Raw genomic sequence first — 57,671 nt, 5'->3', positions numbered from 1 at the left:
GGGTGCGGTGGACGACGTCCGCCTCCAGTACGGCGCGGATGCGCGGCCAGTACGGCCGTACGGCGGCTCCCCACCAGGCGAGCACCGCGTCGCCCACCTCGCAGGCGGCCCCGGCGATTGCGAGCTCCTCCTCGACGGTGGCGAGCGGGCACCGCGGGGGAGGGGGCTCGAAACCGGTGAGGTCCGTGATCAGCGGCTCAAGGCGGCGGGCCAGGTCGCGGTCCTGCCGCAGGGCCAGCGCCTTCTTGATCCACGGCAGATGGACGGCGTGCCGCCCGGGGTCCTCCGAGGCCCGCACACTCGCCACCGTCTCCCACAACGGAGAGATCGCGAACCTCAGGTTGACCAGATCGTCCACCCCGAACCGCACCGCTCCCACGTCCCGCGCCCCCCCGGATCACCCCACGACGTTTTCGGCCAGACTAAAACAATGGTCCGGCCGCCCCACCGGTGGTGGAGTGCGCGATCATGACGCTTTCCTGCTCCACGGACACCACCCCGGCGCGGCCCGGCGCGCTGCCGCGCGACCGCGACTTCCGCAGACTCCGGACGGCCGACACCGTCAGCCAGGCCGGTACCGCCGTCACCGTCCTCGCCCTTCCCCTCGTCGCCATCGGCGCCCTCGACGCGACCCCCTTCCAGGCAGGTCTGCTCGTGATGTCCGAGTACCTCGGGTTCCTGCTCCTGGGGCTGCCCGCCGGGGCGTGGGTGGACCGGGCGCGGCGCCGCCGCGTCATGGTCGCCGGTGACCTCGGCCGCGCCGCACTCCTGGCCTCGATACCCGTCGCGAGCGCGCTGGACGTGCTGTCCCTGCCCCAGTTGTACGCGGTGGCCTTCGGTATGTCCGTGTGTACGGTGTTCTTCGACGTGGCCGCCCAGAGCCACCTTCCCCAACTCGTCGACGAAACCCGGCTGGTGGAGGCCAACGTCAAGCTGGAGGCGAGTCGCACCCTCACCCAGGCCGCCGGACCCGGCGCGGGGGGCGTGCTCGTCGGCGCGCTGACCGCCCCGCTCGCGGTCGCGGTGGACGCCGTCAGCTACCTGGCCTCCGCGTTCCTGCTCACCCGTGTCCGCCGCCCCGATCCGGCCCCACCCGTGTCGACGACGCGGCCGGGACTGCGGGCCGAGATCGCCGAAGGGCTGCGCTTCCTCTTCGGCCACCCGACGCTGCGGGCGCTCACCCTCACCTCGGCGATCTCCAACCTGTGCGGCACCATCGGCGCGGCCATGCTGCTCGTCCTGCTCGCCGGAGACCTCGGCCTCTCACCCTTCCTCTGCGGCCTCGTCTTCACCGCGGAGGCGGTCGGCGGTTTCCTCGGCAGTCTGCTCACCACGAGGGTCGCCGCCCGACTGGGACAGGGACGGGCGATGTGTCTGTCCGTACTGACCAGTGGGGTGCTCTGGTTGCTGGCGCTCCCGTTCTACCGGTCCGACTGGCGCTTCGCGCTCGCGGTCGCGCTCCAGGGCCTGGGCTGGACGGCCTTCATGACGTTCAAGATCACCTCGGTGTCCCTGCGCCAACAGCTCTGCCCGCCTCCGCTCCTCGGCCGGATGACGGCGACGTTTCGCTTCGTGGTGTGGGGGTCCATGCCGATCGGCGCACTCCTGGGCGGCGCCCTGGGCGAGCACTTCGGCGCCCGCATGGCGCTGTGGGTGGGAGCGCTCGGCGAACTGCTCGCGGTGGTGCCCCTCCTCCTCGCCACCGGCCGGGCCGGAAGCCGTTCCGGCCCGCTGCCGCGTTGTTGATGGATCGGCGCACGGGGCTCGGCGGACAAGTCGCTGTCCGCCGGGCTCCATGCGGCTGATGCCGTACGGCGAGAAAGTCATCGACCCGATCCAACCCCGGCGGATGAGAGGTGTCAGGCCTTCGCGACGGCGTCGGCGGTGGGCGTCCCGGCAGCCTTCTTGTCGGGGCGGGCGGTGTAGAAGACGGAGCCCTGCTTGCGCTCCCGCTCCAGTTCGCCCTTGGCGACGAGCGCTTCGAGGGTGTTGCGCACGACCTGGGGGCTGGTCGCGCGGTCGGGGTGGGCGGTGGTGAGTTCGGTGAGGATGTCGGCGACCGTACGCGGCTCCTGGTGTCCGGCGAAGAGGCCGAGGACGACCTCACGCAGGGTGGGACCGGAGGTCTCGGCCTTGGCGCGGGAGGAGGTCTTCGCCGGAGCGGTGTTCTTGCGCGGGGTCCGCGCGGGCTTGGCCGCGGACTTGACCTCGGTCTTCTTCGACCGGGGGGTGGGCACCTTGGCCGGTGCGTCCTTCGTGGACGCGGCCTTCGCGGGGACGCGTGCGGTGCCGCGCCCGCTCGCCCTGGTGGGCGCCGCGGCCGCGGCGGCGGGGCCGCCGAGGGTGTGCTGCATGGTCTGCAGCAGACCGTGGTCGCGCTCCAGGGAGTCGAGCTGGCCCTTGAGCGTGTCGAGTTCCGCGCGGATGCGCGACTGGTCCTGCTGGTTGGCTTCCAGATCGGCGGTGACGCGCGCCGCGTACTGGTTCTGGAGTGTGGTGGTGTCCGGCTCGTCCGCCATGGGAGTTCGCTTTCCTCGTGCTGGATGATGCCGCCGGATGCCGGCCCTGCTGCGGGCACAGCACAGGCGAGTACGCAAAAAGATACACACCTCACCCAAACAACCGCAGCCCGTCTGAATCGCCTGCACACTAAAGAGTTGATGAGAGAAACCGCCGAGCGCCCCCGAAAGGGCGGGGCGATGTCCTGAGAACGGCGCGGTAGATGGACCGCGATCGCCGACCGCGAAAGTCCGGCCCGGGATGAAACCGCCAACTGATGTCCCGTCAGCAACAGCGATCCAGGGTGCGGTTGCTGGAATTCGTACGGAAAATCGGACGCGAAACGGGAGAGGGCGCGAGTGCTGTCGACGGGCGTCGGGTGTCGGTTGCTCCGAGTGCGCGGAACAACGGCGGCGAGGACGTGTGGCGGACCAACGGTTGCCGGGCGGTCGTCCCCACCACGAACTGAGCGGGGCGTACCGGTGCAGGTCGTATCCTCCGGGGTGTGACCGGCATCACGAGCATGGTCCTGTCGCCCCAGGGCACCCGAAACCCAAGGCCCCGTCGCGTCCCCCGTCGCGACGGGGCCGCCCCTTCGCACAAAGCGAGGGGGATTGACCTATGGGAACCCTGGGCAAGTGCGCAGGGGGTGAACGCGGGCGATGCCGCATGCGGGACGGGGGCAGTGAGGTGAGTGAGGAAACGGCTCCTACATGGAGGACCGGACTGGTGCCGGTCGACGCCGCGGAGGCGCGTCGGCGCGTGAAGGCGCTGCTCGGCGCCGCGCTGGGCAGACCGTCGGCCTCGGCGCAGGACGCGGTGGTCACGGACGCGCTGCTGGTGACCTCGGAGCTGGTGACGAACGCGCTGCGGCACGCGGGCGGTGTCACCGCGTTCGAGGCGATGGCGGACCGGGTGGGGCTGCGGCTGGTGGTCGAGGACGCGAGCCCCGGGCTGCCGTCGACGAAGGAGCCGGGCGGTGACTTCACCCCCGGCGGCTACGGGTGGCCGATGATCTGCCGACTGGCGACCAGCGTCACCGTCAGCCTGCTGCCCGCCGGAGGCAAGCGCATCCAGGTCTTCCTGCCGCTGTGAGCGCGCCGGTGCCGGGGCGCTCGTACGCGCCCCGGCACCGGTCCTCGCTCGTGCGTGGACCCGCGGTCGGCCGTGCGTCAGTCCGCGACGACGCCCATGCCGGTACGGAGCTTGGTGAGGATGCGGCGCAGGATGCGGGAGACCTGCATCTGGGAGACGCCGAGCGTCTCACCGATCTCCGCCTGGGTGCGCTCCTCGACGAACCGCAGATGCACGACGAAGCGCTCGCGCTCGGTCAGGGTGTCCATCGCGGGCGCCAGTGCCTGGAAGTCCTCGACCAGCTCCATGCCCGGGTCCTCGCAGCCGATGATGTCGGCGAGCGCCGCCTCGCCCTCCTCCTCGTTGCCGGACAGGGCCGCGTCGAGGGACGAGGAGTGGTAGCCGTTGGCGGCCACCTGGGCCTCCACGACCTCCTCCTCGCTGATGTCCATCAGCTCGGCCAGCTCCTTGACGGTGGGGGAGCGGTCGAGGCGGCTCTCCAGCTCGGCCCGCGCCTTGCCCAGCTCCGTCCGGCGCTCCTGCAGCCGGCGCGGGACGTGCACGGCCCAGGTGGTGTCGCGGAAGAAGCGCTTCATCTCACCGACGACATAGGGCACGGCGAACGTGGCGAACTGCGTCTCGCGCGACAGCTCGAACCGGTCGATGGCCTTGATCAGTCCGATCATGCCCACCTGGACGACGTCCTCGATCTCGTCCGCGTACTGGCGAAAACGCCGCGCGGCGAAACGCACGAGCGACATGTTCATCTCGATGAGGGTGTTGCGCGCGTACTGGTATGCGGGTGTCCCCTCCTCCAGTACCGCGAGTTGCTCGAAGAAGAGGCGTGACAAATCCCGGGCGTCACGCGGTGCGAGCTTGTCGGGGCACTCCACCAAGGGCAGTTCGGGCGCCACCTGGCTGCGCTGCCCCACCATGGTGCTGACCTCGACCGTCGTCATGATCTCTCCCTGGATCGACCTGTACAAGCTTCCAACGCGTTCCAACGCGAAGAGCGTGTACCCCCGAACCCACCTCGCACACGGCCCGGTTCGCAAGCGGCTGAAACGGGTTCGCCCGAGCCAGGCCCGGCGGTGGGCTCAGAACCTGCGCCAGCGCGCCATCGCGAACGAGAACAGGCCGAAGAGCGCGAGGCCCGCGGCCACCGCCATCAGAAGCCAGGGACCGGCCGGGGTGTGGGCGAAGGAGCGCAGGGTGTCGTCCATGCCCTTGGCCCGGCCGGGGTCGAAGCCGACCGCCGCCCAGAGGGCGAAGCCGCCGGCGGCGGCGAAGACGGCGCCCCGCGACACCCCACCCGCCACACCCGTGCAGTCCACCACCAGACGGGTGCGCGGTGACATCCCGGTGAGCCGCATCCGGTCGTGGTATTCGCGCAGCGCCGCCCGTACCGCGATCCACAGTCCGGCCCCGACCGCGAGGACTCCGGCCGCGCCGACCATCCACCGCCCGCCCGGCAGACCGAGCAGCCGGGCCGTGAGGTCCTGGGAGGTGCGGTCGCTGGAGCCGCCCTCGGTACGGCGGTCACCGAGCGCGTACGTCGAGACGGTGTACGCGACGAAGCCGTAGAAGAGACAACGCGCCCCGGAGAGCAGGCGTTTGCGCGCCTTGCGCCCCTCGGCTCCGGCGGCGCCGAAGAGCGCCTCGGACAGGCGCCACAGGCGGGGGCGGGCAGGCAGGAGAGCACCGGCGCCGTCACCCTGGCCGCCGGTGATCGGCGCGTGCTAGGAAGGGCCATGCCCGCACACCAGGTGTACGACACCGTGATCGTCGGCGGCGGCCACAACGGCCTGGTGGCCGCCGCCTACCTCGCCCGCGCCGGGAAGTCGGTGCTGGTCCTGGAGCGCCTCGACCGCACCGGCGGCGCGGCCGTCTCGACCCGCCCCTTCGCGGGCGTCGACGCCCGGCTCTCGCGCTATTCCTACCTTGTCTCGCTGCTGCCGCAGAAGATCGTCGACGATCTGGGACTGCGCTTCGCCGTGCGCAGGCGGACCGTCTCCTCGTACACACCGGTGGTACGCGACGGCCGCCCCACCGGGCTGCTCGTCGGCGGCGGCGAGGAGCGCACCCGGGCCTCGTTCCGCCGACTGACCGGCTCCGAGGCCGAGTTCACAGCCTGGGAAGAGTTCTACGGAATGACCCGGCGGGCCGCCGAGCGGCTCTTCCCCACGCTGACCGAGCCGTTGCCCGCCCGCGCGGCCCTGCGCGAGCGCCTGGGCGACGACACGGCGTGGCGGATGCTCTTCGAGGAGCCGATCGGCGTCGCCGTGGAGGAGCGGTTCGCCGACGACCTGGTGCGCGGTGTCGTCCTCACCGACGCCCTGATCGGCACCTTCGCCGACGCCCACGACCCCTCCCTGGCCCAGAACCGCTGCTTCCTCTACCACGTCATCGGCGGCGGCACCGGCGACTGGGACGTGCCGGTGGGCGGGATGGGCGCGTTCACCGACGCGCTCGCGGGCGCCGCACGGGCGGCCGGCGCGGAGGTCGTCACCGGCCACGAGGCGACCGCGCTGCGCACCGACGGCCGCGAGGCCGAGGTCGACTTCCGTACGGAGTCGGGCGAGGGCACGGTCGCGGCCCGGCACGTCCTGGTCAACGCGTCTCCCGAGGCCCTGGCCGCGCTCACCGGCGGCCCGGCCCCGGAACACGCCGAGGGCGCCCAGCTCAAGGTCAACATGCTGCTCACCCGGCTGCCCCGGCTGAAGGACACCTCGGTCGACCCGCGCGAGGCGTTCGCCGGGACCTTCCACATCGGGGAGGGGTACGGGGCGCTGGGCGCCGCGTACGCCCAGGCGGCGGCCGGTGAGCTGCCCGCCGCACCGCCCTGCGAGATCTACTGCCACTCGCTCACCGACCCCTCGATCCTAGGCCCGGACCTGGCGGAACGCGGCTACCAGACGCTGACGTTGTTCGGGCTGCACACCCCGGCGCGGCTGTTCGCGGCCGATAACGACAAGACGCGCGAGGCGCTCCTCGACGCGACGCTGGCCCAGCTGGACGCACAGCTGGCCGAGCCGCTCGCGGACTGCCTGGCCACCGACGCCGACGGCCGGCCCTGCATCGAGGCGAAGACCCCGCTCGATCTGGAGCGCGAGCTGCGGCTGCCCGGCGGCAACATCTTCCACCGCCCGCTCGCCTTCCCGTACGCGGAGGAGTCCGCCGGGCGCTGGGGCGTGGAGACCACGTACCCGAACGTCCTGCTGTGCGGGGCGGGCGCGGTCCGGGGCGGCGGGGTCAGCGGCATCCCGGGCCACAACGCGGCGATGGCGGTGCTGGGCGGCTGAGAGCCTGGGGCGCGAGCGCCCGGGCCAGGGCATCGGCCAGGACCACCCTGACCGGCCCCGGCGCGGCACCGCGTAAAGAATCTGACGTGGCATCAGAAAATCTCTTCCCTCGTCGACCGGGCTGCGGCATCCTGCGCCCCATGCAGACGGAGCTGAGCAGAAGACTGGGAGTGGAGCACGCCATCTTCGGCTTCACACCGTTCCCGGCGGTGGCCGCCGCCATCACCCGGGCCGGTGGGTTCGGCGTGCTCGGCGCGGTCCGCTACACCGCCCCCGACGACCTCGCGCGCGACCTCGACTGGATGCAGGAGCACACCGACGGACTGCCCTACGGCCTCGACGTCGTGATGCCCGCGCGGAAGGTGGAGGGCGTCACCGAGGACGACGTCGAAGCCATGATCCCCGAGGGGCACCGGCAGTTCGTGCGCGAGACGCTCGCCAAGCACGGCGTGCCCGAGCTGGCCGAGGGCGAGGCGTCCGGCTGGCGGATCACCGGGTGGATGGAGCAGGTCGCCCGCGACCAGCTCGACGTCGCCTTCACCTACCCGATCAAGCTGCTCGCCAACGCGCTCGGCTCTCCGCCCGCCGATGTCGTCGACCGGGCCCACGCCAACGGGGTCCTGGTCGCCGCGCTCGCCGGCAGCGCCCGGCACGCCCGCCACCACGCCGAGGCGGGCATCGACATCGTCGTCGCCCAGGGCTACGAAGCCGGCGGCCACACCGGCGAGATCGCCTCCATGGTGCTGGTGCCCGAAGTCGTCGACGCGGTCGGGCCGCTGCCCGTACTCGCCGCCGGAGGCATCGGCAGCGGCGCCCAGGTGGCCGCAGGCCTTGCGCTGGGCGCCCAGGGCGTCTGGCTGGGCTCCCTCTGGCTCACCACCACCGAGGCCGATCTCCACTCGCGCGCGCTCACCCGCAAACTCCTCGCGGCCGGCTCCGGCGACACCGTCCGCTCGCGCGCCCTCACCGGCAAGCCCGCGCGCCAGCTGCGCACCGAGTGGACCGACGCCTGGGACGACCCGAGCGGCCCCGGCACCCTGCCCATGCCCCTGCAAGGCCTGCTGGTCGCCGAGGCGCTGTCACGGATCCAGAAGTACGAGGTCGCCCCGCTGCTCGGCACGCCGGTCGGCCAGATCGTCGGCCGGATGAACTCCGAGCGCAGCGTCCAGGAGGTCGTCGACGACCTCACCCGCGGCTTCGAGCAGGCCGTCGACCGCATCAGCCGTATCGCCGGAAGGAGCGGGTCATGAGCGGCTCCCCGCCGCCCAACGGGTTCTGGGCGCAGGCCGCCGCCGACCCCGGCCGTGTGGTGCTCACCGCGCCCGGCGGCGAGCGCTGGACGGCCGGGCGGCTGCACGCCGACGTCAACCGGCTGGTGCACGGGCTGCGCGCGGCCGGCCTCGAACAGGGCGACGCGTTCGCCGTCGTGCTGCCCAACGGGGTCGAGTTCTTCACCGCGTATCTGGCCGCCTCCCAGGCCGGGTTCTACCTCGTCCCCGTCAACCACCACCTGGTCGGGCCCGAGATCGCCTGGATCGTCGCGGACTCCGGTGCCAAGGTGCTCATCGCCCACGAGCGGTTCGCGCAGGCGGCGACCGCGGCCGCCGACGAGGCGAAGCTGCCGGGCAGCCACCGGTACGCGGTGGGCGAGGTGGCGGGCTTCTGTCCGTACGGGCAACTCCTCGACGGGCAGCCCGAGTCCGTGCCCGAGGGCCGCACGCTGGGCTGGGTCATGAACTACACCTCGGGCACCACCGGCCGCCCGCGCGGCATCCGGCGCCCGCTCTCCGGCAAGCTCCCCGAGGAGTCCTACCTCGGCGGCTTCCTCGGCATCTTCGGCATCAAGCCGTTCGACGACAACGTCCATCTGGTCTGCTCGCCGCTCTACCACACGGCCGTGCTCCAGTTCGCGGGCGCGTCCCTGCACATCGGGCATCCGCTGGTCCTGATGGACAAGTGGACGCCCGAGGAGATGCTGCGCCTCATCGACGCGTACCGCTGCACCCATACGCACATGGTGCCGACCCAGTTCCACCGGCTGCTCTCGCTGCCCGAGGTGGTCCGGGCGCGCTACGACGTGAGCGCGCTGCGGCACGCCATCCACGGCGCCGCCCCCTGCCCCGACCACGTCAAGCGGGCGATGATCGAGTGGTGGGGGAGCTGTGTGGAGGAGTACTACGCGGCGAGCGAGGGCGGTGGGGCGTTCGCCACGGCCGAGGACTGGCTGAAGAAGCCGGGCACGGTCGGCAAGGCGTGGCCCATCAGCGAACTCGCGGTCTTCGACGACGACGGCGAGCGGCTGCCCGCAGGCCAGTTGGGCACCGTCTACATGAAGATGTCGACGGGCGGCTTCAGTTACCACAAGGACGAGACCAAGACCCGGAAGAACCGCATCGGCGACTTCTTCACCGTGGGCGACCTCGGCTACCTCGACGAGGACGGCTATCTGTTCCTGCGCGACCGCAAGATCGACATGATCATCTCGGGCGGGGTCAACATCTACCCGGCCGAGATCGAGGCGGCGCTCCTGAGCCACCCGGCCGTCGCCGACGCCGCGGCCTTCGGCATCCCGCACGCCGACTGGGGCGAGGAGGTCAAGGCGGTCGTGGAGGCCGCGCCCGGCCACGAGCCGGGCGAGGAGCTCGCCTTCGAGCTCCTCGCCCACTGCGAGGAGCGCCTCGCGGGCTACAAGCGCCCCAAGTCCGTCGACTTCATCGCGGCCATGCCGCGCGACCCCAACGGCAAGCTCTACAAACGACGGCTGCGCGAACCGTACTGGGAGGGCCACGAGCGGGCGATGTGACCGTGGGGCCGAAGGCCACCGGGCTGTGCCACCGGAGTCATCGGGCGGGCCCTGGTCCCGCTGCTCGCCTCGGTGGGCCATGAGGTGATCGGCGTCCCGGCGTGAACCTCCGGCGCGGCCCGCCCGAGGAGCGGGCCGCGCGGACGTCAGCGGTGCTCGCGCACCCGGACGACCCGCAGCGCGGGCGAGGAGAGGATGTCGCGCTCGCAGAAGCGCGAGGAGACCCAGCGCCGCTGCGAGTAGAGCTTCGTCTGGTCGCTGTAGTGCGGCGAGAGGACGTTCTCCGACTGGGAGTACGTCAGCAGGGTGCGGGCGACGGGGCAGCGGCCGCCGTCCCAGCCGACCGCCTGGATGTGGCTGGATCCGGTCGACACCTCGGTGTAGCCGCGAGCCGGATCCCACACGCCCTCGACCTTGTTCCAGATGCCGAGCGCCTCCGTACCGCCGGAGACCGGAAGGCGCTTGCCGCCCCGGACCACGTACTGGTGGCCGCCCAGGGCCGAGTCGAGGGGGATGCCGGCGGCGCGCAGCTCGCCGACCGCGTCGGCGAGTGCCCGGGCGACGCCCGGCGAGGCGGTGTTGAGGGTGTTCGGCGTACGCACCGGGTCGGCCGCCGAGAACGGCACCTTCCACAGCTCGGCCGCCGGGACCGTGCCGGTCAGCTTGCGCCAGTAGCGGTCGAAGAGCAGCGCGCCCCGGCTTCCCGCGTCCACCGTACGGTCCCAGCCGGCCAGTACCGCGCACGCCCCGGACACGTCGACCGCCTTGCCGGTGCTGTCCGTGGCGGTGCCGCCGGGCAGCGCGGCGCAGGCCCTGGCCGTGTCGGCCGCCGCCAGGTGCCCGGCGGGCGCCCGGTCGGCGAACTGCTGGCGCTGGAGGTCGGCGACGGTGAGCCGTCCCTTCGCGGCCAGGGCCGACACGTCCTCGACCGCCCCGCGCGTACGCGGCGAGCGCGCGGTCGCGACGGTGCCGAAGATCCGCTCGTAACCGGTCAGCGGGTGCTCGGCGTTGGTCAGCCAGGCGCTGTCGTTGGAGTTCTCGGCGTACGCGGCGTCCTTGAGCAGCGGCATCCGGGCGGGCCCGAAGACTCCGGGCTGGACGGCGTCCGGGTCCGAGCCGAGGGCGCAGTCGCCGCGCGAGCCGTCCAGGACCGCGACGCCCGAGGCCGGGTAGAGCGCCTTGCCCAGCGGGGTCGAGCAGCGCGCGGCCAGCTCGTCGGTGATCCGCGGGAGCACCTGGGACTGGGTGAACAGGGAGTGCCCGTGCGCGTCGGCGGCGACCGTGTTCACCCAGGGCAGGCCCTGGGTGCGGCGCAGTGACGTGAGGATGTCGTCGGTGCCCGCCGCCTTGGAGAAGCCCAGACCGGTGTCCGCGGCGCGCAGGTTGAGCGCGTTGGGGTCGTTCAGCGCGAACGCCGTGGCCTTGGTCCACGGCAGAGGCACCGTGGGGCCGAGCCCGGTGACCACCGGCCCGTACCGCGTCCACCACTGGGTGCGCGTCACCGGGGCGCCGCCCTTGACCGGGACCGTCACCGTGCGCCGGGTCATGCGCTCGGGGGCGCCGTCCACGAGGTACGCGGTCGGGTCGGCCGGGTCGAGGGCCAGCTGGTGGAGGTTGAGCGTGACACCGGTGGCGACCGTGTGGCTCCAGGCCACCTTGTCGTTGAAGCCGATGCTCATGGTCGGGGTGCCGAGCAGGGCCGCGCCGGAGACGTCGAGCTCGCCGGGGATGGTCTGCTGCATCTGCCAGAAGCGGCGGCCGCCGTGCCAGGGGTAGTGCGGGTTGCCGAGCAGCAGACCGCGCCCGTCGGCCGTGGCGGCGCCGCTGAACGCGACGGCGTTGGAGCCCATGTCGGCCTGGTCGGCCGCGAACAGCCGCTCGGCGGCCTTCGCCTGCGCGGCGGGGTCGGGCGCGCCGGGCGCGGCCGCGGCGGTCGGCGGTTGCGCGGCGGTGATGCCGTCGGTGACGCGCCCCTGCCCGCCGAGCACGGATATCGCGAAGCCGCGCGCGGCCACGTCGACGACGGTCACCGGGCGCACCCAGGCCGCGCCCTTGCACGCCGGGTCGGTGACGCGGTGCTGCTTCAGCCAGGCGTTGTAGCCCGCCGCCCAGCCCCGCATCAGCTCCTTCGACCGGCGGCTCGGCCCGGTGGGCGCCGGGGTGGCCAGCAGCTTCTCGACCGTGCGCGCGTCGCGTACGGACGTGAAGTACAGGTCGCTGGAGAGGTTCCTGGTCGCGGCGGAGAGCGAGCCGTCGGGGGCCGCGTCCGGGCCGAACCACTTCGACCGCTCCCCGCGCAGCGTGACGAATCCGTCGGCGAGGGTGCACACCTGGTCGGCCGCCTGGGCGTAGCCGGTGCCGAAGCCGAGGTCGGCGTAGTCCTTCGCGAGGATGTGCGGAACGCCGTACTCGGTGTACCGGATGACGGCGGACAGGCCGCCGCCGGAGGGGTGGTGCTCGCGGTCGCCGGACGCGGCCGAGGCCGTGGGGGACAGCGGCGCCGAGGCGGTCAGCATGGCGATGCCGGCCAGCGCGAGGCGCCTGATCCGGGTGCGGGCGTGGGCGCGGGTGTCGGTGCGGGCGCGGAGAGCCAACGTTCCTCCCAACTCAGAGGGTGACACGGGTGGTTGCCCGTGACACACGAAGTGCCGCCAGCCACTCAGTCAGCCCGGGCGCACACCTGTCAACACTCACGCCCCGCCCGCGGGGCCCTGGCGCAGATCCACGATCCGTTTGAACTTGCCCACCGACCGCTCGATGGTGTCCGGGTCGACGACCTCCACCGCCACCGAGACCCCGATGCCGTCCTTGACCGCCGAGACGATCGACCGCGCGGCCTCCTCGCGCCGCTCCGGCGCGGTGTCGGCGCGCGCCTCCACCCGGACCGTCAGCGCGTCGAGGCGGCCCTCCTTGGTGAGCCGCAGCTGGAAGTGGGGGGCGAGGCCGGGCGTGCGCAGCACGATCTCCTCGATCTGGGTGGGGAACAGGTTCACCCCGCGCAGGATCACCAGGTCGTCACTGCGCCCGGTCACCTTCTCCATCCGCCGGAACACCCGTGCCGAGCCCGGCAGCAGCCGGGTCAGGTCCCGCGTCCGGTAGCGGACCACCGGCATGGCCTCCTTGGTGAGCGAGGTGAAGACCAGCTCGCCGCGCTCGCCCTCGGGCAGCACCTCGCCGGTGAGCGGGTCGACGATCTCCGGGTAGAAGTGGTCCTCCCAGATGTGCAGCCCGTCCTTGGTCTCCACGCACTCCTGCGCCACCCCGGGCCCGATCACCTCCGACAGCCCGTATATGTCGACCGCGTCGATGGCGAAGCGCTCCTCGATCTCGCGGCGCATCTCCTCCGTCCACGGCTCGGCTCCGAAGATCCCGACTTTCAGCGAGGTCGCGCGCGGGTCGACGCCCTGCCGCTCGAACTCGTCGAGGAGGGTCAGCATGTACGACGGAGTCACCATGATGACCTCGGGCCGGAAGTCCTGGATCAGCTGGACCTGGCGGGCCGTCATACCGCCGGAGGCGGGGATCACCGTGCAGCCGAGCCGCTCCGCCCCGTAGTGCGCGCCCAGGCCGCCCGTGAACAGCCCGTATCCGTACGCCACATGCACCTTGTGGCCCGGCCGGGCGCCCGCCGCGCGCAGTGAGCGGGCCACCACGTCCGCCCAGGTGTCCAGATCGCGCTCGGTGTAGCCGACCACCGTCGGGCGGCCCGTGGTCCCGCTGGAGGCGTGGACGCGGCGGACCTCGGACCCGGGGACGGCGAACATCCCGAACGGGTAGTGGTCGCGCAGATCCGCCTTGGTGGTGAACGGGAAGCGGGCGAGGTCCGCGAGCGAACGGCAGTCCTCGGGCCGTATCCCCGCCTTGTCGAACGCCTCCCGGTAGAAGCCCACCTTCTCGTACGCATGGCGCAGCGAAGCCCTCAGCCGGTCGAGCTGGAGCGCCTCCAGCTCCGCCCGGCTCAGCCGTTCCGCCGCGTCCAGCAGGGGTTCCATGGGCCGCTCCCGTCCTCGCCGGTCGTCACTCCGCCCGAAATCGGACGACCGATCATTCGGTAGATCTGCTCGGGTTCAGTAATCCAGCCACCCGGCCGCACCGTCAAGGCCTGTGGACAACGTGCGCGCACCGCACTGTTCGCGCTCTCGGCGAAACCGCTCTCGGCGAAACCGCCTTGGCTTGATCACCACGCGCTGCAAAGATCACCGGCATGCCGAAGTTCACCGCGTACGACGGGACCGAGCTCGCCTACCACCTGGTGGGGACGGGGAAGCCGCTGATCTGTCTGCCCGGCGGGGCCATGCGGGCCTCCGCCTATCTGGGCGACCTGGGCGGGCTTTCCGCCCACCGGCAGCTGGTGCTGCTCGACCTGCGCGGGACCGGTGACTCGCCGGTGCCCGAGGACGTCTCCTCGTACCGCTGCGACCGGATGGCCGACGACGTCGAGGCGCTGCGCGAGCACCTCGGCCTGGACACCGTCGACCTCCTCGCCCACTCGGCCTCCGGCAACCTCGCCACCCTGTACGCGGCCGCCCACCCGCGGCGGATCGGCTCGCTGGTCCTCGTCACCCCCGGCATCCAGGCCGTCGGCCTGAAGGTCACCCAGGACGACTGGCGGTCGGCCGTGGCGCTGCGCGAGGGCGAGAGCTGGTACGCGGAGGGGCGGGCCGCGTTCGAGGAGATCCGGGGCGGGCGCGACCCGCGCGAGGTGTGGGCGGCCGTCCAGCCGTTCATGTACGGGCGTTGGGACGAGGCGGCCCAGGAGCACGCGGCGGGCGAGGACGCGCAGATCAACCGCGCCGCGGCCGCCGTCCACTACCAGGACGGCGTCTTCGACCCGGCCGCCACCACCGCCGCGCTCGCCGCCGTGGACGCGCCCGTGCTCGTCGTGGCCGGTGCGCACGACGCCACGCCGACGCCGGAGCGCGCCGCCGAGCTCACCGCGCTCTTCCCCCGGGGCGAGCTCACCGTGCTGCCGGGCGCAGGGCACTTCCCGTGGCTGGACGCGCCGGGCGACTTCGTACGGACGCTCGCGGCCTTCCTGGAGCCGGGCGTCCGCAGTGTGCGCACGGCCTCGGGCCTCCGGCTCGCGTACCGGGTCCAGGGCGAGGAGTCCGCGCCGCCCGTCGTGCTGGTCCACGGCCGCGGCGGATCCGGCACCGACTGGACCGGGATCGCCGAGGCGCTCGCCGCCACGCGTCGGGTGTACGCGCTCGACCTGCGCGGCCACGGCCTCAGCGACTGGCCGGGCCGCTACTCGTTCGAGGGCTTCCGCGACGACCTGCGCGGCTTCGTCGACGCGCTCGGCCTGGCCGGCGCCGATGTGGTCGCGCACTCCATGGGGGGCGCGGCAGCCCTCCTGCTCGCCGTGCGGGCGCCGGAGCTGATCGGGCGGCTGGTCCTGGAGGAGAGCCCGCCGCTGACCCCCGTCGTCCCGCGGCGCGGGTTCGTGGAGCGTCCCGACGGGGAGCTCTCCTTCGACTGGCCGGTCGTCGCGGACATCGACGTCCAGCTCAACGACCCCGATCCGGCCTGGCGCGCGGGCTACGCGGCCCTGGCCACGCCGACCCTGGTCGTCGCGGGCGGCCCGGACAGCCACATCGACCAGAAGGTGATCGCGGAGATGGCCGCCCGTATACCCGGGGCCCGCCTCGTCACCATCGACGCCGGCCACTCGGTCCACGCCGAGCGGCCGGAGGAATTCCTCGCGGAGATAAGGGAGTTCGGCATCTGACGGCCCGGCTCGGCCGGTCTCTCAGCCGGCGGCCGACTCCACCGCCACCGCCCGCGCCCAGCGGTAGTCCGCCTTGCCGCTGGGCGAGCGCTGGATGCTCGGCGCGATCACCAGCTGGCGCGGCACCTTGTACCCCGCGAGCCGGGTGCGGCAGTGGCTCTGGATGGCGTCGAGGGTCGGTGCCTCGGCGCCCTCGCGCACCTGCACCACCGCCGCCACATGGTTGCCCCAGGTGGCGTCCGGCACCCCGGCGACCAGCGCGTCGTACACGTCCGGATGGGATTTGAGCGCCTGCTCGACCTCCTCCGGATACACCTTCTCGCCACCGGTGTTGATGCACTGCGAGCCCCGCCCGAGCACCGTGACGATGCCGTCCTCGTCGACCGTGGCCATGTCGCCCAGCAGCACCCAGCGCTCGTCGCCGCGCCGGAAGAACGTCTCGGCGGTCTTCGTGGGGTCGTTGTAGTAACCGAGCGGCACATGGCCGCGCTGGGCGATCCGGCCGGGCTCACCGGGCTTCACCGGCTCGTGGGTGGCCGGGTCGACCACCGCCGTACGGGAGTTGACGCGCAGCCGGAAGCCCTTGTCGGGGCCGGAGTCCTCGGTGGCGGTGCCGTTGAAGCCGGACTCGGACGAGCCGAAGTTGTTGAGCAGCATCGCGGTCGGGACCAGCGCGCTGAACTGGGCGCGGACCGTCTCCGACATGATCGCGCCGGAGGACGAGACGCTGAACAGCGATGAGCAGTCGGTGCCCTTCAGGGGGCCGCTCAGGGCGTCGATCAGCGGACGCAGCATCGCGTCCCCGACCAGTGACACGCTGGTGACCTTCTCCTTCTCGATCGTCCGCAGGACCTCCTCGGGCACGAACTTGCGGTGGATGACCACCCGTTGGCCGAAGTGGAAGCCGATGAAGGCGGTGAGCGTGGAGGTGCCGTGCATCAGTGGGGGAGTGGGGAAGAAGGTGATGCCCTCGCCGCCCGCCGCGACCCGTTCGGCCAGCTCCTCGGGGCGCGCGACCGGCTCGCCCGTCGGCGCGCCGCCGCCGAGCCCCGAGAAGAACAGGTCCTCCTGGCGCCACATCACCCCCTTGGGCATGCCGGTGGTGCCGCCGGTGTAGATGATGAAGAGGTCGTCGGGCGAGCGGGGCGCGAACCCCCGCCCGTCGGACGCGGCCGCCTCGGCCTCGGTGAAGGGCACCGCGTCCAGCGCGGGCGCGCCCTCGGGCGGTTCCCCCACCCGTACGAGGTGGCGCAGCTTCTCGGTGTGCGGCAGTGCGCCCGCCACGCGTGCGGTGAACTCCGCGTCGAAGACCAGGGCCGTCAGATCCGCGTCCCGGTAGAGGTAGACCAACTCGTCCTCGACATAGCGGTAGTTGACGTTGACCGGGACGACCCTGGCCTTGAGGCAGCCGAGCACGGTCTGCAGATACTCGACCCCGTTGTACAGATGCAGGCCCAGGTGCTCGCCCGGTCCGATGCCGCTGTCGATGAGGTGGTGGGCGATCCGGTTGGCGGCCGCGTCCAGGTCGGCGTAGGTCAGCCGGCGCTCCGCGCCCGTGCCGGGGTGGTCGAGGTGGACCAGTGCCTCGCGGTCGGGGACCACGTCGACGACCGACTCGAACAGGTCGGCAAGGTTGTACTCCACCGCTCCTCCTGACCCCGGGCCCATCCGTGTGGCCGTCATCAGAGCAGAGCCCGCCGCAACTGGGAAGGGGCTCCGGCGAAAGAATCTGACTGTCTGTCAGAAAACTATTGAACTGCGCCCCCGGCTCCTGCAACCTGTTCCAGTCCGACGACGGGAGGCAGGCGCATGGGTGGCACCGAACACCTCACCGTGCGGCGCGAGGGCGCCACACTCGTACTCACGCTCAACCGGCCGGAGGCCAGGAACGCCCTCTCGCTGCCGATGCTGGTCGGCCTCTACGACGGCTGGCTGGAGGCCGACGCCGACGACGCGGTCCGCTCGGTCGTCCTGACCGGCGCAGGCGGCGCGTTCTGCGCGGGCATGGACCTCAAGGCCCTGGCGGGCAAGGGGATGGAGGGCGAGCAGTACCGGGACCGCCTCAAGGCCGACCCGGATCTGCACTGGAAGGCGATGCTGCGCCACCACCGCCCCCGCAAGCCCGTGATCGCGGCCGTCGAGGGCCCCTGTGTGGCGGGCGGCACCGAGATCCTCCAGGGCACCGACATCCGGGTGGCGGGGGAGAGCGCCACCTTCGGGCTCTTCGAGGTCCGGCGCGGGCTCTTCCCGATCGGCGGCTCGACCGTCCGGCTCCAGCGCCAGATCCCGCGCACCCACGCCCTGGAGATGCTGCTCACCGGGCGGCCCTACAGCGCGGCCGAGGCACGGGACATCGGACTCGTCGGACGGGTGGTGGCCGACGGCACCGCCCTTGAGCAGGCGCTCGCCCTCGCCGAGCGGATCAACGCCTGCGGGCCGCTCGCCGTCGAGGCGGTCAAGGCCTCGGTGTACGAGACCGCCGAGATGACCGAGACCGACGGGCTCGCCGCCGAGCTCAAGCGCGGCTGGCCGGTCTTCGACACCGCCGACGCCAAGGAGGGCGCCCGCGCCTTCGCCGAGAAGCGCCCGCCCGTCTACCGGCGCGCCTGAGCCTCCGCCGCGCGCCCGAGCCCGTCCGTCGGCCCACCCGAGAAGGAGCCCCCGATGCCCGAAGTCCTCAGCGCCCCCCTGGTGGTCGAGTTCCCGTTCACCCGCTCGCTGGGCCCCGTCCAGAGCGCCTTCCTCACCGGGCTGCGCGAGCGGACCGTCCTCGGGGTGCGGACGTCCGACGGCAGGACGCTCGTACCGCCCGTCGAGTACGACCCGGCCACCGCCGAGGAGCTCCACGACCTCGTCGAGGTCGCCGCCACCGGCACCGTCACCACCTGGGCCTGGAACCCTTCCCCGCGCCGGGGCCAGCCGCTGGCCCGCCCCTTCGCCTGGGTCCTGGTCAGGCTCGACGGCGCCGACACCGCCCTGCTGCACGCCCTCGACGCGCCGGGCCCCGACACCGTGCGGACCGGGATGCGGGTGCGGGTGCGCTGGGCCGAGGAGCGCGCGGGCGCCATCACCGACATCGCGTGCTTCGAACCGTACGAGAGCGAGGCGGCGGGGCAACCGGGCCCGCACAGCGGGGAGTTCGCCGACCCGGTCACCGGCATCGTCGCCCCGGCCCGGCTCGACTACACCCACAGCCCGGGCCGCGCCCAGACCGGGTACATCGAGGCCCTGGCCGACCGCAGGACCGTCGGCGAGCGCTGCCCGTCGTGCCGCAAGGTATACGTGCCGCCGCGCGGCGCCTGCCCCACCTGCGGGGTCGCCACCGACGAGCGGGTGGAGGTGGGCCCGGCCGGCACCGTCACCACGTACTGCATCGTCAACATCAAGGCCTCGCATACGGCGAATCTCGGCATCGAAGTGCCCTACGTCTACGCCCACATCGCCCTCGACGGCGCCGACCTCGCCCTGCACGGCCGGATCGGCGGCATCCCCTACGACCAGGTGCGGATGGGGCTGCGCGTCGAACCGGTGTGGAGCGGGGGCGGCCGCCACCCCGACCACTACCGGCCCACCGGGGAGCCCGACGCCGACTACGACACCTACAAGGAGCTGATCTGATGCGCCCCGCACGGGATGTGGCCGTCGTCGCCTTCGCGCAGAGCGACCACCGGCGCCGCACGGACGAGCTCTCCGAGGTCGAGATGGTGATGCCGGTGCTCCACCAGGTGCTGGCGAGCACCGGGCTGAGGACCGGCGACATCGGCTTCACCTGCTCGGGCTCCTCGGACTACCTCGCGGGCCGCGCCTTCTCCTTCACCATGGCCCTCGACGGCGTGGGCGCCTGGCCGCCCATCGCCGAGTCGCACGTGGAGATGGACGGCGCCTGGGCGCTCTACGAGGCCTGGGTGAAGATCCTCACCGGCGAGGCCGACACCGCGCTCGTCTACTCCTACGGCAAGTCCTCGCCCGGCGAGGTCCGCGACGTACTGACCCGCCAGCTCGACCCGTACTACCTGGCGCCCCTGTGGCCCGACTCCGTCGCGCTCGCCGCGCTCCAGGCACAGGCCCTGATCGACGCGGGCGACACCGACGAGCCCGGACTCGCCGCGATCGCCGCCCGCAGCCGGGACTCCGCCACCGCCAACCCCCATGCCCAGGTGCGCGGTGCACGGCCGCAGGGCGACTACCTCGTGGGCCCGCTGCGCACCGGCGACTGCCCGCCGGTCGGGGACGGGGCCGCGGCCGTCGTCCTGGCGGCCGGGGACGCCGCGCGCGACCTGTGCGAGCGGCCCGCCTGGATCCGGGGCATGGACCACCGCATCGAGGCGCACGGTCCGGGCGTGCGCGACCTCACCGACTCGCCTTCGGCCCGGCTCGCGGCCGAGCGCGCCGGGGCCTTCGAGGCGCCCGTGGACACCGCCGAACTGCACGCCCCCTTCAGCTCGCAGGAGGTCGTCCTGCGCAAGGCGCTGAGGCTGTCCGACGGAGTACGGGTCAACCCGTCCGGGGGAGCGCTGGCCGCCAACCCGGTGATGGCCGCCGGGCTGATCCGGATCGGCGAGGCCGCCGCCGCGATCCACCGGGGCGAGTCCGACCGCGCGCTGGCCCACGCCACCTCGGGGCCGTGCCTCCAGCAGAACCTCGTCGCCGTCCTGGAGGGGGAGCCGTCGTGAGCAAGGAACCCGTGGCCGTCGTCGGAGTCGGCCAGACCAAGCACGTCGCCGCCCGGCACGACGTCTCGATCGCCGGACTCGTCCGCGAGGCGGCCCAACGCGCCCTGGAGGACGCCCAGGTGGGCTGGGCGGACATCGACGCCGTCGTGATCGGCAAGGCCCCCGACTTCTTCGAGGGCCTGATGATGCCGGAGCTGTACCTCGCCGACGCGCTCGGCGCGGTCGGCAAGCCCATGCTGCGTGTGCACACGGCCGGCTCGGTCGGCGGTTCCACCGCGCTGGTCGCCGCGAACCTGGTGGCCGCCCGGGTCCACGGCACCGTGCTGACCCTGGCCTTCGAGAAGCAGTCCGAGTCCAACGCCATGTGGGGCCTGTCGCTGCCCGTCCCCTTCCAGCAGCCGCTGCTCGCCGGGGCGGGCGGCTTCTTCGCGCCGCACGTACGCGCGTACATGCGGCGCACCGGCGCCCCCGACACGGTGGGCTCGCTCGTCGCGTACAAGGACCGGCGCAACGCGCTCCTGAACCCGTACGCGCATCTGCACGAGCGGGACATCACCCTGGAGAAGGTGCAGGCCTCCCCGATGCTCTGGGACCCGATCCGCTACTCGGAGACGTGTCCCTCCTCGGACGGGGCGTGCGCGATGGTCCTCACCGACCGCGCGGGCGCGGCCCGTTCGCCCCACCCGCCCGCCTGGGTGCACGGCGGCGCGATGCGCAGCGAGCCCACGCTCTTCGCGGGCAAGGACTTCGTCTCCCCGCAGGCGGGCAAGGACTGCGCCGCCGACGTCTACCGGCAGGCGGGGATCGCCGATCCGCGCCGCGAGATCGACGCCGTCGAGATGTACGTGCCGTTCTCCTGGTACGAGCCCATGTGGCTGGAGAACCTGGGCTTCGCCGCGGAGGGCGAGGGCTGGAAGCTCACCGAGTCGGGAGTCACCGAGCTCGACGGGGACCTGCCGGTGAACCCGTCGGGCGGGGTCCTCTCCACCAACCCCATCGGCGCCTCCGGCATGATCCGCTTCGCCGAGGCGGCCCTCCAGGTGCGGGGACGGGCCGGAGAGCACCAGGTCGAGGGGGCGCGCAGAGCGCTGGGGCACGCCTACGGCGGCGGCTCGCAGTTCTTCTCCATGTGGCTGGTCGGGTCCGAGCCGCCGAGCCGGTAGGGCGCGGACGGGCGGTCGACGGGCCGTCCACGCCGTCGTCGCGAGCCGGTCGCGGTACTCCTTCCGTGGCCTGTCCGGGACCGGACGCGATCGCTAGTCTGGCCCCGGACGACAGGGAACCGGGAGGAGCAGGGACGTGGCCGAGAGCACCACCCAGCAGACCCGCGTGGGCTGGGACAAGCCGGATCTCGATCTGAGCAAGGCCGACTGGAGGTCGAGCAGCCAAGGGACGGGAGACGTCCAGATCGCGTTCGTCGAGGGGTTCATCGCGATGCGCAACGGAGGGCGCCCCGGCAGCCCCTCGCTGATCTTCAGTCCGGGCGAGTGGCGCGCCTTCGTGCTGAACGCGCGCGACGGGGAGTTCGACCTCACCTGAGCGGCGGGACGGACGGGGTCGCCCCGCCCGGTCGCGAGCGCCCGTGCACCCGCCCGGCCCTGGGCCGGGCGGGGCCGGGGTGCGGCCGTGCCGACGCCCCGGGGCCCCTCTAACGCTTGGTGCCGTGGTTACCATTAGCCACATGGCCGACCACTCCCTCGTTCTCGCTCTCGCCCTCACCGTCCGCCACGACGGCCACGGCGGGGCCGCCGACGACCTGAGCGGGCCGGAGGGGCTGACGGCGTGGGTACGCGAGCACGCGGCCGCGCTGGACGGGGCCGCGCTGGACGGGGACACGGATCGCGGCACCGGTACGGGTGGACGCGCGGCCGAAACCGCCGCCACCGAAGCCACCATCGAAGCCGCCGCAGCGGAAGCCCTCACCGCCGCCGCCTTCACCGCTGACGACAACGCCCTCACCGCCGTGCGCGCGCTGCGGGCCGCCGTACGCGCCCTCTTCGCCCGTGCGGTGCTGCCGGACCCGCCGAGCGCCGCCGACGCCCAGCGGCTGCTCCCCGTCGAGATGGCCCTGGAGCTGCTGAACGCGGCCGCGGCCGCCGTCCCCACCGTGCCCCGCCTGGAGTGGCCCGAGGGCGCCGATCCGTACACCGTCCACCGGGGCACCGGTGACCCCGACGCCGTCACGGCGCTCTGCGCCGCGCTCGCCCGCGCCGCCGTCGACTTCCTGGCCGGGCCCGACCGGGCCAGGCTGCGGGCCTGCCACGCGCCCCGGTGTGTGCGGTACTTCCTCAAGGAGCACCCGCGCCAGGAGTGGTGCGGGCCCTCCTGCGGCAACCGCGCCCGGGTCGCCCGCCACCAGCGGCGCCACCGGTCGCACGCCGGGTCGTAGCGGCCCTAGGCCTCCAGCGCCTCCGCCTCCTCGAAGAGATGCGCCCAGGGCCGCTGGCCCCGCACCGCGGCCTCGATGCCCGTCTTGCCGTACCGGGCCGTCGTGCGCGACCACGCCAGATTGCCGCTCATCAGCGCCCGCATGCCCGCCACATAGTCGTCGACCTGGGTGCGCAGCTGATCGGAGACCCCGGTGCCCGCGAGCGCCTCGGACAGCTCCACCGCGAGCGTCTGGAAGCGCTCCACCCGGGAGTTGGCCAGCCGGGCGACCTCGCGGGCGGCCCGGGCCACCGAGAGACCGGACCCCTTGTGCAGGATGATGACGCTGTTGTTGACGTCCCCGGCCACCAGCTCCTTGTCCGCGGACACGATGTCGTTGACGAAGATGACCACATCGGCGGTGATCCAGCGCATCTCGGCCAGCGGGCTGCCGCGGTGAAGTTCGTTGGGGAGCGTGTACCGGCCGCACCGCTCGACGAGATCCAGACAGGGCTGTACGCCGATGGAGTCACGGCGTCCGCGCAGGAACCCCGGCAGCGACGGAAGCCCGGTACGGGTGCGGTTGATGGCCTCCCAGTGATAGGCCGTCAGATACTCCCGCCAGTGCGTCCGGAAGCGCTCCTGCCACAGCAGTGGGGTGCCGTCGCACAGCCGCTTCCACAACTCCGCGAGCGTGCCCGCGAGATGGTTGGTCGGGTCGCCGGGAGCCGGGCCCCGGTCGCTCATCGTGCGCAGCATGATGTCGATCTGCCGGGCCACCGCGTCGGGCTGCCGGCCGATCGGGCCGTCGAACTGGTCGTCGAACACGAAGAACCAGGCGTTGAGGTCGGTCGCCAGCGCGAGATCCGAGTCGGTGGCGTCCGGATAGAAGTGCGCCATCAGGCGTTCGAGCCCCATCGCGTCGTACTCGTCCGTGGCGCACTGGCCCGAGAGCATCCCGAACCGGTGAAGCCAGTCCAGCGTGTGCTGACGCGCGACCGCGTGGCGCGGATGGCAGCGTGCGGGGAACGGGATGGCGACGAGCCCCGTGCGGTCCTCGGGCAGCGGTGAGCCTGCTGGGGGCGACATCGCTCCGCCTCCTCTGCGCCGAAGGGTGAGCAGCCTTGGGCGGAGCTGCTGTCCGGAAAGCTCATAGTGCGCCCGTGGCCGGAACTGCACAAGCGGCGTGTGGGCCGGTGCTTCGCGCCCCCCGAAGCCGTGTCAACCCCCCAGCAGATCCAGGCGAGTTAGTCAAGCCGGGTTTGCAAGACGGTCACATCGGTGTCACGGTGCGTGTCCGAAAGCGTAGGCTCGGCCCTACTGCCAAAAGGGGACGGTTGTGGCGGACTCGAAAGGCCGGCGGACCAGTGGTTCGCGTAGGCGACTGTTCGAGCGGGAGAATGAACTCCTGCTGCTCGAAGGCATGTTGGACGACCTGTGCGGCGTGGGAGCCGAGGGGGATACGGTCGCGCCGAGCGGCGGCCTGCTCGCCATCTCGGGAGCGGCCGGTCTCGGCAAGATGAGCCTGATCGCCGAGATCCGCAGGGAGGCCGTCGCCCGGCGCTGCACCCTGCTGACGGCCCGCGGCGGCGAGCAGGAACAAGGCGTGGCCTTCCACGTGGTGCGCCAGTTGGTGCAGCCCGTGCTGGCCGCCGCCGGTGAGAACGAACACCGGCGGATACTCGGAACCTGGTACGACATCGTGGCGCCCGCGGTCGGCCTGGTCGCCGTCCCCGGCGGCTCGCCCGACCCGCAGGGCGTGCGCGACGGCCTCGACTGGCTGGTGACCCGGTTCGCCGTCCAGCACACGCCCGTCGTGCTCATCGTCGACGACGCGCACTGGGCGGACGCCGAGTCCCTGACCTGGCTGAGCTCGTTCGCGCTGCGCGCGGCCGAGCTGCCGATCCTGATCGTCGCGGCCTACCGGCCCGAGGAACTGCCCGCGCAGGCGACCGAGTTCCGCAGGCTCGCCGAGCGGCACGGCTCCCGGCCGGTGACCCTGGCGCCGCTCTCCCCGCACGGCGTGGGCAGGCTCGTCCACGACGTGCTGCAGAACGGCGGCGACGACCTCTTCTCCCGCGAGTGCTGGGCGCTGACCGGAGGCAACCCCTTCGAGGCGGTCGAACTGATCGCCAAGATCCGCGAGCGGAACATCAAACCGCACTACGCCAACGCCGCCGAGCTGAGGGAGCTCGCCTCCACGGCACGCGGCAGCGGACTCGTCGAGCGCCTGGAGCGGCTCGGCCCCTCGCCGGTCAGGCTGGCCTGGGCCGTCGCCATCCTGGGCACCGCGGTCGACCCGCACATGGCGAGCAGCGTGGGCGGACTGGGCGCCGAGGAGTCGGTGGACGCGATCCAGCGGCTGCGCGAGGCCCGCATCCTGGCCGACCGCGCGGGCGACACCGACCGGCTGGACTTCTTCCACCCGCTGGTCGGTACGGCCGTCTACCGCGCCATCCCGCCCGCGATGCGGGTGGCGATGCACGGCCAGGCCGCGGTCTGCGTCACCGAGGCGGGCCTGGGCCCCACGGTCGCCGCCCGCCACCTCCTGGAGATGCATCCGGAGGACGACCGCTGGGCGGTGCAGCAGCTGAGGGCCGCCGCGCGCGAGTGCATGCGGGCCGGTGCTCCCGAGGCCGCCCGGCGCTGTCTGGCCCGTGCGCTGCGCGAGCCGCCCTCGCTGGAGGAGCGGGCGGAGGTGCTGTTCGAGCTCGGCTGCTCGGCGCTCCTGAACGAACCCGCCACCACCGTCAACCACCTCCAGGCGGCTCTGGAGGAGCCGGAGCTCGACCCCACCCTGCGCGAGGCGATCACCTACCGGCTCGCCCAGGCGCTGGCGCACACCGACCGGATGGGCGAGGCGGCCGAGCTGGTCGCGGTCGAGGGCCGGAGCTCCACCAACCCCCGCACCCGGCTCCGTATGCAGGCCGAGGGCTTCAAGTGGAACGCGTTCCGGGCCGACGAGGAGGACTCGGCCGCCCGCTCGCGCAGGCTCGCCCGTCTCGCCGACCACCTCACCACCCGGGGCATGGCCGAGCGCTACATCCTCGGGCTGCGCGCCTGGGACGCCATGGTCCGCGGCGAGCCCGCCGCCACCGCGCTCGCCTACGCCGAGGAGGCGCTGGGCGACGGGCTCTCCTGGACCGACGAGGAGTGGGGCTTCGAGGTCCCCGTCATGGTCGCGCTCGTCTTCATGTACTGCGACCAGCCGGGCCGCGCGGACGAGCTGTTCAGCAAGGGCATCGCGGAGTGCGAGAACCGAGGCTGGCGCGGCGCCCACCTCTCGTTCGGCCTCACCCTGCTCGGATACATCCGGTTCTGCCGCGGCCGTCTCGCCGAGGCCGAGGACCTGGTCCACGGCGGACTGCGGATCGCCGACCGGGTCGGCCAGCGCATCCCGGCCCAGTGGTTCGCCCTCGGCATCCTGATGGAGATCCTGCTGGCCCGGGGCCGGGTGGACGAGGCACAGGAGCTGTCCGACCGCTACAACTACGGTCAGGTCGTCCCCAACGCCGTCGTCTACCCCGACTCCGAGACCGTCTACAGCGAGCTGCTGCTCGCCCGGGGTCTGCGCAGCGACGCCGAGCAGCGGCTGCGCGCCGTCGGCCGGCGCCTGGACCGCAGGGGCATGCGCAACCCGGCGTGGTGCCCCTGGCGGCCGCTGCTCGCCGAGGCGCTGGCCCAGGCGGACCCGGCGGAGGCCCAGAAGGTGGCCGAGGAGGGCGTCGAACTGGCCCGCCGGTTCGGCACGGCCGGCGCCATCGGCCGGGCCCTGCACTCCGCCGCCAAGGTCGCCACCGGCGCGAAGAGCCTCAAGCTCCTCGCGGAGGCGGTGCAGCATCTGGAGCGCTCGCCCTCGGCGTACGAGCTGGCCTGTGCGCTGGTCGACCACGGCACGGCGCTCAGCCGCGCCGGGCTGCCCCAGGACGCCTCGGAGCTGCTCATCCGGGGCATGGAGAGCGCGGTGGGCTGCGGCGCCGACGCACTGGCGGCGCGGGCCCGTGACGAGCTGGCCGCGTCGGGGCTGCGCCCGCTGCGGCTGCGTGCGGTCGGCACGGACTCGCTGACCGCGCAGGAGAAGACGGCGGCCGACCGGGCGGCGCGGGGCTGGGAGAACACCCGTATCGCCGAGGAGCTGGGCATCCGGGAGCGGGCCGTCGAGCTGCTGCTCTCGGGCGTCTTCCGCAAGATCGGCACCGACCGGGCGGGACTGCCGGAGCTCCTGCGGCACACCGAGAACCGCCCGGCGCCGGGGACGCCGCCGCGCTGACGGGCCGGACGTGGGCCGGGGCCCGTCGAGGTGCCCCGGCCACGTACCATGGGCGGCATGTCGTTCCTCCGCCGCCGCAGCTCCGCCACTCCCGCGGGCCCGGACTTCGATGTCCTGGCCATGGACCCGGGCGACTGGCCCGGAAACCTCGGTGCCGGGCTGCTGCCCGCCCCCGACGGAAGCTGCCAGGGCGTCTTCCTGCGCTACGACCTGTTCGGCGGCCGCGGCCCCGCGATGGTCATCGGCAATCTGCCGGAGGGCTCCCCGGCCCGGGAGCTCGACGAGGGCCAGGTGCCGTTCGAGGTCGGCCAGCTCCTCATCGCGCTGGAGAACGACGAGCCCGTCGAGGTCGTCGGCTCCGAGGACATCCCCGTGATGCAGGGCGACAACCTGCTGATCGTGCGGCGCCTCAAGCTCTCCGAGAGCCGCGTCTCCTGTGTGCAGTTCGACCGCAGCGACAACGTCCTGGTCACCATCGCCAGCTGGGACCGGCCGATCACCGACGACCTGTACGCGCTCCTGAAGCCGCTGCCCGCGGAGCTCTTCCAGCAGGGCTGACGGCGCCAGTGGCAGGTCGGTGACCTGCCACTGGTCTGATCCACTGATACAACCCACCCTTGTGGCGGCACTCTTGACGCGCCCTCACCCGGGGTCACACAGTGTGCGCGCACCCGCACCCGAGGTGAACTCCCGGCAGGAAGGGTTGTCATGACATCCCATCACAGGACCAGGCTCGCACTCGCGCTGACCGCCACCGGGGCCTTCGGCCTCACCCTGCTCGCCCCCGTGGTACCGGCCGGCGCCCAGGAGCGCGCCACCGAGTGCCCGCGCGTACTGAAGTGCGACTGGATCCCGGCGGCCTACCAGCAGAACGGCGCTCCGGACAACAAACAGGCGTACGGGAACTACGACATCGCCGACCGGCCGTCCACCAACCGGATCAAGTACATCGTCCTGCACGACACCGAAGAGGACTACGACGGCACGATCCGGATCTTCCAGGATCCCAAGAGAGCCGTCTCCGCCCACTATGTCGTGCGCTCCTCGGACGGCCATGTGGCGCAGATGGTGAAGACCAAGGACGTCGCCTGGCAAGCCGGTAACTGGTATGTCAACACGCACTCCATCGGCATCGAGCAGGAGGGCGTCGCCGTCGAGGGCGCCAGGTGGTACACCCCCGCGATGTACCGCTCCACGGCCGCGCTGGTGCGCCACCTCGCCGCCAAGTACGACATCCCGCTCGACCGCCAGCACATCATCGGCCACGAGAACGTGCCCCCGACCACGGCGGGGGGCACCAAGAACATGCACTGGGACCCGGGCCCGTACTGGGACTGGAACCGCTTCATGGCCGTGCTCGGCGCACCCACCCACCCCACCGCGAGCCCCAGCAGTCAACTGGTCACCATCAGCCCCAAGTTCACCGCCAACCAGCAGGTGTTCCGCGACTGCGAGAAGAACACCGACCTGCCCCGCCAGGGCAGCAGCGCCGTCCCGCTGCACACCGAACCCTCCGCCACGGCCCCGCTGTTCGCGGACCCGGGGCTGCACGCGCCCGGCGAAAGCGGCACCAACTGCGCCAACGACTGGGGCAGCAAGATCAGCGCCACCCAGCAGGCGGTGGTGGCCGAGCGCAGACCGGGCTGGACGGCGATCTGGTGGTACGGCCAGAAGGCCTGGCTCCAGACGCCCGAGCACACCCGCACCACCACACCGACGGCGGGCCGGGTCGTACGGCCGAAGGCGGGCCTGACCGAGGTGCCGGTGTACGGCGTCGCCTACCCCGGGAAGGCCGACTACCCCGCCGACTTCACCGCCGCGCGCGTGGGCACCCCGCTCCCGTACACCATCAAGGCGGGCCAGTCCTACCCCGGCGGCGGCGAGGCGCCCACCGGATACTTCTACGCGCCGACGATCGACTCGTCACTGCCCTACGACCACACGTACTTCCCCGGCGCGGCCCAGTACGTCACCGTGCAGATCGGCCACCGCATCGCCGTGGTGAGGGCCGCCGACGTCGACGTCGTACGGGTGCGCTGAGCGCGGCAGGCGCACATGGCGGCGCGCCGCGCGTCCGGTGTGTCGGCACCGGGCACGCGGCGCGCCCCTTTCCCATGGGCCCGGTCCGGCGGAGCAGGTAGCCGGAACGGGCCCCTCACACGGCGGTCAGCGGGTCCCGACCGCCGCTCGCACGGCCCGACGCGCCAGCGCGCAGTCGTCGTGCAGCCTGCGCAGCAGCAGCCGCTGCTGCTCTCCGGCCGAGGGCACACCCGGCTGCTGCGACGAGGCCGCGCCCGAGGGCGCCGACTCGCGCATGGTGCGCTGCACGGCCGTCTCGTACGTCCGGATCTCCCGGGTCAGTACGAGCATCAGGTTCACCAGGAAGGCGTCCCGCGCGGCCGGGCCGGACGCCTGGGCGGCCTGGCTGATCTGCCGCCGGGCCACCGGAGCGTCCCCGAGCACCGACCACAGCGTCGCCAGGTCGTACCCCGGCAGATACCAGCCGGCGTGCTCCCAGTCGACGAGCACCGGACCCGCGGGGGACAGCAGGATGTTCGTCAGCAGCGCCTCGCCGTGCGAGAACTGCCACGCGACCGGGCGGCCCGAGTGGCCCAGTCCGTGCAGCAGCTTCTGGAGGTCGCTCAGATCCCGGTCGGTGAAGAGACCGAGCTCGTGGTAGCGGGCGATCCGCGGCGCGTACTCCAGCGGGTGCTTGAACATCTCGGCCGGCGGCCGCCAGGCGTTGACCCGGCCGATCGCCCCGAGGGCGGCCCGGACGTCGGCGCGGGGCGGAGCCTCGACCGGGTGCCGGGCCAGGGCCGCCGCGCGGCCCGGCATCCGCTCGATCACCAGGGTGCAGTTGTCGGGGTCCGCGGCGATCAGCCGCGGCACCCGCACTGGTGGGCGGTGCCGGACGAACGCGCGGTAGGCCGCTATTTCGTGCCTGAACCGCTCGGCCCAGACGGGCGAGTGGTCCAGGAGGCACTTGGCGACGGCCGTGGCGCGCCCGGTCGATCCGACGAGCAGCACGGACCGGCCGCTGCGCCGCAGCACCTGCACCGGATTGAACTCCGGACAGATGCGGTGCACCGACGCGATGGCCATCCGCAGCTGCGCGCCCTGCGGGCCGGACAAGTCGATCCTCCCGCTGAGCGGTTGGACGCCCGCCCCGGGCCGACGCGCGGTCCGGCCGGCGCCGAGCCGCCCGCCACCAGGTGACGGTGCGGTCGGGGCGGGGCTGACACGGAGGACGATGCTGTGTACATGGGCGAACAGATCCCTTCGTGCGCCGACGAGTAGCTGGCCAGCCCGGCCCGGTGGCCCTGATCCCACCCTGGGGAATGGGGTCCGCCTGCCGGGGCGGGGTGGCGCCTTCTTACCTGACACCCGACTGCGGGTGGCACACCATCTGGCGCACCCTGGCGAACCGTGGCGAATAGTCCCACCGCATCTGACAGGGGGTTACTGTCAACTCAGCCGAGAACCTGGGGGCTTGAAGTGAACGGACAACCCAACACTCGCCTGAACGACCTCTTCGGCCTCGCCGGCTGGTCCAAGGGCGAACTCGCGAGGCTGGTGAACCGGCAGGCGGCCGCGATGGGCCACCCCCAGCTGGCCACCGACACCTCGCGGGTGCGGCGCTGGATCGACATGGGGGAGTCCCCGCGCGATCCGGTGCCGAGGGTGCTGGCGGCTCTGTTCACCGAGCGGCTCGGCCGTGTCGTGACCATCGAGGACCTCGGTTTCGACCGGCAAGGGCGCGCCGGGAAGCGGCGGGACGTCGGACCCAAGCAGAACCCCGACGGCCTTCCGTGGGCGCCTGAACGGACGGCGGCGGTCCTCACCGAATTCACGGGAATGGACCTCATGCTCAACCGACGCGGTCTGGTGGGCGCGGGCGCCGCGCTCGCCGCAGGCTCCGCACTCAGCAGCGCCATGCACGACTGGCTGCACACCGACCCCGTACTCTCGGCCGACGCCCCCCGTCTCGACGATCCCCTGTACGCCGATCCCGCCGGGTACGACCGCTATGAGGCCGCCCCCATCGGGTCGCAGGAGATCGGGGCACTGGAGCGCTCGGTCGAGGTCTTCCGCGCCTGGGACGCGTCCCGGGGCGGCGGACTTCAGCGCAAGGCCGTGGTGGGCCAGCTCAACGAGGTGGGCGGCATGCTCGCCTACCGTCACCCCGACCACCTCCAGCGGCGCCTGTGGGGCGTCGCGGCCAACCTGGCCGTACTGGCCGGCTGGATGTCCCATGACATCGGCCTCGAACCGACCGCCCAGAAGTACTTCGTCATCGCCGCGCACGCGGCCCGCGAGGGCGGCGACCGCCCGCGCGCGGGCGAAGCACTCTCCCGCGCCGCCCGGCAGATGGTCCATCTGGGCCGTCCCGACGACGCGCTCGACCTCATGAAGCTCGCCAAGTCCGGTTCCGGCGACGAGACCCTGCCGCGCACCCGGGCCATGCTGCACACCATCGAGGCCTGGGCGCAGGCGTCGATGGGGCACGGCCAGGCCATGCGCCGCCCGCCCTGCCCGCCTGCCGCCCTGCCCGCAAACGCAAGCGCCCCCCACGCACCCGCCAGAGCCGACCTACCCTTGCTGCCTTCCGGCCCTGGGGGAGTTCAGTCAGATAGCGCCACGTGAGGGGCTCCGCACAGGGTACCCGATCCTCGACCGGGGAACGAGTTCGCGAGCACCCCTCAGCGTCTTGTATTGTTTGCGGCGGAGGATTCGCCTAGTGGCCTAGGGCGCACGCTTGGAAAGCGTGTTGGGGGCAACCCCTCACGAGTTCGAATCTCGTATCCTCCGCCAGTGCCTCACCGGGCACGATGTCGAAGGGCCCCACCGTTCGCGGTGGGGCCCTTCTTCGTTGTCCGGCTCAGGGCCGGTGGGCCGGCGCCGTCACCGACGCCGGCCCGGTGACGCCTCCCGGCACCGCATTAGCGTGGGGTCATGGACATGGCGCAGGAATTCGAGAGCCACCGGCCGCGGCTGTTCTCGCTGGCGTACCGGATGCTCGGCTCGGCGGCCGAGGCCGAGGACGCCGTGCAGGACGCGTACCTGCGCTGGCACGGGGTCGAGCCCGGTCAGGTGGCCGCGCCGGGCCCGTGGCTGGCCAAGGTGGTCACCAACCTGTGCCTGAACCGGCTCACCTCCGCCCGGGCGCAGCGTGAGGAGTACCCCGGGCCATGGCTCCCGGAGCCGGTACGGACCGATGCCGGGGTGCTGGGGCCGATGGAGACGGCGGAGCAGCGGGACGCGGTGTCGTTCGCGGTGCTGACGATGATGGAGCGGCTGTCGGCCCCCGAGCGGGCCGCCGTGGTGCTGCGCGACGCCTTCGGCTACAGCCACCGGGACATCGCGGGTGTCCTCGACTGCTCGGAGGCGAACGCGCGCCAGCTCTACCGTCGGGCCCAGCAGCACCTGGCCGACGGCCGGCCGCGGTTCGCCTCCTCGCGGGAGCAGGACGGCGAGTTGCTCGCCCGGTTCCTGGCCGCCGCGGCCGAGGGGGCGATGGATCAGTTGGAGCAGCTGCTCGCCGACCAGGTGGTCGTCTGGTCGGACGGCGGCGGCAAGGTGAGTGCGGCCCGTCGGCCGGTGGTCGGGCGGGACAACGTGGCCCACTTCCTGGTCGGCCTCTTCTCCCGGTGGGTGAGCGGCGTGCGGATCGGGTTCGCCGAGGCGAACGGCGTTCCGGTGGTGGTCGGCTGGGAGGACGGCGAGCTGACCGCGGTCGGGGCAGTGGAGCTCGGCGAGGGCGGGATCACCGGCATCCAGCTCATCCGGAACCCGGACAAACTGGCCTTCCTCGCCACTCAGCTCAGGGAGCTGTCACAGAACGCCTGACTCGTCGGTTCTTCATCGGTGAGAGCGACTCCGAGAGGGCTGAGACTGATGACCAACGACACGATCATGGTGACCGGAGCTACGGGCGTGCTCGGCCGCGAGGTGCTGGAGCGGACCCGTCGCACCGGCCGCCCGGTCCGCGCGCTCACCCGCGGGACCGGGGTGCCGGACGACTCCGGGGTGGCCTGGTACACCGGCGACCTGACCTCCGGCACCGGACTGGACGAGGCGCTCGCGGGCGTCCGCACGGTCATCCACTGCGCGAGCGACGTCCGGCACTTCAAGAACGACATCCCCGGCTTCCGGCACCTGCTGGAAGCCGGGAAGCGGGCCGGCGTCGAGCACGTCGTCAACATCTCGATCGTCGGCGTCGACCGGATCCCGTACCCGTACTACCGGGTCAAGCTGGAGGGCGAGCGGCTGCTGGCCGCCTCGGGAATCGGCTGGACCAACCTGCGGGCCACCCAGTTCCCCGCGCTGGTCGACCTCGCCTTCGGGGTGCTGTCCAAGCTCCCGGTGGTCCTCGTGCCGTCCCACACCGACTGCCAGCCGGTCGACCCGGGCGAAGTGGCGGACCGCCTGGTCGAGTTGGCCCTCGGCGCCCCGGGCGGCCAGGTCCCCGACTTCGCCGGCCCGACCGTGTACCCGGCCGACGGCCTCGCCAAGGACTGGCTTCGCGCGGCCGGCAAGCGCCGCGCCGTCCTCCCCGTCCACGTTCCCGGCAAGATCGGCGCCGCCTGGCGCGCCGGCCACCTGACCGCCCCCGACCGCGCGCTCGGCAGGCGCACCTGGGAGCAGTACCTCGCCGAGCGGGTCGCCCGCTGAGCGCCGGGCGGGCGCAGCCGCGTCCGTGGGAATCCGGAGCTGTGCGGACCACGGCTCCGAGGCCTGACCCCGAGGCGGGGGATGTCGGCGTCGACCCCGGCATCCCCCGGCTCCGGCCGGTCACCCCGTGACCGGCCGGAGGGGCCTTTCCTCCGCTGCCCGGGCCGGTCGGCGTGGCTCGGGCTGGTGCGGGAGGGGAGGCGGGTGGGGAGCGGAGCGCCTACGCGTCCGGTACGTGGGTGAGCTTGTCGGGGTTGCGGATGGCGTCCACGGAGGTGATCCGGCCGCCGTCCACGGTGATCGCCACGATCGTGCGGGCACCGTCCCAGTGGTACAGGGCCAGGCCCGGCGCCCCGTTGACGTGCGCGAGCCGCAGCCCGTCCGGCGGGACGTGCACGCGGGTCAGGGCCACGATGCCGCGCGCCACGTTGTCGGCGCCGCGCACGATCCCGTGCAGGGCGGTCACCTTGCCGCCGCCGTCGCCGCGCCAGACCACCTCGGGGTCGAGCAGCGAGACCAGCCGCTCCAGATCCCCTTCCTGGCAGGCCTGGCCGAAGGCGCTGACCAGCTCCCGCTGACGGGCGTACCCGGCGGGGTGGTGCGGGCGGCTGCCGTCGACATGGCGCCGGGCCCGCGAGGCCAACTGGCGTACGGCCGCCGGGGTGCGGCCCACCACGCCCGCGACCTCCTCGAAGGGCAGCCCGAACACGTCGTGCAGCAGGAACGCGGTGCGCTGGGCGGGCGACAGCTCGTCCAGGACGATCATCAGGGCCATCGACACCGACTCGTCGAGCGTGACCCGGTCGGCGGGGTCCTGCTCGTCCGGCGCGTGCTCCACCAGCGGCTCGGGCAGCCAGGTGCCGACGTACCGCTCACGCCGTACGCGCGCACTGCCCAGCGCGTCCAGGGCGAGCCGGCCCACGGTCGTGGTCAGCCAGGCGCGCAGATCGCGCACCGCGCCCGGGTCCTTGAGGCCGCGCAGCCGCAGCCACGCCTCCTGGACGCAGTCCTCCGCCTCCGCGAGGCACCCCGTCGTCGTGTAGGCGACCCGCAGCAGCCGGGGCCGCTCCCGCTCGAAGGCCCGGGCCAGTCCGTCCTCGCCGGACAGCGGCCCGCGCCCGCCGGGCGCGCTCACCTCGTCCCCGCGACGCTCGCCCAGACCTGCTCGGTCCGCAGCCACTCCCCGAACGACATGGTGCCGCGCACGTCCGGCCGCTCCACGGTGAGCGCGCCCGCCCGCAGCGCCTGGCCCATCCGGCCGGGCAGCGGCACCGGCATCAGGACGGCCCGGCGCCCGGTGACCGTGCGCCACACCCGGGCCATCTCCCGCACATCGGTGTCCTCGGGTCCGCAGATCTCGATCCGCCCCCGGTGCGGCACCCCCTCCGCCACGTCGGCCACCACCCAGGCGGCCTCCAGACAGGCGACCGTGCGCAGCCGCGCCCGGGGCACCGGCACCACGCCCCACTTGGCGGCCGAGGCGAGCGCCGAGGCGAGAAGTTCATGGAACTGGGTGGCCCGCACGATCGTCCAGGGCACCCTGCCCTCCCGTACGACCCACTCCTGTTCGGCCTTGACCTGCAGATATCCCATCGGCACCATGTCGCAGCCCACCATCGAGACGCATACGTGGTGCTGTACGCCCACGGCGCGCGCGGCGGCGAGCAGCCGCCGCGTCCCGTCCACCAGCGTGCGCGACGCCCCCCTGGGCGACCCGTGGCCGTTGGCCGCGTCCACCACGACGTCGCACCCCGCAAGGGCGTCGATCAGCCCCTCCCCCGTGGTCAGGTCGACCGGGTACTCCGGTGACCTACGGCTCAGCACCCGTACGCGGTGCCCCCGCGTCCGCAACTCCTCGGCGACGCGGCTTCCCAGCGTCCCCGTCCCTCCCGCAATGGCGATGTCCATGTCCCTAGGACGACGCGCCGGGCCCGGATGTGACAAGGGCCTACCGCTCTCCCGGCGGGAAGGCAAGCACCGCGCTAGCTGTGCAGTGCACCGGGCGGCTCGGCGTGTCCCTCCGGCTCCAGCTGGATCGTCGAATGGGCCACGTCGAAGTGGTCGCCGACGCATCGCTGGAGGCGGCCGAGAAGGTCGCCGTAGCCGTTCGCCAGCGCGTCGTCGGCGACCACCACATGGGCGGTGAGGACCGGCATCCCGGAGGTGACGGTCCAGCCGTGCAGATCGTGGACGGCCAGCACACCGGGCTCCTCCAGGAGGTGCCTGCGCACCTCCGCGAGGTCCATGTCCTGCGGGGTGGCCTCCATCAGGACGTGCAGGGCGTCCCGGAGCAGGCCGTACGCCCTCGGCACGATCAGCAGGCCGATCACGATGGAGGCGATCGGGTCGGCGGCCTGCCAGCCCGTCAGCAGGATGACCAGACCACCGACGATCACCGCGACCGAGCCGAGCGCGTCGCCGAGCACCTCCAGATAGGCGCCGCGCAGATTGAGGCTCTGCTCCTTGGCGTCCCGCAGCAGCCACAGCCCCACCAGGTTCGCCGCGAGCCCGCCCACCGCGACCGCGAACATCAGCCCGCCCTTGACCTCCACCGGCTCGCTGAACCGGCCGATCGCCGACCACAGCACCCAGACGAAGATCGCCACGAGCAGCAGGGCGTTCAGGACGGCCGAGAAGATCTCCACCCGGTAGAAGCCGAAGGTGCGCCGGGGCGTGGGCGCCCGCTGGGCCAGGGTGATCGCGCCGAGCGCGAGGGCGACCCCGACGGCGTCCGTGAGGCTGTGCGCGGCGTCCGCGAGCAGGGCGAGCGAGCCGGAGAGCAGCGCGCCGACCACCTGGATGACGGTGATCGACGCGCTGATGCCGATGGTCCACAGCAGCCGGCCGCGGAAGGTGCCGCTCAGGGTGCCCGCGGCCGAAGGCACCGGTCCGTGGTCATGGCCCATGCGGCAAAGTCGATCACGCCCCGGAGAGCCCCGCGACCGGAGCAGCCGCCGGGGCCGGAGCCGGCTGGGCCACCAGCCGGGCGAGCCGCAGCGCGGCCGTGCCGGGCCCGGAGGAGACGAGCGCCGAGGGGACCGCGTTCGGCAGCGAGCCGCCCCGCAGCGACTCCTCGCTGTAGCGGCGCACGGTGCGGTGCCAGTGCAGGATCCCGGCGATCCAGTCCTCGTACTCCCGCAGATACGCGTCCAGCGCCGCCCGGCCGTCCGCGCCGAGGCCGAACTCCTCGTACAGCGGCGGGATCCCGGTCTCCTTGAGGTGGAGGTACTGCCGCAGCCGCGAGCGCATCAGGTCGTCCACGATCCGCACGGCGGCCGGGTAGTCGCAGTCGAAGAAGCGCTGGACGACCAGGAGCAGGTTGTGCACCTCGCCCTCGTACTCGATCTCCTTCTGGTACGAGAAGACGTCGTTGATCAGCATCCCGTAGTCCGTCGCGGAGTTCTCCAGGGCGGTCATCGTGCCCGTGCGGAAGATCTCCGGCGGCAGGGTGTCGGCGTGCCGGATCCGGCTCAGGGCGACGGTGAGTTCGGAGCCGAAGGTCAGCCTGCGCATCTCGATGTAGTCGACCGGGTCGGGGATGCGGTGCTGGGCCTGGTTGTGCAGCTCCCACAGCCAGCTCTCCAGCATCCTCTCGACCGAGGAGCGCAGGCCCCGGCGCCCCTGCGCGGACATCGGCCCCGCCGTACGCGCCCACAGGTCGGCGAGCGAACGTTCCATCGCGGTCGCGGCGAACGCCCGCCCGGCCTCCGGATCGTCCTCGTCCATACAGAGCAGGAACCGCTCGTGGGCGGCCCGCGCCCCGGCGAGGTCGCGTGAACGCCCGTACACCAGCGGGTAGTAGTCGTCCGCGTACGTCCCCCAGGTCAGCCACTCCGCGTGGAGCTCCAGCTCCTCAAGGGTGGCGTCCGGGTCGAGGCCGGCCGAGCAGAGCGCCAGGTCGTAGCCGAGGGCCTTCTGCTCGTCCCAGATGTCGTCGAGCAGACCCATCCGGCCCGCCCAGGCGACCGAGAGGTCCCGGGCCTTGGCGTGGTGGGGGCTGAGCGCCAGCTCGAAGGGGATGTCGAAGCCGGGCACCACGGACGGCCCGACGCGTGCGAAGGGCACATGGGTGTGGCTGCGCAGCCGGGCCGCCGCCGGGCGCCCGAAGAGGTTCCTGATGTCCAGCGCGGAGGTGCCGAGCACCCCGGCGACCATCGAACCGCGCGCCTGCGCCTGCTCGTTCATGTACCGGCTGGAGCGCATGTGCCACTCGTGCCCGCCGGACTGCCAGTCCTGGAGCCCCTTCACATAAGCGGCGATCCGCGCGCACTCCTGTGGACCGAGCCCCTTCTCCAGGCAGAGCGCCGGGACTTCGGTCAGCGCGGTGTTCTCGAACTGCTGGAGCCGGGAGGTGAGGAGGTCGTTGACGGTCTCGGCGGCTTCCTGGGTGGAACACCCAAGAAAGGTCTCCAGCACGAGGATCCCGTTGCTGAGCTCCCCCTCCTCCTCGACCTCCCGCTGATACGAGAAGAGGTCGTTGCGCAGGTGGACGGCGTCCGCGAAGGCGTCGGTGAGCACCCGCAGCGGGCGCGAGCCGGCCACGGAGCGCGGGAGCTCGGCGTGCGCCGCGTACTCGACGATCCCCGCGGACCAGGGCGCGCCGCCGACCTTGCGGCGCATCTCGATGTACTCGACGGGGTTGGCGATCCGCCCCTCGCCGATGTTGACGAGCTCCCACATCGACTCGTCGAGGAGGTTGCGGGTGGACTCGGAGAACCGTTCCCGCCAGCCGTGGGACATGCTCGGCACGGTCCGCGCCCACAGATCGGCGAGCCCGCGCTCCACCTGATTGGTCGGCTCGGGAAACCCCTCATCGAGCTCCATCGGCATGAAGGCGCCGAGCCGTTCGAGATAGGCCTTGCCGCCCTCCCGGTCCTGGGTCCTCTTGAACTCCTCAAGGAAGTGATCGTCGAAGAAGAACACCCACACGTACCAGTCGGTGACGAGCGACAGCGCCTCGGCGTCGCAGTCGGGGTGGGTGTACGAGCACAGCAGCGCGTAGTCATGGGCGTCGAGATCGCTCAGCTCCCAGATGCCGGACCCCTCCAGCATGCCCATCTCGCGGGCCCACGCGCGGGAGTGGACCCGCGCGGCCTCCAGATGGGGATTGAGCCGGGCCGGATACGGCATATAGAAATCCGGCAGGACGAACGGCTGGGTCACTGGGTTCCCCTCCTGATACCACCAGTTGGTCGGCCCCAGCTCTACCCGCGGTACGGCCGGGCAGTCCGTACGGTTCCGCCGCTCATACGAAAGTGTGAGTTCCGCGGGAAACGTGGACGGCGGCCCGTCTGCGCATGCGGCGAGCCCCCGCTGCGCCGATCATCGCCCTATGTCACCTACCCCCACCCCCCACACCCTGCGCCTGTCCCAGCAGCCCGAGGCGGACGCGCTGCTGGGCCGCAGCCCGCTGGCCGCGCTGGTCGGCATGCTGCTGGACCAGCAGGTCCCCATGGAGTGGGCCTTCGCGGGCCCGTACACGATCGCGACGCGGATGGGCGCGGACGACCTGGACGCGGCGGCGATCGCGTCCTACGACCCCGACGCCTTCGCCGACCTCCTCAAACAGAAACCGGCCGTGCACCGCTACCCCGGCTCGATGGCACAGCGCATCCAGCAGCTCTGCCGCTGTCTGGTGGAGGAGTACGGGGGCGAGGCGGAGGCGGTGTGGCGGGACGCGCCCACCGGAGCCGACCTGCTGAAGCGCCTCAAGGCACTCCCCGGCTTCGGCGACCAGAAGGCCCGCATCTTCCTGGCCCTGCTGGGCAAGCAACTCGCCGTCCGCCCCACGGGCTGGCGGGAGGCGGCGGGCGCGTACGGCGAGCCGAACTCCCACCGCTCGGTGGCGGACATCACGGGCCCGGACTCCCTGGCGAAGGTGCGGGCGCACAAACAGGAGATGAAGGCGGCAGCGAAGGCGGCGAAGCCGCCGAGATAAACGGGCCCGGACTTTGCCCGCGGGCCGGTGGTGGGTTGCTCGCGCAGTTCCCCGCGCCCCTGGGTAGTCAGGGGCGCGGGGAACTGCGCGACCAGCCCCCACCGGAGCCGCAGATCTACAGGCAGGCGGGGAGCCGGGGGCGGAGCCCCCGGGGGAACTCGGCTTCGCCCCCCGCCCGCCCCCGGAGGGTCTAGGTGAAGGGGCGGGGTGGGGCCTAATACCGTGGTGGCACCGGCGCAGGCCCCAGCGTCGTCGTGCCCGGCGCGGCCCGATGCCCCAGCCCCGTCCGATACGCGTCCAGTGCCGCCTCCGTACGCCCCGTACGCCGCAGCAGGTCGCCGAGGAGGCGGCAGAGGTCCGCCAGGTCGCCGGTGGCACCGCTGCGCTCCAGGAGGCCGAGCGCGGTGACGTAGTGCTCCTCGGCGGCGTCGAGGTCGCCGCGCTCCTCGCGGATCAGGCCGAGGAGGCGGTGCGCGCCGCCCGCGTGGACCGCGCCGTGCCGGTCGCCCAGCTCCGGTGCCGGGTCGACGAGCGGCGTGAGGAGGGAGGCCGCCTCCGCGTGGCGGCCCAGCCGGCGCAGCACGTCGGCCAGTTCCACCTCGACCTGGCAGGTGAAGAGCGCGGCCCGCTTCGCGGCCAGCATGTCCCGGGCCGTACGCAACTCCCGCTCGGCGGAGCCCAGTTCGCCGTCCTGGGCGTAGACGTACCCCCGCATCCAGTGGCAGTGCGCCAGGTCCGTGCGCAGGCGCAGCTGGCGGTAGACCGACTGGGCCTTGGCCAGGGACGCGTCGGCGTCGGCCGTGCGGCCCTCGGCCAGGAAGGTGCGGGCGACCTGGCGGTGCATACCGGCCACCAGGGCCGGGTCGGAGACCTGTGGTGCGAGCGCGAGGGCCAGTTCGGCGGCGTGCGCGGCACGGGCCTGTGCGCCCATGTCGAGGTAGGGGCCGATGATCGCCGAGTAGAGCAGGACCAGGGACTCCGGGTCGTTCAGGCCGGAGGTGCCCAGTTCGTCGATGGTTGATTCGAGGAGGTAGCAGGCGTAGCGGAGCTCGCCCGCCAGGACGTGGGCGATCGCCCGGCCCCGGATCGCGCGCGCCCGGCGCGGCAGCGGCTCGCCCACCTGCTGGCGCTCGGCCGCCTCGAAGTGCCGTATCGCGTCGGCCAGTTCGCCGCACTCCAGGGCGCAGTCGCCCAGGCCGAGGAGCGCTTCCGCCTGTTCGGGGAGCAGGTCGTGCAGCTCGGCCTCGGTCAGCAGCTGACGGTAGCGCACGGCCGCCTCGTCCGCGTCGCCGGTCGCCAGGAGCCGCTGGGCGTCGGTGAGGCCCAGGCGCAGTTCCGTGGCCAGATGCGCGGGGGTGCCCGTGGCGAGTTCCTCGTATGTGGTGCCCAGGCGCTCGGCGAGGTGGCGCAGGGCCGCCTCGGACGGCCTGACCTTGCCCGACTCCAGGGTCGACACATAGGCCGGGGTGTAGGCGGGCTCGGCCAACTGCCGCTGGGTGAATCCCCGTTCGGCGCGCAGCCGCTGCACCCGGCGGCCGATCACGGCAGGTTCGTCCATCGCGTCTCCCTGGTCCCAGGGCATTGCGCATGCCCCGTGCGCCCCCTAACTTAAGCGAGCCGTTCAACAGATTTACCCGACTGCTTAACTTCCGTCACTGGGGGAGGAATTCATGCGCTCAGCCTTGCGTCTGCGCAGAACCATAGCGGCGACAGGACTCGCCGGGTCCGTCGTTGCCGCGCTCCTGTCCGGGCCCGCCGCGGCCGCCGGTACTCCCGCGCCCCGGCCGCGCGTCGAGGTCGAGATACCCGGGCCCGAAGGGGGTTCGGTAGCGGGGTCCGGGCATGTGCGCGTTCCCGCTGGTGGTGTCGGTCGTCCTGGCGCGCGGCTCTCCGGGCGGGCCGCGGACGCCGACGGTGATGTCGCTGAGATCGTCAGCAACGGGCCGAGTGCCGACCGGCTCGATGTGGTGATCGTGGGCGATGGGTACACCGTCGACCAGCTGGACCGGTTCCATGCGGACGCCAAGGAGAAGTGGGGCGAGGTGACCGGCGTCGAGCCGTACACCACGTACCAGAACCTCTTCAACGTGTGGACCGTCGACGCCGTCTCGGCGCAGTCGGGCGTCTCCGGCGACCCCGCCCAGGGGGATGTGAAGAACACCGCGCTGGGTTCGTATTTCTGGTGCGACGGCATCGAGCGGCTGCTCTGTATCGACCAGGACAAGGTCGACTCGTATGTGGCGAAGGCGCCGCAGGCCGACCTCGTGATCGTGCTGGCCAACAGCACCAAGTACGGCGGCGCCGGGTACAACGAGCCCAGCCAGAAGCTCGGTTACGAGGGGATCTCCACCGCCTCGGCCGGCAACGCCAAGTCCGGGCAGGTCGCCATCCACGAGACCGGCCACTCGCTCGGCAAGCTCGCCGACGAGTACTTCTACCCGGGCACCCCCGGCTACGAGCACTACTCCGGGCCCGAGGTCGCCGAGTCCAACATCTCCGTGCTGAGTGCCGAGCAGATGGCCGCGCAGCGGACCAAGTGGTACCGGTGGCTGGGGGAGACCTCCCCCGACGGGGGCCTCGTGGGGGCGTACGAAGGCGGCGGTTACTACGTCACCGGGCTCAACCGGCCCACCGACAACTCGATCATGCGCATCCTCGGCAAGCCCTTCAGCCTGCCCGGGCGCGAGGCGATGATCGCCGGGTTCTACCGGCACGCCTCGATCGCCACGGCCGCCGTGCCGACCGCGCGGACCCTGGGCGTCCACGACAAGGCGCGGGTGACCGTGCCCCAGCTGGTGGGCTCCGGCGCCAAGCAGCCGAGGATCCGCTGGTACCTGGACGGCCGCGAGCTGACCCGGTTCGAGGGGCGCACCTGGGTCGGTGTCGCGCAGGCCGTCATCTCCCCGTGGGACCGGCGCACCCATCAGCTGAAGGTCACGGTGACCGACCCGACCACGTCGGTGCGGGATCCGCGGATCGTCGCCGGGCTGAGTGACTCCGTGGTGTGGAACGTACGGAGGTAAGCGCTTGCTGTGCGGTGCGTCCGGAGTATTGAAGGCTTCGGGCGCGCCGTGCTACACCGGCGGGAGCGGTCTACACCACTTCCCTCCGGGAGTTCCCTGTGTCCTTGCTGCGTCGTACGTTTCTCACGGTTCTGGGAGCAAGCGCTCTCACCCTGGCCGTGGTTCCCGAGGCCTCTGCCGCCGATGAGTTCGCCCTGCTGCGGGAGCGCTGGCGCGACCTCTCGCTCGGCACCGGCTTCGACGCGGGCGCCGAGCCGTACGCCTCCCGGCTCAAGGAGACCGGCGAGCGCGCCCGGGCCTTCCGGGCCTCGATGGCCCCCGCCGACCACGCGCTCTGGCCGGACTGCCCGTTCGACCCGCCCGCCGGGATCACCCAGAGCTACAGCCGGCTGTGGACCATGGCCCAGGCCTTCCTCCAGCCCGGCACCGGCCTCACCGGTGACACCGGTCTGCTCGGTGAGGTGATCGGGGGGATCGACCATGTGGCGGCGAAGGTCTACAACCCGTCCACCACCCGCTACGGCAACTGGTGGGAGTGGCAGATCGGCAGCCCCCGGCTGCTCACCGACCTCGTCAACGCGCTGTACGAGTACGTGGGGGAGGAGCGGGTCCAGGCCGCCTGTGCCGCCGTCGACCACTTCGTCCCGGACTCCGTGTTCGCCGACTACTCGGGTACGTCGACGGGCGCCAACCGCGTCGACCTGTGCCGCTCGGTCGCGGTGCGCGGGGCGATCGGCCGCGCCTCCGCCAAGCTCGCGCTGGCCCGCGACGCCCTCTCGCCGGTCTTCCCGTACGTCACCAAGGGCGACGGCCTCTACGCCGACGGATCGTTCATCCAGCACACCTCGGTCGCCTACTCCGGTACGTACGGACAGGTCATGCTCGACGGGCTGGGGCGGCTGTTCACCCTGCTCGCCGGGACGAGCTGGGCCGTCACCGACCCCAACCGGCAGATCATCCTCGACAGCGTGGAGCGCGCGTACGCGCCGCTGATCCACAACGGGCTGGTCATGGACAGCGTCAACGGGCGGGCGGTGAGCCGGGGTTATCTGCTCGCCGACGACGCGCACGTGATGCGCAGCGACCACTTCCACGGGGAGGGGCTGATGGCCGCCGTCGCCGTACTCGCGGGCGGGGCCTCGCCCGCCGAGCGGGCCCGGTGGCAGGGGCTGATCAAGGGGTGGATCGAGCGGGACCCGAGCCATCCGGTGCTCGGCGCCCGGCAGTTCGGGGTCGCGGACCTCGCCCGGCTCCAGGCGGTCGTGGAGTCGCCCGTGGCGGCCGCGCCCGAGCCGGTCGGGCACACCCTCTTCGCCGCCATGGACCGCGTCGTCCACCGACGGCCCGCCTGGACCGCCAACATCGCCATGGCCTCGGAGCGGATCTCGTACTACGAGTGCGGCAACGGCGAGAACCCGCGCGGCTGGCACACGGGTGCCGGAATGCTCTACTGGTGGCCGGGGCAGCAGGGCAACGACCAGTACACGGACTGGTTCTGGCCGACCGTGGACCCCTACCGGCTGCCGGGGACCACCGTGTCCACCAAGCGGCTCGCGGACCCATCGCTCCCGTACCCCCGGCGCCCCCGCTGCACCAGGCACCGACCCAGACCGGAGAACCATCCGGCCCCGTCCTGGGCGCCGCCGCCTCCAAGACCGACGAACCGGACATCGCAGAGCAGCCGATCGTGGCGATCGCCCAGACACGCGGCCGTGCGCCGACTGATGGCGATCCCGCTTCTCTCAACGCTCCCGAGCCAAGGCCGGAACCACGCCGTCGCCATGTACCGCCGCTGCTGGCAGCGCTGGGCGTTGCCCTGACAATCGCAGTGATCGCGGTGCTCACGGTCTTTCTTGGGAAGTCCGGTTCCGACGGCGAGGACAGCGGGTCTTCCGGGGAGAAGCAGGAGAGCTCGTCGTCGGACACTCCTGACTCCTCATCGCACACGCCGGAGACTCCGGAGACCAGCGTCGCAAACTTCGCCAAGCTGCCCGAAGCATGCAAGACGATCTCCGAAGGGGCGCTTGACCAACTCGTGCCCGGAGTGAAGGTCAAGAACGGCACGGCCGACACCAGCAACACGGCCGACAACAGTCGCTGTTACTGGTCCGGCAGTGATGACACCAACAGCTTCCGCTTCCTCTCCGTGACCCTGTGGCGCTACGACTCCGACACGCGCAGCGGTGATCAGCACGCCGAGGACACCTACGACAAGGTAATCGCCGACGCCCGGACCAGGACTGATGCCTGGAACATCGAGACCGAGCCGGCACCCGACATCGGCGATCAGGCAACCGCCATCAGCTTCGACTCGAAGACGAACAAAGAAGACTCCAAAGAAGCGACGCTCGTCGCCCGTACGGGCAATGTCGTGGTCAGGGTCTACGACAGCGGCTCAAGCCTTTTGGACAACGGGTCGCCTCCCACGTCCGCGAGCATTGTGCGGGATGCGACGACGGCTGCGAAGATCGTTGTCACATCGGTCGCCGATGCCAACAGGTAGCCGGAGGCCCCTGGGTGTGACTCCGCCTCGCCGTGGGCGCCGGCCTTCGACGCCCGTGGTGGCGTGGGCCGCGCCGACCGGCTCGCACTCCGGTGAGCCGCGCTGAGAGGAGGCTCACTCACGCGGTTCCCGCCGTGCCGGGAGCCTCGCCCCAGATCGCTTGGAGGTCGCGGGCGCGGACCGTGAACGCGGTCGCGTCCGTGAAGAACCCCGGAGCTCGTCGTCCCAGGCAGCCTTGACGTATTCCATTGCCGGCGATGGCCCTCGCTAGTAGTAGTCCTCGTGCTTGCGGTCCCGGCCCGTCGGCGTCAGTTCATCGCGTTCGAACTGCACCGTGTAGTCGTAGTCGTCCACCATGATCGCGTACGCGGGCGGGACCTCGGGGTCCTTGGGCTCGGTGATCCCGAGGATGGCGCCCAGGCGGCCCGCCAGCTCGGGGCGGCGCGGGGAGTGGGTGATGCGCACTTCTGCGTAGAAGTGAAACGCGTCTTCTGCGGGTTGCTCCATGGCGGTCATTCCGTTTCCTGCTGTCCGGGCGCTTGCGCCGTCCACTGTCTCACTTGTGGGTGATCTCTCCGTCGAGGGATACGTTCAGATGGCTGCCGTCCCGGCTCAGCCAGCCGAGCTGGGCCTTGCCCTTCTTGCTCAGCTGCACATCCCACTCGAACGGCTGGCCCGCCGTGCGCGACGGCCCCTTGATCCACTCATTACCGAAGCGGTCGATATAGCCCTTGCGCGTTCCCCGGGGCAGCCCCGAGTTCACGTTGACGTCCTGCGACGGTACGAAGCGGATGCGCCCGGAGGTCGGCAGCTGGGCCTCCTTGATGAGCCCCTTCACTCCGGTCCGGGGCTTCGTCGTCGGCACCGGCTCGTCGCACGTCTTCAGCCCCAGCGGGTCGATCATCGACAGCGGGGTGTCGACGTACCCGTGGTGGTTCGGCGCCGGATCGAGCCCGAGGGGATCCGCCGACAGATAGCGGGCGGTCTCCGGGTCGTAGTAGCGGAAGTAGTTGTAGTGCAGTCCGGTTTCGGGGTCGGCGTACTGGCCGGGGAAGCGCAGGGGGCAGTCGGCCGAGCCCTCGTCCGGTGCGGTGGCGTGGCGGGCACCCCACAGGACGTGGTGGTGCTGCCAGGCCAATTCGCCGTCGGGGCCGACCAGTTCCGTCGGGGTGCCCGCCGTGTCGGTGATGACCGCGTGGAAGCGGATGGTGCGGTCGGCGGTGGTGTCCTCGGCCAGCGACGACAGCAGGGACACTCCGCCGGTACGGACGAGGGGGCGGTGGCCGGTCTGGGTCAGGGGGGTGTGCGTGCCCGGGGCGTAGTCCCAGGCGGTGACCCGGCCGTCGGGGGCCGTCTGTTCGGCGAGGCGGGTGTCGTCCCAGGTGAAGTCGGTGCGCTCGGCCGTCGAACCGTCGTCGAGCAGCCGGTACTTGGCGATGCGGCGGCCCATCGGGTCGTACACGTACCGCCAGCGCTCCCCGTCGGGGGTCACCGCTTCGGTGAGGCGGTCCTCGGGGCTCCAGGAGTAGGTCCAGCTCCGGCGCTGCCCGTTGAGGAGCTTGCGTACGCGGCGGACCCGACGGCCCTGGGCGTCGTGCTCGTAGGTCGTGCTCCCCGACCGGCGGACCAGGGTGCCCTCGAACTCGCGCTCGCCAGCCGACCCGGCGGTCTCGGTGAGCGTCGCGGCTGCCGTGGTGGGCGCGTCGGCACGGGTCAGATTCCCGGAACTGTCGTAGGCGTACGTCTCGGTCCAGCCGTGCGCCCGGACGTCTGTGACCCTGCCGACCGGGTTGGTGGTGAACTTCCTCGTACCCGAGGTCAGATCGCGGATCTCGGTCAGATAGCCGTCGGCGCGGTAGGCGTAGGTGCGGTGCTGGAGGAGGCGGTCCGCCTGGTCCGAGCGGCCGGTGAGGGGCCGGGCGGTGAGGGACTGGGAGACGAGACGGCCTGCGGCGTCCCAGTCCTGGTGCAGGGTGACCCCGTCGCCGATGCGGCGCGAGGTCTCCCGGCCGGCCGCGTCGTACGCGAAGGTCAACGTGCCCGCGTCCGAGGACAGTGCGACCGGGCGGCCGGTCGGGCTGTACGACCAGGTCGAGACCAGTCCCGACGGGGTGGTCCGGCCGACGAGCCGCTCGCAGGCGTCGTACTCGTATGTGGTGGTGCGGCCGTTCACCGTCTCGGCCGTCACCCGGCCGAGAGCGTCACGAGCGAGGGTGAGTTCGGCGTCGGCGTTGACCGCGCGGACCAGATGGCCCGCCGGGTCGTAGGCGTACGTCGTCGTCGCGTCCGGGCCGGAGCGCTGCTCGGTGATCCGGCCGAGCGGGTCCCGGGTGAAGTGCAGGGCTTCTCCGGCGCCGTTGGTGCGCGAGACCAACTCGCCCGCCGCGTTGTAGCCGTACGTGAGGGTGCGGCCGTTGAAGTCGGTCTCGGCGGTCGGGCGGCCCGCCTCGTCATAGGTGTACGTCCATGTCAGGCCCTGGGCGTTGGTGACGCCCGTGAGCCTGCGCTCGGTGTCGTGGGTGAAGGCGTAAGTGGTCCCGTCGGGGGTGGTGCGGGTGGCCGGGACATCGAAGGGGGCGGCGGTGCTGTGGGTGGTGTGCCCGGCCTGGTCGGTGTGGGTGAGCGGGTTGCCCTCGGCATCCCACGTCCATGACTCCGTCGCACCGTCGGGGTGCTCGCGCCGGGCGGGCTTGCCCTCGGTGGTCCAGGTGGTGCGCGTGGTGTGGCCCAGGGGGTCGGTGACCTCGACGGGGCGGCCGAAGGCGTCGCGGCTCACGGTGGTGCGGTGGCCGAGCTCGTCGGTGATCTCGACGAGGATGCCCGCCGCGTTCGGGACGACCCGGCGCACACCTCCGAGGGCGTCGGTGATCGAGGTCAGATGGCCCAGCTCGTTGTACACCTGGCTGGTGCGGGCGCCCAGCGGGTCGGTGGTGGCGAGGAGGTTGCCGAGGTCGTCGTAGGTGTGGCGCCAGGTGGCGCCGCCCGGCTCGACGACCTCGACGGGCTGGCCGAGCCGGTTGTAGACGGCGCGGGCCACCGAGCCGTCGGGCAGGGTGAGTTCGGTGAGGTTGCCGTGGTCGTCGTAGGCGTACCGGGTGGTGCGGCCGAGCGGGTCGGTGGTGGTGAGGGGGTTGTCGCCGCGCTCGTCCCACTGGGTGCGGGTGGTGTGGCCGAGGGCGTCCGTCTCCTCGACGACCAGGCCTTCGCCGTTGTAGCGGTGGCTGGAGGAGTGGCCCAGGGAGTCGGTGTAGGTGGTGGTGCGGGCCAACTCGTCGTAGGTGAGCGTGCCGGAGAGGATGCCGTCGACGCCGTCGGTGCGCACGACCCGGCCGCGCTCGTCGTACACGTAGGAGAACCACGTGGCGTTGCGGTCGGTCCAGCGGGTCATGCGGCCCTGGTCGTCGTAGGCGAACGTCAGGGGCTCGCCGCTGGAGTTGATGACCTCGCTGAGGTTTCCGGCGGCGTCGTACCCGTAGCGCATCACCACGGTGCCCGCGTCCGGCGGGAGTTGGGCGCTGTAGCGGTCGGGGGCGTGGTCGAGGAGGCGCAGGGCGGTGATGCGGGGGCCGTGGGAGTCGACGGCGAGGTAGTAGCCGCCGGAGTGGCGGATGCCCTCGGGGACGCCGCCCGCGTTGCGCTCGACGTCGATGCGGGCGCCGTTGCGGTCCTGCCAGGCGTCGATGGGCAGATGGAAGATACCGGGGGTCGCGGAGTTCAGCGGGGTGCTGAAGGAGCGGACCACTCCGGTGGCCGGGTCGGTGATGGTCATCACCCCGTCCGGCTTGCCGTCCCACTCCAGCGGCCAGCGCGGGCCCTTGAGGGGCAGCACCGGCTCGCCCGGAACCGGCACCGGATAGACCAGGCGCATCCCGTCCGCGCCCGCGAAGACGACGCCCTCGCCGTCGATCTGGACGCATTCGTCCAGCGTGGAGATCCAGGTGGGGCCGAAGCACACCCCGCCCCGGTAGGAGGACAGATGGGTACGCTCGAAGACGAACGGCAGCGAGGCGGGCAGCGTCAGGTCCGTCTGCGACATCAGCATCGCGCCGGTCGCCACGTCGATCGGCTCGCCCACGCAACGGGTGCGCTCGCAGTTGCGGGCGGCGGGCCCCAGTTCCACCAAGTCCGGGCGGAGCGAGGGCGGGCGCAGCATGAACGGCGTGGGGTTGGTGAACGCGCCCTCGACGCCCGCCTTCAGGACGCCGCTTCCCGCGCCCAGCGCCCCGCCGAAGATCATGCCGTCCTTGGCGGCCTGGTTGATCTCGTCCAGGCTGAAGCCGCTCTGCAGACCGGTGGCGATCTTCAGCGGCTGGGCCACGGCCAGGTCGACGGTGACCGACTCGACGCCACCGAACGCGGCCGCCACCAGCGTGCCCGCCGCGATCTCCGCGACCGTCGTGGAGACCGCGACACCCAGCGTGGCGCCCATCTCGATGATCACGTCGGCGGCCGCCACGGCCGCCCCCGAGGCCAGACCCGCGGTGAAGAACGCCAGCGCGATCCCGCCCGCGATCACCGCCGCGTCGATACCGATCTGCGTCCACAGCTTGGTGATCGCGTCGTCCACCGCGTCCGCGAACTTCTCCAGCCCCTCCGCCATCTTCCGCGAGGACTTGGACAGATCACTGAGCCAGCCGGCGTCCTTGTCCTTGGCGTACCGCTCCCAGAACGTGGTGAAGGTCGCGATCGCCTCACCCTGGTTGTTGTGGATGAGCGAAGTCGCCGTGTTGTTCACCGGCGTACGTACGTCATCGACCGCGTCGGCGAAAGTCCGCCAGGCCTGCGCCGCGTGCCGCAGGGTGCCCGAGTTCGCGTCCGGCCACCACATGCCCAGCTTCAGCAGGACCTTCTTGGCCTCGTCCTCCAAGCTCACTTCGCACCGTCCTGCGGCTCCTGGGGCTTCACCTTGGCGAACATCCCGGCAATCAGCTCGTCGTTGTCCACATGCCCGTCCGACATGTCGATCATGGCCTCGTGGATGCTCGTCAGCCCGAGCACCAAGATGCCCGCGCCGCGCTCGATCGCCGTCTGCTGCGGCTCGTACGCGTCCCCGAACGCCTTGCCCTGCTCGTCATCACCCCAGGGCTTGCCGAAGCCGTCCAGCGCCTTCACCAGATTCGTCAGCGCCGTACTCAGATTCTTCGCCTGCTCGTGGAAAACGGGTGCCGACAGCTTCAGATCAGCCGTCTTGATGTCCAGAACCTTGCCGTCGTCGCCCACCCGGCACCTTCCCCCGTCGATCCCGCACCCGCCCTGTCCTCTGCGGATGCAACTCCTCGACCCTAGAAGATCCGGGTCAAGAGAACGCAAAGGCGAGGTCGTGGGTGTGTAACGGCAGGTCGTCCCGTATGAAGTCCGAGCTGTCTCGTGAAATCGAGGTTGTGGACCCGGGCGATGCCGAGGATGCCTTCGCGAACGCTGTTGGCTTTGCGGACCCGACGCGCACAACGAGAGGGTTGCTGGCGGGAGTTGAACCGCACCACCGTGCGGGGAGCCCTGGCGGGCGGCTCCCACCACTTCCGGCCCACCTTGCCTTATACATAGGTGACTTGGCGGGGTGGAAGGTGGTGATCAGTCCTCGCAGCTCGCTGCGGAAGGTGTGTCGCGGCACCTCGCGTCTTCGTGGGACTGCGCCATGGTCCCACCGAAGACGATGACGCAGACCAAGGTGGCCACGGTGGCCTGGCTGATGACGGTGACGAACGCTCCGGCGCGGGCGGCGAACGCCGCCGCCACGGTGGAGAACACGCCGACCGCGCCCACGGCGGCCAGGTAACCCCACAGGGAGTCGGACTCGACGGTTGCTCCCGGGTCGAGGTCGAGCCCGGACAGGAACCAGAGCCCGAAGGTCACTACCAGGGTGAGCAGTTCCACGCACACCAAACCGCAGCTGACGCCGATGTCCACACCTGTGTCAGTCCGTCGCCGCTGCCGGGGCCCGGTGGTGGCGTCGAAGGCCGGCGGGGCAACGGGCAGGTTCATGGACACCACCCTGCCCGCGTGGGCGAACCGGGTGCATGAGTACGGGTACTCATGCGCGCCTCCCGCGAGGCAGCGCGAACGGATGATGCGGCGCGCGGGGCGTCCTTCGTCGCCCGGGATCGAACGAGTTCATTCGGGGCCGGGTCTTCCACAGTGATGCGGGTCAGCAGCGTGCGGGCGTCCCGGGTGCGGGGGTGGGCCGGGTGGAGGAACTGCTCGCAGGCGGTCAGTGCCTGGCGAACGGCGGCTTCCGCCTCGCTGCGACGGCCCAGGCCGTGCAGGGCCCTGGCCGTGTCGATGTCCACAGCTCCGCTGTCGGCACGGCCCAGCGGCGCGAGTCGGCCGACCTCGGCCAACGCCTCCTCGTAGCGGCCCTGCCCATTCAGGCTGCGCCCCAGGACGCGGCGCAGGACGACAGCCGTGGGCTCGTCCGCTCGCGGCAGATTCCCGCGGGCGATGGCCTCCGCCTCCTCGTAGCGACCCTGCCCGTTCAGTGCGGCTGCCAGGTTGGTCAATGCGGACAGTTCGGTCTCCCACACCGCGGTGAGGTGCGCGAGACGAGCGAGGGCACGCAGGATGTCCTGCGCCTCGGCCTCTCCCTCTGTGTACCGGCCCTGTCCGACGAGGACCGCCACCCGGTTCGACCGGAGGCCCAGCAGTAGTACCCGCACATTCGGGCCATAGGAGTCGGCCTTCTGCTCCAACTCCGTAATCAAGGTCTCCAGTTCGGGCAAAACCTCCGCCCCCCGCCCGTGGGCGATGGCCGCCCTCGTGGCAAAGGACCTGGCCAGCCATGACACGACCAAGGAGTCTCCACCCCGGACGCGCGGCACCGCGGCAAGAGACCTCGCCTCGGCCTCGGCCTCCTCGAACTCGCCTGCCGCGCATAGATCCCGCAGCCGATCCAGGACTGCCCTCTGCGAAGGGGGCACCTTGCCCCTGGCCCGCCCGCCTCGCGCGCGGCCCCACGTCGTACGTATCGATCTCACAAGCCGTGAGGCTACGGGAGTCCGCTCCCCCCGCCGACCGCCGGCTCCAAGCCATCCACCACACCCCCGGACTGACATACCGTCACCATCTCCGCAAGTTCCCGACGGGCGGACACGGCGGGCCCCGGCAGATGCGCGTTGCTCTGCCGGGGCCCGGTCTGCTCGATATGAGTGTGCTTTCCCGAGGGGTTACGGGGCGGGGCTGAGCCGCCTCCACGGCTTGCCGCCGTTCGCCTCGGCCGTGCCGGGTTCGGCGGTGGTGTACCACTGGGCGTACCAGTAGTAGCCCTGGTGCTTCACGAAGGCCGCTGTCGAGGCCTTCGCGTCACCGGTGAGAATGTGCGTGCCTTGGTCGGTCGTGCCGCCGGCGACCTCCAGGTCGTTGCCGCCGACCAGGGAGCGCAGCTTGAACACGCCGTTGTGTTTGGGCGCGCCGGGTGCTCCTTCACTGCCGTTGTCGGCGATGGGGACCAGTCTCCACTTCTGCTCGGCTCGCCCGTCGCAGCCGACCGAGGCGATGTCCTTGCGCGCGGCGGTCGCGGTCATGCAGCGTTCACCACTGCTGACGGTGTACGTGCCGCCGCCTGCGGACTGTATCTTCCAGTACTGGTTGGGGTTTTGGTCCATGAGCTCCACGAGGTGCACGCGGGACTGGTCGGGGTTGTTGTCGATCATCATGGACTTTCCTGACGGGCTGTCGCCGTACTCGAACATCCAGCCCTTGTCGCCCTTGTCATACATCCGCCACAGCCGCCCGCCGTCGGGCCGGTAGACCTGCCCCTGCTTCCAGGTGGCCGCCTGGCATTCGGCTCCTGTGCTGGGCGCGGGAGGGTTGACCGCCGAGACGTCGCGGCGCCGGTCGCCGGTGGAGCCGTACTCCTTGCCGCCCATCGTGAAGGTGATGTTGGACGGCCCGGTGACGGGCAGGTAGTACTTCAGGTCGATGTCCCGGGATTTGCCCGGTGCCAGGTCCTCGCAGTAGCCGAGGGTGAGCGTGAGACGGTGGAAGTCACCCTTCAGGCCTCCCGCGTTGGGGCCGGTGTGGCCGGGGGTGAGGCCCTTGATCTCCTTGTAGTCGTTGTCCTTGACCACCGGCGGCGTGGAGGTGGGCAGGTCGAGGGAGATCTCGGTGCCCTGGGCGAGGGTGACGCCGGTGTTGTTGGTGATCCGCAGCTTCGGCTGGATCGGATAGAAGTCGTCCTTCCCGGTGGGGAAGTCCACCAGCTGCGCCGTCACGTCGATCACCTCCCTCGGCTGTTGTCGGCCCCCCGCCTTCGTGTTCCCGTATGCCGCGGAGCTCTTGAGGGCGTTGTCCAGCCGGGTGGTGAGGTCATAGCCCATCCCCCACTCCCCGCCGGCACGCTGGGTGTAGTCTCCGGCGAGTTCCCAGATCATCGCGCCACCAATGCCCTTGTCGGCGATGTACTGGCTCTTGGCATCGATGGACTTCTCGTTCTCGGTGGACAGGAACACCCGCTTGGTCGCGTTCCACAGCCAGGGTGCCTGGAGCTCATCCGAGTACTTTTCGGCATACGTGCCGCTCAGTCGGCCTTCGGCGCTGTCGGGGTCGACGCCGTAGGACCGGAGATAGCCGGGTGTGATACCGGCCTGGAGGTTCTTCGTGTGCCACAGCGGGTTCGACCCGGCCCCGACCTCGCGCTCGTTCTCGGTGTCGTGCCACACATTGTCGATGCCGACAGCGCCGAGCCCGCACGCCTGGGCGTTCGCCGGTCCCCTGCCTCCGGTACCCAGCGGGCACTGGGACTGTTCCGGCATCGCCGCCGTCCCCCACAGCCCGTCCGAGCCGCCCTGCACGTCCCGCCAGCCCCGGGAGTAGTACGGGACGCCGAGGTTGATGCGGCCCGCCGGGAGCGCGCCGCGGTAGTAGTGGTACGCCCAATCGGTGTTGAAGTAGCCGTGCTTCTGGAAGTCCTTGGTGTCGGCCCTCTTGTCGTCGTAGATGCCGGCGTCGGCCAGCTCGCTGTCCTTCCCGTCGTCGTAGAGCGGGGCCTGCGGGCCGACGTACTTGTTCCAGGAGCCGTGCAGGTCGTACGTCATCACGTTGACGAAGTCCTGGTACTGCAGCGCCTGGCCGGCGTCCAAGCCGCGCACGAGATAGCCGGAGGAGGAGCCCGCAGAGGTCAGCAGGTAGTAGCGCCCCTTGTCCGAGCCCGCCCTGTCCAGCTTTTCCCGGAGCGTCTTCATCAGCGCGTTGTATCCCTGCTGCAACCCCTTGCGGCGGGGGTTGGAGACGTCCCAGTCCTTGGGGTTGCCCGTGTTGGGCAGGGCGGTCGGGTACTCGTAGTCGACGTCCACCCCGTTGAACCCGTACCGGTCCAGGAACGCGGTGACCGAGTCGGCGAACGTGTCGATGCCCGCCTGGTTCACACTGCCGTCGGCGTTGGTGGTCATGGCGTAGAAGTTCCGGGTGTCCGCCCAGCCGCCCACCGAGATCAGCGTCTTCACGGCCGGGTGCTTCTTCTTGTAGCTGTTCAGCAGGTTGAAGTGCCCCTTGTACGGAAGCGAGCTGTCCATGGCGTTCTTGTCACCCGGCCAGGTCATGCCGGTCGCAGGGTTGTGCGGGTCGTTCGGATCACCAATGCTGATCCGGTCGTTGTCCACACGGGCGAACGCATAGTTGACATGGCTCACCTTCGACCACGGAATGTTCGACGCCAGGTACTTCGGGTCGCCGTTCGTCCCCGCACGCCACCCGGTGAAGTAGCCCACCAAACGCCGCGTGCGATTGTTGCCGACCCACTCACGGCCTGATCCGTCGTACACGTCGCAGTAGCGCGCCGCCACGCCCTCGGTCTGCGCCATACCCTCCGGTCGGCAGTCTCCTGCGGCGGCGGGTTTGGTGCCGCGGTCGTCCTGCGACGTGTCGAACGGATCGCCCGCGTCGCCGCCGTCGGGCTGGCCGATCGGCGGGGCGGACATCTGCCACTTCTGGGCGTCGCTGCCGTTGCAGTCATTGATCTGCAGCGCCTGAGCGGTATCCGATCCGGGTACGTCCAGGCACTTGCCGGAGCCGGGGTTGCGCAGTTCCTGCCGGGCGCTGTACACCCACCGCTGGGCAGCACCGCCGTTGCACGCGTACAGCTGAACCGGAGCGCGGTTGTCCGTGCGCCCGCCATCGACGTCCAAACACTTCGCCAGAGCCTGCAGCGTGCCGTCTCCGGCCGCCGTCCAGCCCTGACCGTCCGAACCTGTGCAGGTCGCCAGACGTATCGGCGTGCGGTCGTCTCGATTGCCACCGCGCGGCTCGACGCACTTGCCCTCGAGCCCCCTGATCGTACTGACGGCCAGTCCGGCCCCCGACTCCCTGAACTTCCACCGCTGCTTCTGGCTCTCCGACTCGCAGGCCACCAACTCCAGTGGCCGTCCCGCCTCTTCAGCGCTCAGACAGCGGCCGTCGGCCGCGCTGACCAGGGTGTACCAGCCGCCACCCGAGCTCCGGGCCTGCCACACCTGGTTTGCGTTGCCCTCCCGGGTCTCGATCAGGTGAGTGCGGTGGGGTCCGGGATCGTGGTCAACCGCCATGTCCGGCTTCGCGGCCGCGTTGATCCGCCAGTTCCCTCCGCCCAGCGACCGCAGCACCCAGCGCTGCGCCTCGGATTCATTGGGCACGTAGGCCTGCACGCTGGTGCCGCTCGCGGTGTTGCTGCCCTGGAGGTCCATCGCCATGCCGGTGGCCGACCTCAGCTCCATGCGCCGGCCGTCGCGTGGCTCCGTGCCAGCGGCCGGGTCCCGCGGGGTGATGACCACATCGGCTGGATAATCGATGTACCAGTACTGGTCCTCCATGACGTGCGGACAGGGGTCGTGGCTGACCCACTTCTTCCCCTGTGATTCCTTGCCCGGGTTCTGTGCCAGACAGGTGCTTGCTGCCCGGCCTTGGTCGAGGGACAGTGCGATGCGGCCGTCGTCGTCACGGCGTGACAGGAACCAGGCACGCTCCTTGCCCAGATAGGTCCAGCTGCTCCAGGTGTCGAGGTAGCGGCCGTTGTGCTGTGCCTGCAGCGAGATTCGCCCCGTGCCGGCGTTGCGCAGCAGCCACCGCTGGCTGTCCGAGGCTTGGTCCCGGGAGGTGATGAGGTAGGCGTCGTCGCGCGCCCCCGCGGAGTCCAGGACCTCCCCGGTGCGGGCATTGCGCAACCGGACGACTCCCTCACGCTCGCCCTTGAGCGGGCTGGTCTTCGTGCCGCCGTCCGATCCGCCGCATTCGTAGGCGGCAACGTCGTTCTGCGCCAGTGCCTGGCCCAACCCGGACAGGCACGATGCCAGCGCTCGCTGCCCGAAGGCGTTGGGGTGAATCGCCTCCTGCTGGTCCCCCTGCGCCTTGCCCTCGAACCAGGCCTTGGTCCAGTTGCTGAGATAGGGGACCCAGCGGACCCATTCGGCTTTGTCCGCCGGAAGAGGACTGCTGTTGCTGTTCGCGTCCGTCGCCTGTTCGGCGGACTTGGCGCACAGCTCGTGCCCGGCGAAGGCGTTCTGCACGTCCAGGAACTTTGCTCCGGCTGTCCCCGCGGCTGCCCGCAGCATGCTGCTGATCCGGGGTACGACGGATTCACGGGCCCAGTCGGAGTCGGTGTCGCGGAACGGACATCCGCCGCTGGTGTACCGGGGGAAGCTGAACGCACCTTCGCCGTACCGGTACTCGGAGCTCTTGGGGAGCACGTTGGGATACGACTGCAGCACCAGCCGGTAGTCCGACTGACCCGCTGCCCTCATCACGCGACGGATCTCCATCAAGCTCTTGGTCACAGCGGCCCGGACGCCGTCGAGCGCACCGGCAAACGCCTTCTCCCGGGTGCTGGAGCACTGCCACCGCACTGGGGGATCGAGGTTTCCCACCGAATCCTCCAGATAGGATTTCGCACACGCCTGGACGATCTCGCTGAACTTCAGGTCGTTGCCGCCGATGGACAGCACGATCATCCGGACGTCATATTGCCGGGCCAGATCTTGGAGCTGCTGAACCTGGGGCTTCTCGCCCTTGAACGACTCCGAGACAATGTGCTCGGTCGTCGCCCCCGAACAGGCGAGGTTGAACCGGCGTTCTGCGGGAATCCCCTCGAACTCAACTCCCTTGATGGGAGCCACGTCCGACCGGTCGCAGCGATTACCGCCGTCATAGGATGTCGTGTCGTACACACAGTCCTGCCCGCTCTGGCACATCGACTTCCGGTCGGTGCCCCACACGTCCCCTTCCGGCTTGGTGAGCGCGTTGCCCGCCCATCGGCCGCCCTCACCGGAGATGTAGCTGTCGCCCATCGAGACGATGGCGGGCGGCCTTCCCGTGCACGAACCGCCCACGGCACTCGCCTTCGGCAGAGCCCTCGGCCTGGCCACAGGAGCACAGTCGGTGCCGAACCGCACTGCCCAGTGGTCAGACTTGAGATCCTCGATGCGCTGCGGATGGACACCGAGGCTGCTGTCCTCGTCTGCGACCATGTAGTCGAGTACTTTGTCCTCGCGGGTGGGCAAATCCGTGGCGATCACACGAGCCCCGAGCGGCTGCAACTCTTCCTGCGTCCACTCGTGCGACTCACGGTTGAAGTCCCCCATCACGGCCCAGTCGTCAGCGCCCGCGTCTTCGTGAGCCGCTTCGACCAACTTGGACGCGTCACTGCCCCCGTTCTCTCCGTGAGCGCTGTACAGCCAGGTGTCAGCTACCCGAATCCCGAGCATGGGCTTAGGGTTCTTTCTATCGTTACCAATAGCACCCACCCGGCCGATCACACGGATGTTTGCATCATTGAGAGCAATGTCCCGATCGACGAAAAAAGCAATGTTCTGCCCTTTAGTTTTGGCCACTCGGGTTTCGAGGAAGTAGTAGAAG

39 protein-coding genes, 1 tRNA gene, 1 other RNA gene and 3 pseudogenes (2 of these 44 running past the window's edge) are annotated in these 57,671 nt (G+C 71.5%); 23 read left to right on the top strand and 21 right to left on the bottom strand.

The genetic code is table 11. The features are described from left to right. Positions 1-379 carry the 5' portion of an ArsR/SmtB family transcription factor gene (locus A8W25_RS00720; protein ID WP_067154088.1) on the bottom strand. Its footprint begins 488 nt before the window's first position, so only the first 379 of its 867 coding nucleotides appear in the window; the start codon lies at positions 377-379; the stop codon falls past the left edge of the window. Positions 380-468: 89 nt separating this feature from the next. Here A8W25_RS00720 and A8W25_RS00715 point away from each other — a divergent pair, with 89 nt between their 5' ends. Then, complete coding sequence (locus tag A8W25_RS00715; RefSeq protein ID WP_067154086.1) at positions 469-1,746, top strand: MFS transporter; 1,278 nt, start codon at positions 469-471, stop codon at positions 1,744-1,746. A gap of 113 nt (positions 1,747-1,859) precedes the next feature. On the opposite strand, the gene A8W25_RS00710 is transcribed toward A8W25_RS00715, so the two are convergent. Continuing rightward, positions 1,860-2,519 (bottom strand): hypothetical protein, encoded by a 660-nt coding sequence (locus tag A8W25_RS00710; protein WP_067154075.1) that lies wholly within the window; start codon positions 2,517-2,519, stop codon positions 1,860-1,862. Between the two features lie 709 nt (positions 2,520-3,228). On the opposite strand from A8W25_RS00710, the gene A8W25_RS00705 reads away from it, so the two are divergent. Further along, positions 3,229-3,594, top strand: a complete 366-nt coding sequence (locus tag A8W25_RS00705) for an ATP-binding protein (protein WP_234386045.1) — start codon at positions 3,229-3,231, stop codon at positions 3,592-3,594. Between the two features lie 77 nt (positions 3,595-3,671). Here the strand turns inward: A8W25_RS00705 and A8W25_RS00700 are convergent, their stop codons facing one another. Both A8W25_RS00700 and A8W25_RS31795 read right to left on the bottom strand, forming a co-directional pair. Further along, the gene (locus A8W25_RS00700) at positions 3,672-4,532 is read right to left on the bottom strand and encodes a SigB/SigF/SigG family RNA polymerase sigma factor (RefSeq protein ID WP_420708390.1); all 861 of its coding nucleotides are present in this window, start codon (positions 4,530-4,532) and stop codon (positions 3,672-3,674) included. 138 nt (positions 4,533-4,670) lie between these two features. Next, complete coding sequence (locus tag A8W25_RS31795) at positions 4,671-5,303, bottom strand: DUF1206 domain-containing protein (RefSeq protein WP_079125717.1); 633 nt, start codon at positions 5,301-5,303, stop codon at positions 4,671-4,673. A 21-nt stretch (positions 5,304-5,324) separates the two neighbouring features. Between A8W25_RS31795 and A8W25_RS00690 the strand changes: the two genes are divergently transcribed. The 3 genes from A8W25_RS00690 (at position 5,325) to A8W25_RS00680 (ending at position 9,678) form a co-directional block, all read left to right on the top strand. Further along, a complete protein-coding gene (locus A8W25_RS00690; protein WP_067154066.1) occupies positions 5,325-6,875 on the top strand; it encodes a phytoene desaturase family protein in 1,551 nt (516 codons plus the stop codon). Between the two features lie 140 nt (positions 6,876-7,015). Continuing rightward, positions 7,016-8,125 carry an NAD(P)H-dependent flavin oxidoreductase gene (locus tag A8W25_RS00685; RefSeq protein ID WP_067154063.1) on the top strand — a complete coding sequence of 370 codons (1,110 nt, stop codon included), beginning with the start codon at positions 7,016-7,018 and terminating at the stop codon, positions 8,123-8,125. After that, positions 8,122-9,678: an acyl-CoA synthetase gene (locus A8W25_RS00680; protein WP_067154060.1), complete on the top strand. Its 1,557-nt coding sequence runs from the start codon at positions 8,122-8,124 to the stop codon at positions 9,676-9,678. Before A8W25_RS00685 ends, A8W25_RS00680 begins: the two co-directional genes overlap by 4 nt. A gap of 146 nt (positions 9,679-9,824) precedes the next feature. Here the strand turns inward: A8W25_RS00680 and A8W25_RS00675 are convergent, their stop codons facing one another. Then, complete coding sequence (locus A8W25_RS00675; RefSeq protein ID WP_067156502.1) at positions 9,825-12,194, bottom strand: penicillin acylase family protein; 2,370 nt, start codon at positions 12,192-12,194, stop codon at positions 9,825-9,827. A 174-nt stretch (positions 12,195-12,368) separates the two neighbouring features. Next, entirely contained in the window at positions 12,369-13,670 is a 1,302-nt protein-coding gene (gene paaK / locus A8W25_RS00670; protein ID WP_067154057.1) for a phenylacetate--CoA ligase PaaK, read from the bottom strand. 212 nt (positions 13,671-13,882) lie between these two features. Here paaK and A8W25_RS00665 point away from each other — a divergent pair, with 212 nt between their 5' ends. Continuing rightward, positions 13,883-15,406 carry an alpha/beta fold hydrolase gene (locus A8W25_RS00665; RefSeq protein WP_067154054.1) on the top strand — a complete coding sequence of 508 codons (1,524 nt, stop codon included), beginning with the start codon at positions 13,883-13,885 and terminating at the stop codon, positions 15,404-15,406. Between the two features lie 21 nt (positions 15,407-15,427). Here A8W25_RS00665 and A8W25_RS00660 read toward each other — a convergent pair whose 3' ends face one another. Then, on the bottom strand, positions 15,428-17,050 hold the full coding sequence (locus A8W25_RS00660; RefSeq protein ID WP_067154052.1) for an acyl-CoA synthetase: 1,623 nt from the start codon (positions 17,048-17,050) through the stop codon (positions 15,428-15,430). A gap of 165 nt (positions 17,051-17,215) precedes the next feature. Between A8W25_RS00660 and A8W25_RS00655 the strand changes: the two genes are divergently transcribed. The 6 genes from A8W25_RS00655 to A8W25_RS00630 all read left to right on the top strand — a co-directional run bounded on the left by A8W25_RS00655 (position 17,216) and on the right by A8W25_RS00630 (position 22,468). Further along, positions 17,216-18,016, top strand: coding sequence for a crotonase/enoyl-CoA hydratase family protein (locus tag A8W25_RS00655; protein ID WP_067154049.1), 801 nt, complete (start codon positions 17,216-17,218; stop codon positions 18,014-18,016). 54 nt (positions 18,017-18,070) lie between these two features. After that, the gene (locus A8W25_RS00650; protein ID WP_067154046.1) at positions 18,071-19,024 is read left to right on the top strand and encodes a Zn-ribbon domain-containing OB-fold protein; all 954 of its coding nucleotides are present in this window, start codon (positions 18,071-18,073) and stop codon (positions 19,022-19,024) included. Beyond that, the gene (locus A8W25_RS00645) at positions 19,024-20,079 is read left to right on the top strand and encodes a thiolase domain-containing protein (protein WP_067154043.1); all 1,056 of its coding nucleotides are present in this window, start codon (positions 19,024-19,026) and stop codon (positions 20,077-20,079) included. Before A8W25_RS00650 ends, A8W25_RS00645 begins: the two co-directional genes overlap by 1 nt. Further along, the gene (locus A8W25_RS00640; protein WP_067154040.1) at positions 20,076-21,242 is read left to right on the top strand and encodes a thiolase domain-containing protein; all 1,167 of its coding nucleotides are present in this window, start codon (positions 20,076-20,078) and stop codon (positions 21,240-21,242) included. The genes A8W25_RS00645 and A8W25_RS00640 overlap by 4 nt, the downstream gene beginning before the upstream one ends. A gap of 136 nt (positions 21,243-21,378) precedes the next feature. Then, positions 21,379-21,618, top strand: coding sequence for a DUF397 domain-containing protein (locus tag A8W25_RS00635; RefSeq protein WP_067154037.1), 240 nt, complete (start codon positions 21,379-21,381; stop codon positions 21,616-21,618). 142 nt (positions 21,619-21,760) lie between these two features. Then, positions 21,761-22,468, top strand: coding sequence for a CGNR zinc finger domain-containing protein (locus tag A8W25_RS00630; RefSeq protein WP_067154033.1), 708 nt, complete (start codon positions 21,761-21,763; stop codon positions 22,466-22,468). A 5-nt stretch (positions 22,469-22,473) separates the two neighbouring features. Here A8W25_RS00630 and A8W25_RS00625 read toward each other — a convergent pair whose 3' ends face one another. Continuing rightward, positions 22,474-23,535 (bottom strand): isoafricanol synthase, encoded by a 1,062-nt coding sequence (locus tag A8W25_RS00625; protein ID WP_067154030.1) that lies wholly within the window; start codon positions 23,533-23,535, stop codon positions 22,474-22,476. A 334-nt stretch (positions 23,536-23,869) separates the two neighbouring features. On the opposite strand from A8W25_RS00625, the gene A8W25_RS00620 reads away from it, so the two are divergent. The 3 genes from A8W25_RS00620 to A8W25_RS00610 all read left to right on the top strand — a co-directional run bounded on the left by A8W25_RS00620 (position 23,870) and on the right by A8W25_RS00610 (position 28,756). Then, complete coding sequence (locus A8W25_RS00620; protein ID WP_107470580.1) at positions 23,870-26,716, top strand: ATP-binding protein; 2,847 nt, start codon at positions 23,870-23,872, stop codon at positions 26,714-26,716. A 57-nt stretch (positions 26,717-26,773) separates the two neighbouring features. After that, positions 26,774-27,274 (top strand): hypothetical protein, encoded by a 501-nt coding sequence (locus tag A8W25_RS00615; RefSeq protein ID WP_067156499.1) that lies wholly within the window; start codon positions 26,774-26,776, stop codon positions 27,272-27,274. Between the two features lie 150 nt (positions 27,275-27,424). Beyond that, positions 27,425-28,756: an N-acetylmuramoyl-L-alanine amidase gene (locus A8W25_RS00610; RefSeq protein ID WP_067154024.1), complete on the top strand. Its 1,332-nt coding sequence runs from the start codon at positions 27,425-27,427 to the stop codon at positions 28,754-28,756. A gap of 126 nt (positions 28,757-28,882) precedes the next feature. On the opposite strand, the pseudogene A8W25_RS00605 reads toward A8W25_RS00610, so the two are convergent. Further along, positions 28,883-29,982, bottom strand: a pseudogene (locus A8W25_RS00605) (aminoglycoside phosphotransferase family protein). A 232-nt stretch (positions 29,983-30,214) separates the two neighbouring features. Here A8W25_RS00605 and A8W25_RS34620 point away from each other — a divergent pair. Next, positions 30,215-31,243: pseudogene (locus tag A8W25_RS34620) on the top strand (hypothetical protein); the annotation flags it as partial. 30 nt (positions 31,244-31,273) lie between these two features. Here A8W25_RS34620 and ffs read toward each other — a convergent pair. Then, positions 31,274-31,372: signal recognition particle sRNA small type (gene ffs / locus A8W25_RS00595), an RNA gene on the bottom strand. Positions 31,373-31,443: 71 nt separating this feature from the next. Between ffs and A8W25_RS00590 the strand changes: the two genes are divergently transcribed. From A8W25_RS00590 to A8W25_RS00580, 3 genes are all read left to right on the top strand, one after another. Then, positions 31,444-31,531, top strand: a tRNA-Ser gene (locus tag A8W25_RS00590). A gap of 141 nt (positions 31,532-31,672) precedes the next feature. Continuing rightward, entirely contained in the window at positions 31,673-32,566 is an 894-nt protein-coding gene (locus tag A8W25_RS00585) for an RNA polymerase sigma-70 factor (RefSeq protein WP_067154017.1), read from the top strand. Between the two features lie 48 nt (positions 32,567-32,614). Continuing rightward, positions 32,615-33,391 (top strand): SDR family oxidoreductase, encoded by a 777-nt coding sequence (locus tag A8W25_RS00580; protein ID WP_067154014.1) that lies wholly within the window; start codon positions 32,615-32,617, stop codon positions 33,389-33,391. A gap of 220 nt (positions 33,392-33,611) precedes the next feature. Here A8W25_RS00580 and sigJ read toward each other — a convergent pair whose 3' ends face one another. The 4 genes from sigJ to A8W25_RS00560 all read right to left on the bottom strand — a co-directional run bounded on the left by sigJ (position 33,612) and on the right by A8W25_RS00560 (position 38,554). Then, a complete protein-coding gene (gene sigJ / locus A8W25_RS00575) occupies positions 33,612-34,550 on the bottom strand; it encodes an RNA polymerase sigma factor SigJ (RefSeq protein ID WP_420708402.1) in 939 nt (312 codons plus the stop codon). Beyond that, positions 34,523-35,299 (bottom strand): SDR family oxidoreductase, encoded by a 777-nt coding sequence (locus A8W25_RS00570; protein WP_067154007.1) that lies wholly within the window; start codon positions 35,297-35,299, stop codon positions 34,523-34,525. Before A8W25_RS00570 ends, sigJ begins: the two co-directional genes overlap by 28 nt. Positions 35,300-35,373: 74 nt before the next feature. Next, entirely contained in the window at positions 35,374-36,297 is a 924-nt protein-coding gene (locus A8W25_RS00565; protein ID WP_067154004.1) for a cation diffusion facilitator family transporter, read from the bottom strand. 13 nt (positions 36,298-36,310) lie between these two features. Next, positions 36,311-38,554 carry a terpene synthase family protein gene (locus tag A8W25_RS00560; RefSeq protein WP_067154003.1) on the bottom strand — a complete coding sequence of 748 codons (2,244 nt, stop codon included), beginning with the start codon at positions 38,552-38,554 and terminating at the stop codon, positions 36,311-36,313. A gap of 169 nt (positions 38,555-38,723) precedes the next feature. Between A8W25_RS00560 and A8W25_RS00555 the strand changes: the two genes are divergently transcribed. After that, entirely contained in the window at positions 38,724-39,329 is a 606-nt protein-coding gene (locus A8W25_RS00555; RefSeq protein ID WP_067154000.1) for an HhH-GPD-type base excision DNA repair protein, read from the top strand. Between the two features lie 214 nt (positions 39,330-39,543). Here the strand turns inward: A8W25_RS00555 and A8W25_RS00550 are convergent, their stop codons facing one another. Next, complete coding sequence (locus tag A8W25_RS00550) at positions 39,544-40,887, bottom strand: helix-turn-helix domain-containing protein (protein ID WP_067153997.1); 1,344 nt, start codon at positions 40,885-40,887, stop codon at positions 39,544-39,546. A gap of 112 nt (positions 40,888-40,999) precedes the next feature. On the opposite strand from A8W25_RS00550, the gene A8W25_RS00545 reads away from it, so the two are divergent. The 3 genes and pseudogenes from A8W25_RS00545 to A8W25_RS00535 all read left to right on the top strand — a co-directional run bounded on the left by A8W25_RS00545 (position 41,000) and on the right by A8W25_RS00535 (position 44,855). Further along, the gene (locus tag A8W25_RS00545; RefSeq protein WP_067153994.1) at positions 41,000-42,352 is read left to right on the top strand and encodes a M64 family metallopeptidase; all 1,353 of its coding nucleotides are present in this window, start codon (positions 41,000-41,002) and stop codon (positions 42,350-42,352) included. Between the two features lie 98 nt (positions 42,353-42,450). Beyond that, positions 42,451-43,911: pseudogene (locus A8W25_RS00540) on the top strand (polysaccharide lyase 8 family protein); the annotation flags it as partial. A 269-nt stretch (positions 43,912-44,180) separates the two neighbouring features. Beyond that, positions 44,181-44,855 carry a hypothetical protein gene (locus tag A8W25_RS00535; protein WP_067153991.1) on the top strand — a complete coding sequence of 225 codons (675 nt, stop codon included), beginning with the start codon at positions 44,181-44,183 and terminating at the stop codon, positions 44,853-44,855. A 267-nt stretch (positions 44,856-45,122) separates the two neighbouring features. Here the strand turns inward: A8W25_RS00535 and A8W25_RS00530 are convergent, their stop codons facing one another. The 6 genes from A8W25_RS00530 to A8W25_RS00505 all read right to left on the bottom strand — a co-directional run. Next, positions 45,123-45,362, bottom strand: a complete 240-nt coding sequence (locus tag A8W25_RS00530; RefSeq protein ID WP_158942337.1) for an Imm31 family immunity protein — start codon at positions 45,360-45,362, stop codon at positions 45,123-45,125. Between the two features lie 49 nt (positions 45,363-45,411). Then, positions 45,412-49,683, bottom strand: coding sequence for a polymorphic toxin type 17 domain-containing protein (locus A8W25_RS00525; RefSeq protein ID WP_234386199.1), 4,272 nt, complete (start codon positions 49,681-49,683; stop codon positions 45,412-45,414). Positions 49,684-49,724: 41 nt separating this feature from the next. After that, positions 49,725-50,075, bottom strand: coding sequence for a hypothetical protein (locus A8W25_RS00520; protein WP_067153982.1), 351 nt, complete (start codon positions 50,073-50,075; stop codon positions 49,725-49,727). Between the two features lie 351 nt (positions 50,076-50,426). After that, a complete protein-coding gene (locus A8W25_RS00515; RefSeq protein ID WP_067153981.1) occupies positions 50,427-50,837 on the bottom strand; it encodes a DUF6234 family protein in 411 nt (136 codons plus the stop codon). Next, the gene (locus tag A8W25_RS00510; protein WP_234386043.1) at positions 50,834-51,571 is read right to left on the bottom strand and encodes a tetratricopeptide repeat protein; all 738 of its coding nucleotides are present in this window, start codon (positions 51,569-51,571) and stop codon (positions 50,834-50,836) included. The genes A8W25_RS00515 and A8W25_RS00510 overlap by 4 nt, the downstream gene beginning before the upstream one ends. A 444-nt stretch (positions 51,572-52,015) precedes the next feature. Beyond that, positions 52,016-57,671: the 3' portion of a glycosyl hydrolase family 18 protein gene (locus A8W25_RS00505; protein ID WP_158942334.1), read on the bottom strand. 308 nt of this gene lie beyond the right edge of the window; only the last 5,656 of its 5,964 coding nucleotides appear in the window; its start codon lies off the right edge, out of view — the gene reads right to left on this strand; its stop codon occupies positions 52,016-52,018.

It is taken from the genome of Streptomyces sp. ERV7 (assembly GCF_001653515.1).
GTDB lineage: Bacteria > Actinomycetota > Actinomycetes > Streptomycetales > Streptomycetaceae > Streptomyces.
This window is presented reverse-complemented; position numbering and strand designations above follow the sequence as displayed.

Excerpts from the sequence above, each read along its gene's own strand:
- A8W25_RS00650 (WP_067154046.1), top strand. The coding sequence starts at position 18,071 with ATGCCCGAAGTCCTCAGCGCCCCCCTGGTGGTCGAGTTCCCGTTCACC.
- A8W25_RS00690 (WP_067154066.1), top strand. The coding sequence starts at position 5,325 with ATGCCCGCACACCAGGTGTACGACACCGTGATCGTCGGCGGCGGCCAC.
- A8W25_RS00545 (WP_067153994.1), top strand. The coding sequence starts at position 41,000 with ATGCGCTCAGCCTTGCGTCTGCGCAGAACCATAGCGGCGACAGGACTC.
- A8W25_RS00710 (WP_067154075.1), bottom strand. The coding sequence starts at position 2,519 with ATGGCGGACGAGCCGGACACCACCACACTCCAGAACCAGTACGCGGCG.
- A8W25_RS00685 (WP_067154063.1), top strand. The coding sequence starts at position 7,016 with ATGCAGACGGAGCTGAGCAGAAGACTGGGAGTGGAGCACGCCATCTTC.
- A8W25_RS00665 (WP_067154054.1), top strand. The coding sequence starts at position 13,883 with ATGCCGAAGTTCACCGCGTACGACGGGACCGAGCTCGCCTACCACCTG.
- A8W25_RS00555 (WP_067154000.1), top strand. The coding sequence starts at position 38,724 with ATGTCACCTACCCCCACCCCCCACACCCTGCGCCTGTCCCAGCAGCCC.
- A8W25_RS00580 (WP_067154014.1), top strand. The coding sequence starts at position 32,615 with ATGACCAACGACACGATCATGGTGACCGGAGCTACGGGCGTGCTCGGC.
- A8W25_RS00615 (WP_067156499.1), top strand. The coding sequence starts at position 26,774 with ATGTCGTTCCTCCGCCGCCGCAGCTCCGCCACTCCCGCGGGCCCGGAC.
- A8W25_RS00620 (WP_107470580.1), top strand. The coding sequence starts at position 23,870 with ATGTTGGACGACCTGTGCGGCGTGGGAGCCGAGGGGGATACGGTCGCG.
- A8W25_RS00570 (WP_067154007.1), bottom strand. The coding sequence starts at position 35,299 with ATGGACATCGCCATTGCGGGAGGGACGGGGACGCTGGGAAGCCGCGTC.
- A8W25_RS00715 (WP_067154086.1), top strand. The coding sequence starts at position 469 with ATGACGCTTTCCTGCTCCACGGACACCACCCCGGCGCGGCCCGGCGCG.
- A8W25_RS00530 (WP_158942337.1), bottom strand. The coding sequence starts at position 45,362 with ATGGAGCAACCCGCAGAAGACGCGTTTCACTTCTACGCAGAAGTGCGC.
- A8W25_RS00630 (WP_067154033.1), top strand. The coding sequence starts at position 21,761 with ATGGCCGACCACTCCCTCGTTCTCGCTCTCGCCCTCACCGTCCGCCAC.
- A8W25_RS00675 (WP_067156502.1), bottom strand. The coding sequence starts at position 12,194 with ATGCTGACCGCCTCGGCGCCGCTGTCCCCCACGGCCTCGGCCGCGTCC.
- A8W25_RS00625 (WP_067154030.1), bottom strand. The coding sequence starts at position 23,535 with ATGTCGCCCCCAGCAGGCTCACCGCTGCCCGAGGACCGCACGGGGCTC.
- A8W25_RS00565 (WP_067154004.1), bottom strand. The coding sequence starts at position 36,297 with ATGGGCCATGACCACGGACCGGTGCCTTCGGCCGCGGGCACCCTGAGC.
- A8W25_RS00655 (WP_067154049.1), top strand. The coding sequence starts at position 17,216 with ATGGGTGGCACCGAACACCTCACCGTGCGGCGCGAGGGCGCCACACTC.
- A8W25_RS00525 (WP_234386199.1), bottom strand. The coding sequence starts at position 49,683 with ATGTGGTGGCCGGACGCGAACTCGGGCACCCTGCGGCACGCGGCGCAG.
- A8W25_RS00645 (WP_067154043.1), top strand. The coding sequence starts at position 19,024 with ATGCGCCCCGCACGGGATGTGGCCGTCGTCGCCTTCGCGCAGAGCGAC.
- A8W25_RS00550 (WP_067153997.1), bottom strand. The coding sequence starts at position 40,887 with ATGGACGAACCTGCCGTGATCGGCCGCCGGGTGCAGCGGCTGCGCGCC.
- A8W25_RS00680 (WP_067154060.1), top strand. The coding sequence starts at position 8,122 with ATGAGCGGCTCCCCGCCGCCCAACGGGTTCTGGGCGCAGGCCGCCGCC.
- A8W25_RS00700 (WP_420708390.1), bottom strand. The coding sequence starts at position 4,532 with ATGACGACGGTCGAGGTCAGCACCATGGTGGGGCAGCGCAGCCAGGTG.
- A8W25_RS00610 (WP_067154024.1), top strand. The coding sequence starts at position 27,425 with ATGACATCCCATCACAGGACCAGGCTCGCACTCGCGCTGACCGCCACC.
- A8W25_RS00515 (WP_067153981.1), bottom strand. The coding sequence starts at position 50,837 with ATGAACCTGCCCGTTGCCCCGCCGGCCTTCGACGCCACCACCGGGCCC.
- paaK (WP_067154057.1), bottom strand. The coding sequence starts at position 13,670 with ATGGAACCCCTGCTGGACGCGGCGGAACGGCTGAGCCGGGCGGAGCTG.
- A8W25_RS00585 (WP_067154017.1), top strand. The coding sequence starts at position 31,673 with ATGGACATGGCGCAGGAATTCGAGAGCCACCGGCCGCGGCTGTTCTCG.